We start from the raw sequence: 57,671 nt of genomic DNA on the forward strand, positions 1-57,671 counted from the left end.
CTACTGACAACTTAGAATTAAGAGTGAAGAGGTAAGAGTGAGGAGCGAAGACTATATCCCTCAGACTTCGGACTAAACCTTCCTAACTGCCACTGTCCACTGATAACTGATGACTAACTCCCTCCGGACTCCAGACTAATTCCCTCCGGACTAGCGACTGACAACTTAGAATTAAGAGTGAAGAGGTAAGAGTGAGGAGCGAAGACTATATCCCTCAGACTTCGGACTAAACCTTCCTAACTGCCACTGTCCACTGATAACTGATGACTAACTCCCTCCGGACTTCGGACTAATTCCCTTCGGACTAGCGACTGACAACTTAGAATTAAGAGTGAAGAGGTAAGAGTGAGAAGTGAAGACTATATCCCTCAGACTTCGGACTAAACCCTTCCTAACTGCCACTGTCCACTGATAACTGATGACTAACTCCCTCCGGACTTCGGACTAATTCCCTTCGGACTAGTGACTGACAACTAAGAATTAAGAGTGAAGAGGTAAGAGTGAGGAGTGAAGACTATATCCCTCTGACTTCGGACTAAACCCTTCCTAACTGCCACTGTCCACTGATAACTGATGACTAACTCCCTCCGGACTTCGGACTAATTCCCTTCGGACTAGTGACTGGCGACTAGCGACTTTAAAAAATCCGAAGCCCACTAGCATACACCTTTGGACTTCGGATTTGTACAGAAAAGTAAGAATTAAGAGTGAAGAGGTAAGAAATCCTCCGGACTCCAGACTAATTCCCTCCGGACTAGTGACTGACAACTAAGAATTAAGAGTGAAGAGGTAAGAGTGAGGAGTGAAGACTATATCCCTCTGACTTCGGACTAAACCCTTCCTAACTGCCACTGTCCACTGATAACTGATGGCTAACTCCCTCCGGACTTCGGACTAATTCCCTTCGGACTAGTGACTGACGACTAACGACTATTTCACCTCCGGCCTCCGGACTAATTCCCTCCAGACTGATGACTAACGAGTGTATCACCTCCGGCCTCCGGACTAATTCACTTCGGACTGACGACTAGTGACTAGCGACTAGGGACTAGGGACTTACTTAAGCCTTCTTCAAAAACTCCGTTCTCAACACCATCATCGACTTCTCCACTTTTCCTTCTACCTCATCCGCATCATCCGTCAAACGAATATTCTTCACCATCGTACCGCGCTTGATCACACTCGATGATCCGCGTACCTTCAAATCCTTAATTACTGTTACTGAATCGCCATCTTTCAACACAGCTCCATTGCTATCGCGAACGATTAATTCTTCATTCTCATCCATTGTATGATTATTTTTTGGTTAATAAATTTGGTCGGAACTATTTCTTCCAACCGGTTTTGTTGTTTCTAAATCCTAATAAGCGCTGGGCCAAATCAGGTCGCTTCAAATGCGTCAATCGATTTCGTATCCAATCCTTATATTCCGCCTTATACCAGAAAAAATACTTGTTCTGATTCTGCTTCTCCTCCTTCGTCTTCGCCGTTTTAATCGGCTGCAAAGTGTACGGATGAACACCCGAATAATAAATCACCTCTGCCACCGTCATCGGGGTTGGAGTGAAATCTTGTACTTGCTCCAACTGGAATCCAAGATCCTTCGTTTCCGCCGCCAAATTAGCCATGTCCTCTTCTTCGCAGCCTGGATGGGATGAAATGAAATAGGGAATCAAAGGCTGCTTCAAACCAAATTTGGCAGAAATCTCATCGTATTTCTTCTTGAATGCATGAAAATACTTAAACGATGGCTTACGCATCACACGCAACGTAGCGTCTGATGTATGTTCTGGAGCGACCTTTAATCGGCCAGAAACATGGCGCGTAATCAATTGCTCCATGTACTCATCATGATTTCCGTCTTGGTTGTTTTTATTAAAGTCATCCACCAATAAATCATAGCGAACTCCCGATCCGACAAAGGCTTTCTTTATGCCTGGATGAGCATCCACCTTGCGGTATATATCGGTCAATGGTTTATGATTCGTGTCCAAATTATTGCAAATCACCGGGTGAATACACGATGGACTCACACATTTGGCACAGATCGACTCATCTTTCCCCTTCATGCGGTACATGTTCGCAGATGGTCCTCCCAAATCGGAAATATAGCCCTTAAAATCAGGCTGCTTCGTGATTTGATCCACTTCCTTCATGATCGACGTCTCACTCCGCGAGGCAATAAACTTACCTTGATGCGCCGAAATCGTACAAAAACTACAGCCCCCAAAACATCCGCGGTGCATATTCACCGAAAACTTAATCATCTCAAAAGCCGGAATAGGTCCACGCTTCTTGTATTTTGGATGTGGTAATCGTGTATAGGGTAAATCAAATGATTTATCCATCTCCGCCTCTTCCATCGTTTTGAATGGAGGATTAATGACTAAGACCTCATCTCCTACCAACTGCGTAATCCGATTCGCTTGCCATTTATTCGACTCCACCTCAACAATCTTGAAGTTGGACGCATACTTAATCTTATCTTGTAAACACACCTCATGACTTGCCAACTCAACCGTCTCCCAATCACCTATGACAGGTAATGGCTCCGACTGTTTTTGCAAAAACGCCACTTGGTTAATATCCGTCAATTCCGACAATTGCTTGCCTGATTTTACCCCACGAATAATTTCACGCAAAGGTTGCTCACCCATGCCGTAAACCAACATATCCGCTTGGGAATCCACCAAGATGGATGGAAATAATTTATCTGCCCAATAATCATAATGGGTAACTCGACGCAAGGACGCCTCAATACCCCCAATTAATACAGGGACTTCGGGATAAATTTCCTTTAAAATCTTGGAATAAACCGTGGTCGCATAATCCGGACGAAAACCCGCTTCACCACCCGGCGTATAGGAATCGTTGGAACGTAAACGCTTATTCGCTGTATAGTGATTCACCATGGAATCCATACAACCTGCTGTTACACCAAAAAAGTACTTAGGTTTACCTAGTTTCTTGAAATCACGCAAGTCATCTTGCCAATTTGGCTGCGCCACAATCCCCACTTTCAAGCCCTCACTTTCCATGATTCGGCCAATGACAGCCGTCCCAAATGCTGGATGATCTACGTAAGCATCCCCTGAAATCAGGATAACATCGAGCTCATCCCAGCCACGCTTTTCAACTTCCTTTTTTGTTAAAGGAAGCCAGTCGGTTATAGGTCTTTCTTGCATGCTGCAAAATTAGCTAAAAACGTGGGTTTAACCTATTTCGTTAATTGAGCTTTTAAGTAATCCGCCGTAGCTTGAAATACCTTAATTGCATTCGAAAATTTCATCCAATGATGTGTATCATCTACAATGACCAGGGTCTCCATCGGTACTTTCTTCTTCTGTAAGCGATTGATTAAATCAATACTTTGGCTAAAAGGCACATTACGATCATCATCTGCATGAATAAATAACACAGGTGACTTCCACGTATCGACCGAAGATATCGGAGAAGAACGATAAGATAAACTTGTTGCCCAGTCGGCATCTGGCGCCTTATGTGGACCCGACAATAAATCCATTGGAATCTTGCGTTGGTATGCCCAATCATGTACCCCATGAATATCAACACCAGCTGCAAATAATTTAGAATCACGAGCCAAGGCTAATGCTGTCAAATATCCACCGTAAGATCCACCATATAAACCTATTTTCTTTGAGTCTACAAAGGACTGCTGAGCTAACCACTCCCCGGCCGCTTTGATGTCTAAATACTCCGATGCACCCCATTGGCCCGCCGATTTCGGATTATGAAAATCATATCCATATCCAATTCCCAAACGGTAATTGACAGATAAAACCACAAAACCTTGATTTGCCAAATATTGATTCAACGCATATGCATTCGCATAATAATCTGAATAATGCCAGCCCAAAAGCATTTGGCGAGGAGGACCACCATGCACAAAAATGATCGCTGGTTTTTTCTGTGTACCATTTGAATTATCAAAAATTTGACCGTGAATTGTCAAACCATCCAATGACTTAAAAATAACTTGTTTCGGCTCGACCAATGCACTCGTTGGGAATTCAGCAGGAATTAAACCTTCCGTTAATGAGCGCGCTGTCGAAGACGCAGAAAGCATTAATTGAGGTGATTTTTGTGCACCTGCCCCGATGTAAGCATATCCGCCCAAGACTGAGACTGCCGTCCATTCGACTCCTTTTCCAGGCGTTAAAACTTTCATGTCGGCTTTATCAACCGATACCTGACAAATGTGTCGGCGATCTTTATCGGAATCTTCTCCGCCGGTATTCGCATCAAAATAAATAGAATTACCATCTGCACTTACACTCAAATGCTCTACCATAAATTCCCCTGGGCTTAGCAATAATGCTGGGCCACCGGTAGAGGCAACCGAATAGGCATGCGGCCAACCATCCTGATAAGAGGTAAATACCATGCGGTCTTGTCGAGCCCATTGCAGGTTCGTTCCTCCATGGGTCGTAGGAATAGAACCACGATATGTATTAGGTGCTTCCCATACCAAAGTTGATTTCTCGCCAGTAGTAAGTCCCGCTTTACGGATTGACCATGGCGTTCGCTTACGCTGCGTTAATGAATCAGCTGATCCGCCATCTGCAGGTGTACGAATAAACGCAATTTGATTTCCATCAGGAGACCATCGCGGATTAAAATCTTTAGCAAATGCAGGATCTACCCAATTCACCAATTGCTTACCCATTTCAAGGAAGCCGATGAATGAATGATCACCACGATTGGCAACAAAAGCTAATTTCTTACCTCCTGTAGACCACGTTAAAGAATGAACTTCTCCGCGTGTTTTCAACAACCGAACCGGTGCTTCTAGAAAATCTTCATTTTCATTGGTATCCAATTTACATATCCACGGTTGGCCTTCCTTAATGTAGGCAACTACTTTATTATCTGGCGAAATAACGGGGAAATCACCTTCGGAAATCACACGAATAGGTCCCCCAGTGAAGGCAATCTGCATAACTCGAACCGTTTGAGGCTCCGTGTTTCCTGCAGGATTAACCGCTTTTTCATCATCAAAATTTGCACCATGATCACCACCTCGAACGAATAACACCCATTTGCCATCATCTGAAATTGAAATTGAACTCAATTCTTGCCCATCATCATCCTTGAAATTTGTCAATTTACGCGCTGTGAAATTCGGAGCTTCCGCGACATAAACATTGCGAACACCTTTTTCGTCCAAGGCCCAGGCAATTTTATCGCCTTTGGTAGACCTAACCAATTCCGTAGGAAAGGCATAGGATTTCACCGCTTCGAAGGTGAATTTTTGACCCAATAATGTTAGGTGAAAGGTAATTAGAACAAGGGAGTAAAATAATTTACGCATAGATTGATTTTATAACACGAAATATAGGGAATGTCCGACGGAATCGAAAAGAAAAACCGCGCGACCTGTTTAAATAAAATAAATTCAAACTAATTTTGAGGTTCATGGATGTATCAATCGTATTTGTTAATTACAAGACCGAAGCACTCTTATTCGATTGCTTTCGGAGCATTCACGAATACACATCCGGCATAAATTTCGAATGCATTGTCGTAGACAACCATTTCATTCCCGGACATAACCAAACGATCCTACATGAATATCCCAACACAAGCTGGATTGATTCTGGAGGAAATGTTGGATTTTCAAAAGCTAATAATATAGGACTTAAAGCCGCAAAAGGGGAATACATCTTATTTCTTAATGCAGACACACTCCTGATTGATAACGCGATTGCACAGGCTTGGAACCATTTAAAAAAGGATGCCCATTTAGTTGCTCTCGGCGGAATTCAACTAGACATAAACAGAGAACCCATCCCCTATTACCGAACGCTGAATGATGTTCGAAGGGATTTTTACATTATACCGAATAGACCTGTTTTTCACCAACTGATTGATCGATTATTGCCTGAACAAAGATTCAGCCAACCGGAAGAAACGAATAATTTAGTTGGGGCATTTCTCATGGCCTCCCGCGCAAATCTACTTAATATAAAAGGCTGGGACGAAGACTTTTTCATGTATGCGGAAGATGCGGAATTGAGTTTCAGATTAAGCAAAATGGGCAAATTAGCCTACTTTGATGATGTGAAATTTATTCATCTCATTCAGGAAAACCCATTTCGTCGCACCAACTATTCTTGGGTTAATCGCTTTGCGATGCAAATTCAGGTTTCGAACTTGTTGTGGATTCGAAAAAGTTACGGCATTTTGCCCTTTGTAATTATCTATGCGAATTATACAATTTTGGCACCTTTGTTTTGGGCATGGAAAATTTGCCTGAATATCATCAAAGGGAAAAATTTATTCGATGACACGAAAAACCAACGCATCTTTAGCCAAAAACTGAGCATTCTCTATCGCTATTTTTTTTCCATTTTATTCCTCAAAAAAGGTCCTTACCGAATAAAACCGGAAGAGAATATTGATCAAGTTAATAAATCATAAAAATCCTCGTTTTTTTTAGTATTTTCGTTGAAAGGAACCTAATTAGCCGTGAAAACGAATATACAAATCACTGAAACCATCGCATCCTTTGCGAATGAATCAGAATCCACCTGGATATCCGAACAAAAAGCCTCAATAGGCAAAGCCTTGGCATTAGCTTTTGTAAAAGCCCCACGTTTTATATCCAAAAAAAATATTGAAGTTGGAGTGTTCAACGGATGGACATTGGACCAAATTGTTCGTTTAAATTTACTCACACAATTAGACCAGGCAAATATCGATTTGCTATTTGAAACAGCCGAAATGCAAGAAGCTGTCGCGCTGACTAAAGCCCTGCCCTATTTAGAAAACCCTGCTACGTTTTTATTGCGCGCAACAGATGCTGTGCGTTCTAACATGGGACCTGTTTTCGATGCTATCGCTTTTGGCAACACCTATCCGAAGGATTACTTCAGTGAAGCGGCATGGAACCAATTAGTCTTAAAATGTATTTTCAACGATAAGGCCATTCATCAAATCATCGGTTTAGATGAACGAGCAAATCAAGAATTAGCCAATACGCTTTCTGATTTTGCACATGAAAGATGGTCTGCAGGCCGCAGAGTACCTTCGCAGGTTTGGCGACTCGTTCCTAAATTTATGAACGAATCCTTACAAGCTGACATAGAAAAGCTAGCGCAATCCGAAATTCCTCGGGATGTACTTGCTGCGAACTTAGTGAAACAAGAAGTCCAAAATCCTGGCAGCACGCAGGGGCTTTGGCAAGAATTAGAATTACCCGAACCGATTTATACAGCCTAATATGTGTCAAGAACATAAACCCATCGGAAACCCTTCCCATTTTGAAGGAACAGAACAAGAAAAAACAACTGCACACGCTGTTGACGGCACATTTGCCCAATATACGCAAGGCATGAAATTCTTTGATCCGCATGTACACATGACATCGCGAACAACGGATGATTACCAAGCCTTGGCAGATGCAGGCGTTGTGGCATTGATTGAACCTGCTTTCTGGTTGGGCCAACCACGTACCGGATTAGCCTCATTCAAAGACTATTTCGCAAGTTTAGTCGGCTGGGAGCGTTTTCGTTCTTCGCAATTTGGCATCAAACATTATTGCACGATTGGCTTAAATTCACGTGAAGCAAATCACGAAGCTTTAGCAGAACAAGTGATGGAAATATTGCCCTTATTCTTGCAGAAAGAAGGTGTAGTGGGTGTAGGAGAAATCGGTTTCGATGATCAAACAGCTGCAGAAGAAAAATACTACCGTGCACAATTAGAGCTAGCCAAAGAAATGAATTTGCCCGTTCAAGTTCACACGCCACACCGGGATAAGAAAAAAGGAACGGAGCGCAGCATGGCCATTGCCTTGGAGCATGGTATCGCCCCGAACATGGTGATTATTGACCACAACAATGAAGAAACTGTGAAATCCGTTTTAGACCAAGGTTTTTACGCAGCGTTTACAATATATCCATTCACTAAAATGGGCAATGAGCGCATGGTCGAAATTGTGAAACAATACGGACCAGAACGCATCATGGTGAATTCGGCGGCCGATTGGGGCATTTCAGATCCCTTAGCGATTCCCAAAACAGCTGCTTTAATGAAGATAAAAGAGGTACCGGATGAGCACATTCGCTTAGTTACCTATCAAAATGCCTTGGATGCATTTGCTCAAAGTGGACAGATTCAAGAATCGGATTTCATCAACGGATTGGAAATCGACCAAACACAAAAATTCAACGGAAATACGGTCTTACGTGGAGGTCAAGCACCGCGGGTCAACAAAGATTCCCTAATCATTCGCTAATGCGCATCAAAATCAGAGCCTTTCTTGAACTCATGCGTCCTGCCAATGTCATCACGGCTTTAACAGATGTATTGGCGGGTATGGCCATCGTGGGATTTTCTTTTGGAACCTTAGACTATCAATTTTGGCCGGTCGTTTTTCTTGGAATTTCAACGATGTGTCTGTATGCCGGCGGAGTGGTTTTCAATGACATTTTCGATCATGAGTTGGACATCATTGAAAGACCCGAAAGAGCCTTGCCAAGCGGCCGAATCCAACGGGCTGAAGCTGTATTTGGTGGGATTGTTTTGCTCGCATTCGGAATTTTCTTAGCCTTCTGGCAGAGTCGATTGAGCGGTATCGTTGCCGTTATCATTACAATACTTGCCTTATTTTATGATTACAAAGGCAAACACATGCGCATTTTTGGCCCCATCAATATGGGATTATGCCGAGCATATAACTTAATGCTGGGCATGAGCGTCTATGAACTGGGCGTTTTAGAGCACTTTTATTTAATCTTAATTCCCTTGATTTACATCGCAGCGATTACTTTGGTCAGTCGCGGAGAGGTCCATGGAAGCCAATCGGCGCCATTATGGTTTGCGACATTTTTATTCATTATCGTTCACGCGAGCCAACTAGCCGTCGGAGTTCAAGCAGGCAAATGGTTATATATGTTACCTTTTGTTTTGGTACATGCCTATTTAATTTTTGCGAAATTAAGCAAGGCTATTAAAAACCCGATTGGCCCTAACATAGGCCAAACCGTTAAAACAGGAGTATTAACACTGATTTTGATGAATGCTGCCTGGGTCAGCGTGAGTGAACAATATTACATGGCATTTGTTACCTTAGCTTTATTGCCGCTCTCCATGTGGGTAGGCAAAAAATTCGCCGTTTCTTAAATTATCTTTCATGCAAGTTTTACAACAGCAATTTCAAGTACCCTTCAGTTACCAGGTGATTTTCACGAAACACTTGTTTGATTCAAGCAATAAAACCTTGTGTGATTTCATTTCGAATTTTGGCCAAAGCAATTTCCGCAAACGTATCCTTTTTGTCATCGACAAAGGGGTGGCTGATGCACATCCCTCATTAACTACCTCGATCATCGACTATTTCGAATCGAATGCCATAGCTGATTTAGCGCCCGAGATCTTGGTATTACCGGGCGGAGAAGTCTGCAAAAATGATCCCCGATTTTACGAAGAAGTCGTTCGAGCGATTGATGAACACCGTATCGACCGACATTCTTTTGTCGCGGCGATTGGTGGTGGTGCATTTTTGGATATGTCGGGCTATGCCGCTGCCATCTCCCACCGCGGAGTTAAATTAATTCGCATACCAACAACCGTTCTATCCCAAAATGATTCTGGGGTGGGTGTTAAAAATGGAGTGAATTACTTAGGAAAGAAGAACTTCTTAGGAACCTTCGCTCCGGCTGTTGCCGTATTTAACGACGTCGCATTTTTAGCCACGCTTGAAGATCGGGATTGGCGCTCAGGTATTGCAGAAGCTATTAAAGTTGCCTTGATTAAAGATTTAGCCTTTTTTGAATGGCTAGAGGCAAATGTCGAAGCCATGAATTCCCGTGATGAAGCGGCGATGGTTGAGCAAATATATCGATGTGCCGACTTACACATGAAGCACATTTCAGGCGGCGATCCTTTTGAATTGGGATCCGCTAGACCCTTAGATTTTGGGCATTGGGCGGCGCATAAATTAGAATACCTGACCGACTTTAAGATTCGTCACGGGGAAGCCGTTGCCATTGGAATCGCCTTGGATTGTGTGTATTCACATTTGATTGGAGCCATTAGCCTTGCAGATTGTGAACGAATTTTAGCTGTCATTAAAGGCTTGGGCTTTGATTTATATCATCCAGCTTTGGCAGAAAATGATTGCCAAAACCTACACAAAGGCCTACAAGAATTCCAAGAACATTTGGGTGGCCACTTGACCATCACCTTATTAAAAGCCCTCGGAAAAGGAGAAGAAGTGCACGAAATGGACTTTCCTACCATCCAGGCTTCCGTTGCCTTATTAGCCAAACACGCCTAACATGAAAACAGCCCACGGACACCTTAGTTATTGCAGCAATATTCATCCTGGAGAAATTTGGGAAGAACATTTTGCCAATTTACAAGCAACCGTCCCAAAGGTTAAGTTAGAAGTTTGTCCAGACCAAGCGATGGGATTGGGTTTGCGAATTGCAAATCAGGCGAGTATCGATTTAATCGACGACCCGAATAAATTAACGGAACTTAAAGCCTGGTTGGCCCAAGAAGATCTCTACATATTTACGCTGAACGGATTTCCGTATGGTGGATTTCACAATACGATCGTCAAAGATCAGGTGCATGCACCCGATTGGACAACGCAGGATCGTGTGAATTACACCCGTCGGTTGATTGATTTATTAGTTCAATTATTGCCATCTGACCAACACGAAGGAGGAATTTCAACATCTCCCCTTTCCTATAAATATTGGTGGGATCAGCGGGGAGCTGCAATCGGTCAAGCCACGATGGAATTATTAAAACTTGTTCCTTATTTGGCCCAAACAGAACAGAAAACAGGTAAATGGATCCATATTGACATCGAACCTGAACCGGATGGACTCTTGGAGAACCACCGTGAATTCGTTGATTGGTATACGGATACCTTGATTCCTTTTGCGATTACAGCCGGAATTCCAGAAGATTGGGTTCGCCGACATATTCATATCTGTTTTGATGTGTGCCATTATGGCGTTTCGTTTGACAAGCCATCGAAATGTTTAATGGAATTACAGGAGAAAAATATTTCCATTGGTAAGATTCAAATCAGTTCAGCCTTGCGTGTGGACTTGCGAAACAATGCGTCAGCACGCATCGAAGCCTTGAAACAATACGAGGAACCAACCTATTTGCATCAGGTCAAAGCCTTAAAAAAAGATGGAAGCTATGTGCAGTTTAAGGATTTAGGCGAAGCATTAGCGCAATATACAGAAGGTGTTTACGACGAATGGCGCGTACATTTCCACGTTCCTTTATTCTTGGACTCCTATGGATTATTGAATTCGACCCAAGCAGAAATTGCCGAAACATTGGCCTATCACCAGCAATATCAGGTAACAAACATGATGGAAATTGAAACGTATACCTGGGGTGTCCTGCCTTCGGAATACCAAGAATCCATTGAAACATCCATTGCACGTGAAGTGAAATATATTCAAGATCTATTATGCAAAAAACCGTAGTCATTGATATCGTAGGTCTGAGTGAAAGCATTTTAGGCCAATACACGCCTTTTTTGGACGGATATATCGCGGGCAAAAAGAAATCGAAAATCAAGCCACCGTTTCCGGCGGTGACAACGACATCACAAAGTGTCTATCTGACCGGCAAGTATCCTAATTCACATGGCATCGTGGGTAATGGTTGGTATGACGAAGTCGACTCCGAAGTGAAGTTCTGGAAACAATCCAATAAACTTGTGGGCGATGAAAAAATCTGGGATGCGGGACATAAAAAAGACCCAAATTTCACCAGTGCCAACTTATTTTGGTGGTATAACATGTATTCATCAGCCGATTATTCGGTGACTCCTCGACCTCAATATCATTCAGACGGCGTCAAAATGCCAGATTGCTATAGTCATCCGGCCGTTCTGCGGGATGAATTACAGGAAGCCTTCGGGACATTTCCCCTGTTTAATTTTTGGGGACCCAATGCGAATATCAAATCGACAAATTGGATTGCAGATGCTTCTATTTACGTCGACAAGAAATACGATCCGACCCTGACCTTCATCTATTTACCTCATTTGGATTATTGCTTGCAGAAATTCGGGGTAGATTTTGAAAAAATTAAAGGTGAATTACAAGAGATCGATCAGGTAGTCGAACGATTAATTACGCATTTCGAAAGTACCGGAGCAAAAGTGATCATACTTTCGGAGTATGGCATTAATAATGTTTCCAAACCCATACATGTGAATCGCATCTTACGGGAAGCTGGTTATATCGCATTACGGGAAGAACAAGGATTGGAATTGTTAGATCCAGGAGCATCGCGTGCATTTGCGGTTTCCGACCATCAAATTGCCCATGTTTATTGTCCCGATGCAACTGTTTTGGATGAGGTCAAGCTGCTATTGAAACAAACGAAAGGTATTCATACAGTACTTTCAGGAGACGAATTAGCGGCATTTCACATCGATCATCCACGAGCAGGTGATTTGGTATTGATAGCCGACAACGATGCCTGGTTTACCTATTATTACTGGTTGGACGACAACAAAGCTCCCGATTTTGCGCGTTGTGTAGACATCTTTAAGAAACCAGGTTATGATCCCGTGGAGATGTTTATGGACCCCAAAAACCCATTCATCAAATTACGAGCTGCTTATAAATTAGCCCGTAAACTCACAGGATTCCGCTACCGCATGGATGTCATTCCCTTGGATGCTACCTTAGTCAAAGGCTCACACGGAAGCCCGTTCTGTGACGAAGCCTATTATCCTTTGTATATTGCTGATAATCAATCAACTGATAACATGGAACCCACGGAAGTTTATTCGTTGATTTGGAATACGGTGTTTAAATAATTTGATTAACTTGAAATTCTAAACTTATCAAAATGAAAAAGATCTTAACAACAATTGCCATGGTCGTTGCCTTAATGGGCGCCGGCGAAGCAGCACACGCACAGATGCCAAGTCCACAAGAAATGGCTATGAATCAATTGAACCGCATGAGTTCAGAGTTGAAATTGACCAAAGAACAAGAGGATAAAATCGAACCTTTGATTGTTGCACGTATTGAGAAGATGATGGAATTCCGTCAGGCAGGAATGGATCGCGAGGAAATGATGGGGGAAATGAAGAAGATTAATGAAGGCCAACAAGAAGCCTTGAAAGCAATTTTGACACCCGAGCAATTAGAAAAATACAAGACCATGCAATCGCAAATGCGTGCTGGTGGTCCTCCACGTAACTAATTCAAATGAAATACGTCTGCATTTTATTGCTATTCATTGGGCTTTCTCCTGCCATGGGGCAAGCCCAATTTGAAAAAGCCCTACAAACCCAATTAATCCTTGCATCCGATGGGGATGTCATTGAATTGGAAGCAGGTAATTTCCAAATTTCAGGAAGTCTCTCGCTCGAGGGCAAGAAGAAAATTACCATTCGCGGCAAAGGAATGGATAAAACCGTATTGAGTTTTAAAGATCAAAAAACGGGTGCTGAGGGAATTAAAATCACCAATTGTGAAAATATCGTTTTGGAAGATTTAACCGTTCAAGATTCGAAAGGCGACTTAATCAAAACGATGCACGTAAAGGATATCATATTCCGACGCATCAAAGCCGAATGGACAGGAGGACCCAAAGCCTCAAATGGCTCCTATGCACTATACCCTGTGCTTTGTACGAATATCCTCATCGATAGTTGCATTGCCATCGGTGCATCTGATGCTGGCATATATGTAGGCCAATCCCAACACATTGAGGTAAAAAACTGCACTGCCTATCAGAATGTGGCTGGCATCGAGATTGAAAACTCACTTTACGCGGATGTGCACCACAATCATGCCTATGGAAACACGGGAGGAATTCTGGTATTTGACTTACCCGATTTAATTCAAAAAAAGGGAGGATTCGTCAAGGTACATAACAACCTTATCGAAGAAAATAACCTTTCTAATTTCGCGCCCAAAGGCAATATCGTAGGCAAAGTACCCAAAGGAACGGGGATGCTGATATTGGCAACAAGTCATGTGGATATTTATGACAATAAAATCTTGAATCACCAGACCGTTGGCGTGGGAATCATCTCCTATTTCATGGCAGAAATCGCGATTAAAGACAAAGAATATGACCCCTACCCGACAGCCATTTCGGTCTTTAATAATACCTTTGAACGTCATTTAGGCCGCGTTCCTCTACAAGGTCGTTTTGCGCAGATTTACCGGTTCAAATTGCGCTTTGGGCGGGATGTGCCTCATGTCGTTTATGATGGAGTATTAGATCCAGCGCGATGTGGCACTGATGGGAATTATTTACCCCAACATAAAATTTGTGTGCACCATAATGTAAATCAGTCGGTGGCTAATATGGATGCTGAACATGATTTCAAAAACGTTCGACGTAATCCTACGGAATTAGATTGTGTCCAAGAATATGTCAAATCGAATCAATTTTAGCGATGCGTTATTTGGGATTCATTTTACTATTGGGGCTATTTTCTTATCAACCCGCTCCTAAATTCCCTAGCAAATTATCCGATTATGGATTGTTTCAAGGGGATCTGAAAAATCATGTACCCAATGTTGGCGTAACGCCTTACGAGTTGATATCACCTTTATTCTCTGATTACGCGCACAAATTGCGCTTTATTCAATTACCGGCAGGTCAAAGCGTCGCGTATAATCCCGATTCTGTATTTCAATTTCCGGTAGGAACTCGAATTGCAAAAACCTTTTATTATCCGATGGACGAACGCAATCCGAAAGGCGGTCGGCGCATCATGGAAACCCGTATCCTAAGCCACGAGCCGTCAGGTTGGGTGGCATTGCCTTACATTTGGAACGAGGAGCAAACAGAAGCCTATTTAGAAGTAGCAGGAGGCACGAGTTTGGTTGAATTCAAAAACCAACAGGGTAAGAAGCAGCAGGTTAATTATGTAATACCAAACATGAATCAATGCAAAGGCTGCCATGAGCGAGATGGAATCATGACGCCCATCGGACCTTCCGCCCGACAAATGAATGCTTCCATGCGCTATGCCCATGGGGACGAAAACCAATTGGACTATTGGTCTCGGAGCAATCAAATGAGCGAAGTGCCTGTATCGCGTCCAAAATTCGTGTCGTACATAGACGAAAGTGCAGCCATCAACGACCGCGTAAAAGCTTACCTCGACATCAACTGTGCGCATTGTCATAATCCAAAAGGGCCAGCAAAGAGTTCGGGATTGTTTCTGGATTATCGTTATTACGGAACGACGGCCTATGGGATGATGAAATCACCCGTGGCAGCGGGTCGGGGATCCGGTGGTTTATTGTATGATATTGTTGCGGGAAAACCTTCGGAAAGCATCTTACATTATCGGATGAATTCGCAAGATCCTGGCGTGATGATGCCGGAACTCGGCCGGACCATCATTCACCAAGAAGGCGTCGCGCTCATTCGCGAATGGATTAAATCAATTAATTGATAATCATTCAATTAGTCATTTTTTGAATAGGAAAAGGTATTTCTCTAGGCGAAATTTGTGTTATCAAACCTAGCCCGAAAGATGAAAAAGAATACCAAAATAGAAAACCAGCTCCTTGAAATGATTCAGCCGCGCATTCAGCTGATTGAAAATAAATTTTCCCTTGGAGAGGCTTTAACGGATCAAGATGTGAATACGCTTCTCGTGAAATCCGCATTTCATCATATTAACCATTTAGATCAACGATTGGATGAGGTTGCAGCCGATGTGGCACAATTGCGAATAGACTTTTGTGGCCTAGAAGGAAAATTTATTGAGCTTGAAGGTAGATTCCATGTACTTGAAGGTAAATTCCATGAACTTGAGGGTAGATTTCATGAACTTGAAAGAAGATTTTATGAACTTGAAAATAGATTCTACGCACTTGAAGGCAAATTTCAAACACTTGAAGCCAGATTCGAAACCTTAGAGGCGAGATTCATTTCTTTTGAGTCAAGAATGGAGGCAACCATCGAAAAGACTATGAAATCAAACATAAAATGGACACTTGGTTTGATGACCTTCTGCCTCACGCTTTTTAAAATAATTGATTTAGTCGTCCACAACTAGAAAGGGCTGATTGCTCAGCCCTTTCTATCTATTTTCCTAAAACAATATTAACAATCCGTTTCGGAACTACAATCACCTTGGAAGGCGCTTTGCCGTCCAAATGTTTCTGTACTTGCTCATTGGCCAGCACACCCGCCTCCACTTCCGCAGGGCTTGCCGTAGCCGAAAAGGCTAATGTTAATTTCACCTTACCATTAAAAGAAATCGGATAGTTGAATTCGTTCTCGACCAAGAATTCTGGATTAAATACCGGGAATTTGGCATGAGAAATGCTTCCCGCCTCCTCACCTAGTGCAGCCCATAACTCTTCCGCCATGTGTGGCGCATAAGGCGAAAGTAATAGTACCAATTCACGAAGAACTGATTTCTTATGGCATTTCAATTGGCCTAAATCATTCACGCAGATCATCAGGGTTGAAACGACCGTATTGAACGAATAACGCTCCAAATCATCTTGAACCTTTCGAATCGCCATATGCAATACTTTTAATTCTTCAGGTGTTGCTGCTGCATCTACTAAAACCGATTTTTGTGCTTGTTCATCAAAGAACAAACGCCATACCTTGCGTAAGAAATTATGTGAACCTGAAATCGAATTCGTATTCCAAGGCTTGAATTGCTCCAATGGACCTAGGAACATCTCATAAACACGTAAGGTATCGGCACCGTATTTGGCAATTAAATCATCCGGATTCACGACGTTGAACTTGGATTTGGACATTTTCTCCACTTCCCATCCGCAAACGTATTTCCCATCTTCCAAGATGAATTGTGCATCCGAAGGTACATCGTTACGAGAACGCTTGAACTCTTTGACGTCCAAGATGTCATTTTCCACAATGTTCACATCGACGTGCAAGGCTGCTACATCATATTGATCTTTCAATCCATGGGAAACAAAAGTAACCTGATCGGAGTTTTTCACGCGATACACGAAGTTCGACCGACCTTGAATCATCCCTTGGTTGATCAATTTCTTCGCAAATTCTTCCTCCGCTACATAGCCTAAATCCTTTAAGAACTTATTCCAAAAACGCGAATACAACAAGTGTCCTGTAGCGTGCTCAGAACCCCCAATGTATAAATCGACTGCCTTCCAATAATTAACCGCCTCCGCAGAAGCAAACGCAGCATCATTCTGGGCATCCATGTAGCGATACCAATACCAAGATGATCCAGCCCAACCCGGCATGGTCGACCATTCGTAATCATATTGCCCTTGGTATTTCCACGAATCCGCAGCACGTCCTAAAGGAGGCTCACCCGTTTCCGTTGGTAAATACTTATCAATTTTAGGCAATTCCAAAGGCAATTCAGATTCCTGAATTAAATAAGGTAATAATTGGCCTGAGGCCGTTGGCTTGAAATAAACCGGTACCGGTTCGCCCCAATAGCGCTGGCGTGAAAATACAGCATTCCGCATGCGGTACTGTACTTTTCCTTTCCCGATTTCACGTTCCTCCAACCACTGAATTAAGGTATTCGTAGCCTCTTTGTATCCCATGCCATTGATGATACCCGAGTTGATGTATTTCCCCTCTTTGGTATTATCCGCCTGCTTTTCAATATCTTTTTGTGCATCCAAAATAGCTGGAATAGGTAAGTCAAAATGTTTGGCAAAATTCCAGTCACGTTGATCGCCTGAAGGTACGCCCATCACGGCACCTGTTCCATAACCCGCTAAAACATAGTCCGCCAAGAACAATGGCACACGTTCATTATTCAAGGGATTAATCACATAGGATCCTGTAAATACCCCGGATACCGTTTTAACCTCTGAAACACGATCTAATTCTGAACGAGATTTCGTCCAGGTAATGTAGGCATCTACATCAGCCTGTTGTTCCGGCTTCGTTAACTCCGCCACCCATTCATGTTCGGGGGCTAATACCATAAAGGATACTCCATAAATCGTATCCACACGCGTCGTAAACACTTTGATTTTCTTATCTGAAATTCCTTCGATAGCAAATTCTACATCCGTACCGATTGACTTCCCAATCCAATTACGTTGTTGTTCTTTCAACGAATCCGACCAATCTACTTCCTCTAAACCACGCAATAAACGATCTGCATAAGCCGTGATGCGCATCGACCATTGGCGCATTTTTTTCTGCTCCACGGGATAACCGCCACGCTCAGATAAACCGTCTTTTACCTCATCATTTGCTAATACCGTACCTAATTGTGGACACCAGTTGACAACCGAATCATCCAAATACGCCAAACGGAAATTTAATAAATACGCATATTGCTCCTCCTCACCCATCGCATTCCATGCTTCCGCTGAAATACGCTCCACATCATCTTCACATACAGCTTTTAACCCTACAGAACCTCTGGCCGCTAATCGTTGCGTTAAGGTATCAATCGACTCGGCTTTATCCGATTCCTGGTTGTACCAAGAATTGAACAATTGCATAAAAATCCACTGTGTCCATTTATAATAGGCAGGATCCGAGGTGCGTACCTCACGCGTCCAATCGAACGAAAAACCCATGTTTTTCAATTGTTCAATGTAACGCGTAATGTTTTGTTCTGTCGTAATCGCTGGGTGCTGCCCCGTTTGAATCGCATATTGCTCTGCTGGCAAACCAAAAGAATCGAATCCCATCGGATGCAAAACCTCATATCCTTGCAAACGCTTATATCGCGCCATGATATCAGATGCAATATACCCCAGTGGATGGCCCACATGTAAGCCCGCTCCCGAAGGATATGGAAACATGTCCAACACATAATACTTGGGTTTATTGGGATTTACTTGTGCTTTGAATGTTTGGTTTTGTTCCCAAAATCCTTGCCACGCTTTTTCGATGTCACGAAATTGATACTCTGAACGCATATAATTGTTTGTTTTTCAAAAGGGGATGCAATTTACACGAATTTTGCGAAAAAATATTTACTCTACTTTGTTGGTAGATTAAGTAAAGTCTATTAGTTTTGTAGGATAATAAAGTTACCCCATGTCTACACAACCCGACTCGACTCCTAACAAGCCTAAATTCCCCAGCTTATTAAAAGCGATCGATATTATATGGAAACGCGAACGGAGCATTACTGAATTAATTATTCATGTAAGCAACGCATTAGCCCTAATGATTGTGGGACACCTTCTTTTTACCTACCTAACTGCTGAAAATATAATTGCTGTCTTTAGTACCGTTAATTCAGAAATTTTATATTACATCTTAGGCGGATTTATTGCGCAAATGATTGATGGTGCTTTGGGAATGGCCTACGGTGTTACCGCGACTACCTTCTTGATGGCTGTGGGAATCACGCCCGCCGCCGCGTCTGCCAGTGTGCATGCATCAGAGGTATTTACCTCCGGAGTTTCCGGTTACATGCACTTGAAATTTGGCAATGTGAATTCTAAATTATTTAAAACATTAGTTATTCCTGGAATCATTGGAGCCATTTTAGGTGCATATGTATTATCATCACTCGAAGATTACGCGGGCTACATTAAACCAATCGTTTCCATCTACACACTTTTCTTGGGTGCCATCATCATCCGTAAAGCCTTGATCAAACGCCAAGAAAAACGTCCATTAAAGAAAGTGGGCTGGTTGGCCTTATTCGGCGGATACCTAGATTCCATCGGTGGTGGCGGCTGGGGTCCGATTGTTTCTTCCACATTAATTGCTTCTGGACGTCACCCTAAATACACCATTGGAAGTGTCAACCTAACCGAATTTTTCGTCTCGCTTGCCTCTTCGCTCACCTTCTTCACCGTGATCGGTTTGGGCTATTGGCAAGTGATTGCAGGCTTAATTTTAGGTGGTGTCGTGGCGGCACCCATTGCCGCACGTTTGGCAAACAAACTTCCTATCAAGAGTATGATGATTTTAGTTGGAATTGTGATTATCGTTGTAAGCTTACGTCAAATCGTATTAGGCGCTGGAAAATTCTTTTAATTGTGTTGAATTTTCCGCGTGCTTACTTTTCCCGTTGCATCCACAAAGCGTAACAAGGACATATCCGCATGTATAAATTCAAAGGTCTTACCCGCTTGCAAGGTCTTGATTGAAATTACTTGACCTGCTTGATTGTATACCTGCAATTCCCCCGACTGATTCGCAAGCACATATACGATTCCTGCCGTGGGATTTGGCCAAACTTGTAGCGTTTGAGTATCCAAGGCATCCCAAACCGGTAAACTACTTTTATTTTCCAATAAGTAAACGCCACCAGCACCGGTCCCAACGACCAAATCTACTCGCCCATCGGCATTTAAATCGGCCACACTTAATCGTGTATTTCTACCGACCGTGAATCCTTGAAAATCCGCTGTTCGCCATACCAACGAATTCGTTCCCGCTTCATAATTCCCTATATGCCACATTCCTTCTAAATCAATCCCGATAAACTCCACAGTTCCATCGCCGTCCAGATCCGCAAATTGACAGGTTCGCAATTCCCAAGATTCTTTACGCAGTTGGCCCCAGTCGGCATTCGATCCCCATACCAAACGTCCTGCCTTGGATAAAACCATCGTACCCCATGGACTCATCACGGGTGTTTCACCCAGAGTTAGATCCAAGTTGATTACTTGTAATTGCTGATTGCTGATGTTGAAAACTTTGGGCCCAAATGAACTTTGGCCAACTACTAATACCTGTCCATGCTGATTTTGTATGACAATGTCGGTGAGGGATTCCCGCGATGCTAAGCCTACATAATCGGCTGTTTTAAAAATGAATTCTCCTGCTTGATTTTCAAATAAATAGATTCCCGCACGCACATCATTTGAATTCCGATAACCCGCATGCCCGATGAGTAAATCCAAATCGCCATCCGAATCCACATCAACCATGCACGGACTGGCCTTCTCGCCCACATCAATCATCTGATCTTGTAAAAAGGGGGTAACCTGTCCTTCTTTCATCCGAAAAGACGAGTGTTGGAAATCCTGCAAAAAACCTGCATTATCCGATGTATTCACTGAAACAAATAGATCCTCTCGATTTCCCGTCAACTGAAGCGGCATTGCCGCCATAAAAATACCCGAAACAGCAGGGTATGTACGAAGAAAATCAAAATCAAAGTTGGAATAATTAACTTCTGCGTTTGTCCCCTGATTCTTCAAGTATGTCAAATTCGAACAAGAAACGTGTCCCATGAATAAATCATTGCTGGCAGTTCGGCCCAGCGCATTTCCCACATGATCCACTCGACGGGGTTGGCTTACGGCTTCTGAGCGGATATCCGAGTTTACTATTTGCGCATCCTGACAATCATTGTGGACGATATTCCCCCAGTTTTGCGAAGACTTCTCAAATGCCAAATCCGCTTTCCCCGATTTCTGTATCGAAACGTTTTCATGGAATTCAATGTAATGCCCTCCTGGCTCGAAGGCCAAAACATCGACATCCCCGTCACCATCAACATCAGCAATGACCGGAATATCAGGAGCCGCTACATATAAATTAATTAGTCCTGCAAAGCCCTGGCTGTAAATAGGATCCTGAACCTTTTCAAAACGAAACTGCCCCAGTGAGGTCTTATTTTGATACACTTTAATGCCAGCCCCAGTCGCACAAAACAAATCCATAAAACCGTCTTGATTATAATCAACCAAGACAAACCAATTTTCTATGCGAGGAAATTGAGCAATATAATGCGGCGCAAAGGTAAATGCACCCGCTGAATCTTGTAAGAATGTAGAAATTTGTTGGCTCGTCCGATCAAAGGTCACCAAATCCATGACCCCATCCCCATTCAAATCCATCCGTTGATACTGCATGGCATTCATCCCACCGGCCCATGCATTTGATTTCGAAAGTCCATTTTGTTTGACTGGAATACCCTGAAAAACATCAAATCGCAAGGTCTGCCCTTGGATTTGCATACTTATCAAGCCCAATAAAAGGATTAAACAATTTTTCATTCGATATTTGCACCTGCAAGAAAACAAAGGCTCACTAAAATTAACATGAAGATTTTAAATTCAGCTCTTTTAGAATTTTTTCTATCCTCTACGGGTGTTTGTACCGATACACGTAAGATCCAAGCAGGGAATTTATTCTTCGCTTTAAAGGGGCCCAATTTCAATGCGAACGCATTAGCGAAAGAAGCCTTAGAAAAAGGAGCCTTGGCGGCAGTTATCGATGATGCAGCTTATGAATCAGGCGACAAAACTTTATTGGTCGAAGACGGACTAAAAGCCTTACAAGACCTAGCCCGCGATTTTCGCATTACCTTATCCATCCCAGTAATCGGATTGACAGGTTCGAACGGAAAAACGACAACGAAAGAATTACTATTTTCCGTGTTGTCCCAAAAATTCCATTGCTATGCCACGGCAGGCAATTTGAATAATCACATCGGGGTTCCCTTATCTATCTTGCAGATTAAACCGAATCATGAGGTTGCTGTGATTGAAATGGGGGCCAACAAGCAGGGAGACATCAAGGAATTGGTTGAAATAGCCCAACCCACACATAGTTTGATAACGAATATCGGGAAGGCGCATTTAGAAGGATTTGGTGGAGAAGCTGGAGTCCGAAAAGGCAAAGGAGAGTTGTTTGATTATGTAGCACAACATGGCGGGACAGTATTTTTACCCAAAGACAAAAATGTCGTACATGAAATGAGCCATGAACGTGGTATTAACACGTTTGTGCTTGCAGATGAGGCGATGCCAACGAAATTAATTGAAGCAAAACCTACCGTTACCTTTTCGTGCGCGGATGGTAGCATTGTCAAATCACACTTACCAGGCATTTATAATTTTGAAAATATTCAAATGGCGATTGCGGTTGGAAAAGCTTTTGGACTCAGCGACGAGGCTTGTCGGACAGGGATTTCATCCTATCTACCGACCAACCACCGATCTCAATTTATCAAAATTGGATCCAACCAAGTCTTGATGGATGCCTACAATGCAAATCCATCATCTATGGAAGCGGCCATTAGCCATTTTGCTGAAACGGAAAATAATCCGAAGATTGTCATCTTAGGCGATATGTTCGAATTAGGTGATTTATCCGCTAAAGAACACGAATTACTAGGCAAACTCATCGCAGGATTCCAGTTTTCAAAGGTTTTACTTGTGGGGGAACACATGCAACATGCGCTCATCAATTTACCTCAAGCTTATTATTTTCCAGACAAATTCGGTTTGCACAATTGGTTACAAGATAATCCGATCACAAACAGCTTTTTATTAGTAAAAGGTTCGCGTGGGATTCAGTTGGAAAGTGTTCTACCTTTCTTGGAATCTTAGTTAATCGTTTATCAAAACAAAATTTTGTTGCTCAGCAATAAAGGGCTAAATTTGCACTTTCTTAAGAATTCGAAATAAAAAACAATACACAATGGCATCACAATCAGGCACTTACGTACCTTACAAAGTTAAAGACATTGCATTGGCCGACTGGGGTCGCAAGGAAATTCAATTAGCAGAAGCTGAAATGCCGGGTTTAATGGCATTGCGTGCGGAATTTGGCGCAGCGCAACCGTTGAAAGGAGCTCGCATCGCTGGTTGTTTACACATGACAATTCAAACAGCTGTTTTAATCGAAACATTGACAGCTTTAGGAGCAGATGTAACATGGTCTTCATGTAACATTTTTTCTACCCAAGATCACGCAGCAGCAGCTATCGCAGCGGCAGGAATTCCAGTTTATGCTTGGAAGGGCATGAACGAAGAGGAATTCAACTGGTGTATCGAACAAACATTATTCTTCGGTGAAGAGCGTCAACCTTTGAACATGATCTTGGATGATGGTGGCGATTTGACGAACATGGTGTTTGATGACTATCCTGAATTAATCGAAGGGATCAAAGGTCTATCAGAAGAAACGACGACAGGCGTTCACCGTTTATATGAGCGTATGAAGAATGGCACATTATTCTTGCCAGCGATCAACGTGAATGACTCAGTAACGAAGTCTAAATTTGATAATAAATACGGCTGTAAAGAGTCATTGGTTGATGCGATTCGTCGTGCAACCGACTTAATGTTGGCAGGTAAAGTTGCTGTTGTAGCAGGTTACGGTGACGTAGGAAAAGGTTCAGCAGATTCATTGCGAGGCGCTGGTTGCCGTGTATTGGTTACTGAAATCGACCCGATCTGTGCACTTCAAGCTGCCATGGATGGATACGAAGTTGTTCCTATGGACGAAGCTGCAACACGTGCAAACATCTTTGTTACTGCGACGGGTAACGTAAAAATCATCCGTGATCGTCACTTCAAAGCGATGAAAGACAAAGCAATCGTTTGTAACATCGGTCACTTCGACAACGAAATCGATATGGAATGGTTGAACAACAATTATGGTTCAACAAAAGACCAAATCAAACCACAAGTAGATATGTACACAATCGACGGCAAAAACGTAATCGTTTTGGCAGAAGGTCGTTTAGTGAACTTAGGATGTGCGATGGGCCACCCATCTTTCGTGATGTCAAACTCATTCTGTAACCAAACATTAGCTCAATTAGAATTATGGGCTAATTCAAAAAGTTACGAAAACAAAGTTTACATCTTACCAAAACACTTGGATGAGAAAGTAGCATTCTTGCACTTAGCACACATCGGCGCGAAGTTGGAGAAATTAGAAAAAGAGCAAGCAGAATACATCGGCGTACCTCAAGCAGGTCCTTTCAAGCCGGAGCATTACCGCTACTAGGATTTTCCTACGCGATATCAAAAGCTGCACTCACAAGGTGCAGCTTTTTTTATATCTTTAATTTCAATTTCGATATCAATGCCCAAGAAAATACTTCTCATCCTCTTATTCCCATTCGGTTTATTTGGTCAAAAATTCAGCCATGCAGATAGCCTTCGCGGCACATTAAGCCCCGCAAGAGCCTGTTTCGACGTCTTGCACTATGATTTACATGTGGCCGTTGACCCAGCCGAAAAAAGCATAGCGGGAACGAATAGCATTCGTTTCATCACAACCCAAAAAACGAAAGAGATTCAATTGGACCTTTTTGCAAACCTCGTCATCGATGAAATTCGATGGTCAAACAAAAAGGTCAATTTCCGTCGGGATGGTAACGCCATTTTTATTCAAGCAGGTAAATTGATTCCAGCTAAACAAGTACAAACCGTTTGGGTAAAATACCATGGTCAGCCTCGGCCTGCCGTGAAACCACCTTGGGATGGCGGATTTTCTTGGACAAAAGATCCCAAAGGAAATCCATGGGTAACGGTATCCTGTGAGGGATTGGGCGCTTCTGTGTGGTGGCCTTGCAAGGATCATCCTTCCGACGAACCTACTTCGATGGACATTCACATCGAAGGACCCAAAGGGCTAGTTTCCGTTTCTAATGGAAATTTAGTTGAAAAAATAAGCAAGCCAACGACCGACGAATACCACTGGAGAGTCAGTTATCCAATCAATCTATATAACGTCAGCATCAACATGGCCGACTATGCACATTGGTCGAAAACCATGAAACAACGCAATGGACAAGCGTTGAATTTGGACTATTATGTATTGAGAGAAAATGAAAATGTCGCAAAAAAACACTTCGAACAAAGCGAGGAGATGTTACGCATTTTCGAAAAGTATTTTGGTCCCTACCCTTTTCCAAAGGATGGATACGCCTTAGTTGAGACAGATTACTGGGGTATGGAGCATCAAAGCGCGGTAGCCTACGGCAATCACTACAAAAACAATAAATTCGGTTTTGATTTCATCATCATTCACGAATCTGCACATGAATGGTTTGGAAATTCTATCTCCTGTTCAGATCATGCGGACCTTTGGATTCACGAAGCTATGGGAACCTACGCTGAAGCCATTTATGTAGAGGAGAAATTTGGCAAAGCGAGAGCGCAAGAATACCTGAATGGCCAAAAGCGCAACATTCGCTATGCATTTCCGATTGCAGGCCCTTATCAAGTCAATTACCAACATCCCGATTCCGACATGTATTTCAAAGGCACATGGATGTTCCATACCTTACGAAATATCATCCATGATGACGCACTTTGGTTTAAAACAATGCGCGAATTCTGTTTAGCCTTCTATCATAAGAATACCAACACCCAAGAGGTAGTCGAATACTGGAGCAAGCGCCTGAACAAGCCCATCAAGGATTTGATGTTGATTTATTTGTATCAAGTGAAGAATCCCAATTTGCAATATAGCATCCTAAAAACGAGCAATTCTTGGACATTGCGCTATCGCTGGAGCAACTTGAACGATGCGATCAGCTTTCCACTCACACTAAAAACAGGGGAGAAAATCCAACCGAATTCGATATGGCAAGAAATCCAATTAGACCATGCGCCGGAATTGGATGAAGAAAGCTATTTATTTGATAAAGAATTGCTAAAATAAATCGCTGAAATCCCGTATTTTTGCACAAAATTAAGACAGAAAAGAAATGAAATTTGGCGTAATCGTATTCCCGGGTTCCAATTGTGATGATGACACCGTTGGCGTAATTCAAAGCTTAGGCCACGAGGCCGTTAAATTGTGGCACAAGGATACCGATTTACAAGGTTGTGATTTCATTATCGTTCCGGGTGGTTTCTCTTATGGTGATTACTTACGATCTGGTGCGATTGCACGCTTTTCTCCGATCATGGACCATGTAATTGAATTTGCAAAAAACGGCGGCTATTTAATGGGAATCTGCAATGGTTTTCAAGTATTGGTCGAAGCGCATTTATTACCTGGCGTACTATTGCGTAATAGCTCTCAAAAATTCATTTCGAAAAATATCTACTTAAAAGCAGCAACGAACAATGCGTTGTTGACCCAAGAATTAGATCTAAACAAGGCTTATAAAATACCAATCGCACACGCAGAAGGCCGTTACTTTGCTGACGAAGCTACACTAGCGTCTTTGCAAGCAAATGATCAGATCTTATTCTACTATTGCGATGCAGATGGAAACATCAATGAAGCTGCAAATCCGAACGGAAGCTTATTGAATATTGCAGGTATTTGCAATGAAGGTCGCAATGTATTCGGTTTGATGCCGCACCCAGAACGTGCTGCCGATCCGGATTTGAATAACACGGATGGTTTAGAAATCATGAAGCAGTTAATTCTTGAACTAGCATAAAATCAAAAGGCGCGAATTTGAACTGCACCCAAAAAGTTGGACAACTTATTGGGTGTTTTTTTTATTCCCATTACTTTGTGATAAAACTCTTCATAACCCTAGGCTTCAGCCTAGGGACCCCAGACTGAAGTCTGGGGATAAATAATGTTATCTCAAATCATTCACCTCAACCCCCGGAAATGCTTTCTTATTAAACGTAAAGAAGGCATCATCTGCTCCTGCTTTCGGATTCAACTTTGTTACACTAAACAACTGCTTCTTACCTGATTTATTTACAATCGTCCAAGACTTTACGGTAAAGTCGGCCGTATTGATTTTAAGGCTAATATGCTTCACCTGAGCAGCTTTCCCGCCGGGTACCATCTCAACAGTAGCAATGCCGCCTGATTCGCCTACCCACGTGAACTTATAGCCTTTTTTGTCAAATGTGTAAATCTTCGCAGGATTCAAATCCCCATCAGCAGGATCGAAGGCTGAAATATTCACTTCATTGATTTCTTTGATGTAGGTCGCTACCTCTTTCCCATTATTAAATATTTCCTGCCCCGCGGTCTTTAGGCGAAATTTAGTCCCTTTTACAGTAATCGATCCATTCATCGGATTTCCGCCATCGGTTTGATAGCTAAAATTCGCCGAAAACGAACCCATGCTTTTATATTTCTTCTGCATACCATCAATTAAACGGATGGCCTTATTCGCTTGCCCCCAAACAGGCATCGATAACAATAATAAAACGACTAGCTTTTTCATTACTTTAAATTTTTCAAAATTTCTTCTAACTCCGTTTCCGATTTCACGAGTACCTCACGCGCTTTTGATCCACCAAACGAACCCACAATACCCGCAGCCTCCAACTGATCAATCAAACGTCCCGCACGGTTATAACCTAATTTTAACTTACGCTGAATCAAAGACGTACTTCCTTGTTGATGCATCACAACCAAACGTGCTGCTTCATCGAAAAACGAATCACGATCTCCTAAATCGACATCGCCACGATCTTGCCCTCCCATTTCATCCGCATCCGGCTCTGGCAACAAATAGGCCGACGAATAACCTTGTTGGTTCCCGATAAAATCACAAATCTCTTCTACCTCCGGCGTGTCCACAAAAGCACATTGTAAACGAATTACCTCAGAACCCATGGACAATAGCATATCTCCCATACCCACCAATTGGTCTGCACCACCGGCATCCAAGATCGTACGAGAGTCAATTTTCGACATTACCTTGAACGACAAACGCGCTGGGAAATTGGCCTTAATCGTTCCCGTAATTACGTTCACAGAAGGACGTTGCGTGGCAACAACCAAGTGAATACCAATCGCACGCGCTAATTGGGCTAAACGCGCAATCGGATGTTCGACTTCCTTGCCGGCCGTCAACATCAAATCGGCTAATTCGTCAATCACCAAGACGATATAAGGCATAAAATCATGCTCATTCGGATTCAATCGGCGATTGATAAATTTCGTATTGTATTCTTTAATGTTACGACATCCCGCTTCTTTCAACTTATCGTAACGCATATCCATCTCCTTACATAGCGAGTTCAAAGTCGCAACAACCTTCTTGGTATCCGTAATAATCGCCTCCGCAGAATCAGGCAAACAGGCTAAGAAATGACGCTCTAATTTATTAAACAAAGACAACTCAACCTTCTTCGGATCCACCAATACAAACTTCAACGTCGATGGGTGTTTCTTGTAAATCAAGGAAGTCAATAACATATTTAATCCAACTGACTTACCTTGTCCCGTCGCACCTGCCATCAATAAGTGAGGCATTTTGGCTAAATCGGCCACAAAAATCTCGTTCGAAATCGTCTTACCTAAGGTAATAGGCAAATCATACGTAGACTTTTGGAATTTCTCTGAACCGATTACCGCACGCACAGGAACCATTTCACGATTCTTATTCGCAACTTCGATACCAATCGTGCCTTTACCCGGCATTTGACCGATGATACGAACGCCCATCGCTGCCAATGAAAGCGATAAATCATCCTCCAGCGACGTGATTTTACTTACACGCACACCCGCTTTAGGAACAATCTCATACAAGGTAACCGTTGGCCCAATCGTCGCCTCAATCTTCTGAATTCCGATGCCATAGTTCAACAAGGTCTCAACAATTTTCTCCTTGTTTTCCTTCAGCTCATCCATCGTCACCTGTGTCGTCTGATTCTTCTGATCGTATTCTTTCAACAAATCGAGTGTCGGATAGACATATTTTGGCAAATCTGCCGTCGGGTCATATAAACCAAATTGGGCAACTAAATCATTGGCTTGAACAGCCGTAGTAGGTTGTGTTTCTTCCACCTCAATCGCCGCATCATCTTCATCAGCCACCTTAAATGTAAATGGGGTTTCATCAATTTCTTCCAAAGCAGCCTCCGCGATTTGTTCTTCTACGACAGGCAAATCGGCCGGCAATACATTCTCCACGTCATCTACCTTAACTGGCGGAACAAGTGGACGGTAAGTCTCTAAATCCTCATTATCCACATGAAACGATGGATCATCGTCATCATTAAACAAGGCCGCATCATCTTCGAATACTTCGTCCGATGCTAATACTCCACCGGAAGCAGCCGTTTGAACTTTCGCCTTGGCAGGGTTCCATTGGTAGAACAAAATCAAAAACACGAGCCCGGCAAATCCTAAGGCAAAAATGGCTAAGTAACCGATCAATTGTATCAATTTCTCACTCACAAAATACCCTACACCTCCACCAATGGAATGAGGCAAGTCCAATTGATACACAAAAAATCCAGCTAATAAACTTCCCCAAATGACGTAGAAAATCACTTGCCATGTCAAACGATCCAAGGGATAGATTTCCTTCTTGAAAATAAGTTTGATGGCCGACAAAAAGAATAAGGGAATCAACAATAAAGAAGACCAACCAAAAGTTCTGAATAAGAAAAAATGTGCAATTTTCGCACCCAATAAACCTGCCCAGTTTTTAACCGGAATATCGGAACCTGCAATCACATCCAAGGCACCCTCAGATACTTCACTTTGGTCTGCAACGCCTACGAAGAAACTCGACAAAAAAGCGAAAAGCAAAAGAAACCCAATAAGAGACAAAAAGCATCCGAAAATCAATCGAACGCGGTATGCAATCTCGGCAGGTGTCTTAGGTTTCCTGTTTTCAGTATCAAAATTAATTTGAAGGGTACTCGTAGGATTTACTATCTTCTTGGCCATCTAAGAAACAATCATATTTAACATATAAATTTCGACTTTTTGATTCGATTTACAAAATCAATTTTATAGACCCGCCTGAACGATTCCTTGATTAATATCTTTGATCAAACCCGGACCTTCATAAATGAATCCCGTATAAATTTGTACCAAACTCGCTCCGGCACGCAATTTCTCAATGGCATCTGCCGCAGCATGAATCCCTCCTACTCCGATGATCGGTATTTGTCCATTTGACTTTTGATGTACATAGGCAATTACTTCTGTCGAACGTGCACGGACCGGCTTACCGCTCAATCCGCCTTGTTGGGCCTTGAGCGTATCCTCCGACAGCAAGCCTTCCCTCGACAAAGTCGTATTCGTGGCAATTAAGCCCGCAATCTTGGTAGATAATACAATTTCAATTACGTCATCCAATTGTTCATCCGTCAAATCAGGGGCAATCTTAAGTAAGATTGGCTTTTGTTTCGGCTTAGCAGCATTTAACAATTGAAGCCGCATCAATAAATTTTGCAAGGGTTCCTTCTCCTGCAAGGCGCGTAAATTAGGGGTGTTGGGTGAACTTACATTGACAACAAAATAATCCACCACATCATACAAAGCCTCAAATCCTTTGCAATAATCCTCATCTGCCTCCTCGTTTGGTGTAACTTTATTCTTACCCAAATTCCCTCCAATGATTACCTGCGATTTACGGTTTTGCAAACGCAATTTCATCGCATCCAAGCCTTCATTATTGAAACCCATCCGATTGATAATCCCGCCGTCCGCAGGCAAACGAAATAAACGCGGTTTGTCATTACCCGGTTGAGCTTTGGGAGTAACGGTTCCAACCTCAATAAAACCGAAGCCCAAATGGGAGAATTCATCCACCAACAAGGCATTCTTATCAAAACCAGCTGCTAATCCGACGGGATTGGGAAATTTGATTCCAAAAACCATTCGAGCTAAACTTGGATGCTCATAGCCATAAACCCATCGAAACAAGGCGGGAACGCCTGGAATCTTCATGGAAAACTTGATGATGTCTGCAAGCAAATAATGCGCGCGCTCAGGATCAAACAGGAAAAAGAAAGGCTTGATAAGGTACTGATAAAACATAGATAGGGATTCAAAAAGCTAAGGAACAAAAATACAAAATGCCCATAAGATTATGGGAATAAATCAAGGATAATCTGAAGTTTCTCAGGACTTTTTAAAATATCGCTTACAAGCGCGTGGCCAACTCGAAAAAAAGGCTAATTTTAAAAAATACCTTATGAGGTAATCAAGCATTTAAAAACTATCAAGCCTATGTTAAGTCGTGTAGCAAACTCCATCTATTGGATGAATCGGTACATTGAACGTGCAGACAATTATGCGCGTTTCATATCAGTCAACTTCAATCTTGCGCTGGATTTACCTCCTAATGTCCCTGAACAATGGGAACCCTTAATCGTCGCTACAGCCGATCATTACAATTTCTTTGAACACTATCCGACTGCAAACAGAGAAAATGTCCTCTACTTCATGACATTCGATGAAAGCAATCCGAACTCCATTTTATCTTGCCTGTACAGCGCACGTGAAAACGCACGTACAATCCGAGAAAGTATTTCACGGGAGATGTGGGAATATGTCAACCAAATCTACTGGAAAGTAAAAGACCGTGTCGAAGGCAGTAAAGAATGGGAAATATCCCGCTACCAAGGCTTTTTAGAAGAGATCAAATCCGGCAGTCAATTGTTTTATGGGATTGTAGATTCCACGATTACGCGTGGCGAAGGCTGGCATTTTGGCCAATTAGGCAAATTATTAGAGCGAGCTGATAAAACAACGCGCTTTTTGGATGTGAAATATTTCACACTGCTACCCGACATTGAAGCGATTGGTTCACCGCTTGACCTCTTATTATGGTCGGCAGTACTGAAATCCAACTCAGCCTACAACATGTACCGTCAGCAATACAAGGTCATCAACCCCAAAAACATCGTGGAGTTTTTGATTTTAGACAAAAGCTTTCCGCGTTCCGTGGTGCATTGCTTGCAAGAGGCAGAAGCTTCCTTGTATGCAATCTCGGGCACATCTTCCGACCATGGTTATTCCAATCCTGCGGAAAAAAAGGTCTCTAAATTGCTTTCTGAAGTTCAATTTACCGAGATTGATGACATCCTAACTACTGGACTTCATCAGTTTTTAGATAATTTCCAAAGCAAAAACAATGAAATAGGCCAAACCATTTTCAATACCTATTTCGATTTGAAGCCGGTCAGCTAATCCGGCATCTCAAATTAAATTTGTAATATTGCGCTCCCATTTGCCACCCATCATTTATGACATACTGTTTAGGAATCACCGTTAAAGAAGGTCTTATTGCCATTGCAGACACCCGAATCACTGCGGGGAATGAAATGTATTCCAATAAGAAAATTTCGATTCATGAAATCAATAAACATAGTTTATTCATCATGACTGCGGGGTTACGCTCAGTACGCGACAAAGCCGTTACCTATTTTAATCAGAAAATAGAAGAGGAAGAGTCTAGCTACGATTACATGTTCCAAGCCGCAACGGCATTTGGACAAATGTTGAAAAAAGTGGCACAAGAAGACCGGGAGGCATTAGAAAAAGAAGGTTACAATTTCAATCTGCATGCCATCGTAGGAGGGCAAATGCCCAAAGACAGTGAACATAAATTGTTCCTCATCTTCCCAGAAGGCAACTGGATTGAAATCAATGATGGCTTGAAATACCAAATCATCGGAAACTCCAACTACGGAAAACCACTGTTGAATCGTAACCTAAGTTTCGAAACACCGCTCAAAGACGCACTCAAAATGGGCTTCTTATCTTTTGATGCTACGCAAGTGAGTACCAATGATGTAGATTATCCGATTGATGTTGTAGTCTACGAAAAGGACAGTTTCAAAGCCAAAGAAATTCGATTACATAAAGAAGACATGCAAAAGATTTCCGACGAATGGAATTTAGCTTTGCGTAATTCGCTCGAAACGATCGATGAACACTGGATGAAAAGCTTGCTTACCTTAGCATCCAAATGATCGCCAAAATACACCACAGTCTTCAGTATCAATACAGTGAACCCGTCACATTGGATCCCCATATCTTGTATTTACACCCAAGAAAAAGCTCCCTATTGACCGTTCAATCCTTTGAATTAAGCATTGAGCCAACACCCGTGCAGATTTCCAAAAATCTAGATCCGGAGGGCAATATTCAAAACATCTTGTTTTTTAAAGAGCCTACGAATTTCCTAAATATCCGTGTGCAAGCACAGGTAGAAACAACCGAGTTTAACCCATTCGATTTCGTTTACTTTCCCTTCGAAAGCAAGCGTTTGCCTATGCGCTATTCAGATTCCTATCTGAAAACGCTGAGCCCCTATTTAGGCCTTGAAGGAGTAACGTCGGTCGTGGAGCAAACGGCCCGCCAATTAGCATCCCAGGTCCGCTACGAGACATCTGAATTTTTGATGCAGATCAATGAATTCATCTACAAAAACTTTGCTTACGAAATTCGCGAGGAAGGAGCTCCCAATACGCCAGAATACACACTCTTAAACAGAAAAGGTTCTTGCCGGGATTATGCTGTCTTATTTTCTGCCTTATGCAGAACAATGGGATTAGCTACCCGATTCGTATCGGGTTATTACACAGGTGCCGCTCCAGTAGATGTACCGAATCAAACCCATCATTTACATGCTTGGGTGGAAGTGTTTTTACCCGGTGGTGGATGGAGAGGTTATGACCCCACGCAACATGAAGTTGTATCGGGCAATCATATTCCCTTAGCAGCTTCTTGCTTACCCGAAGAAATCACACCGGTTTATGGCACATACCGAGGCATGGCTGTTTCAACCTTAACAACAGAAGTTTTTATTGAGCGAATTTAGCCTACCAATAACTGGGCTAATAAGTAATCGGCAATTAGAATCGCGATACATGAATTTGTAACAGCTGCCGTACTTGCTTTTCCTACCTCGTATGCTCCTCCTTTGGTGTAAAACCCTTGAAATGCGGCAATTGACGCGACCAAGAATCCAAACACAACCGATTTAATAATCGCAAAAATCACATAACTCGGTTTGAACGCAAACTGAAGACCATAAATATATTCTTGTTGGGTCACGGAACCTGTCAACCATCCTGCCAAATACCCTCCGTAAATGCCAAGAAAACAGGCTAGGGTTACCAACATAGGAAATGTTACCATAGAGGCAATCATTTTGGGTAAAATCAAATACGAAGAAGAGTTTATCCCCATGACCTCCAGCGCATCAATTTGTTCTGATATGCGCATGGTGCCTAATTGGCTCGCGATATTGGATCCGATTTTCCCGGCTAAAACAACACAAGTAATCGTAGGTCCTAATTCCAAAATCGTCGAATCCCGAACAATTAAGCTAATGATGTATTTGGGTACAAAAGGATTGTCCATGTTGGCAGCCGTTTGCACACAAGTAACCGCACCTAAAAAAGATGCCACAATGGTCACAATTAACATGGAATTAATCCCGATATCCTTGCATTCTTGCATCGTTAATGCCCAATACACCCTAAATTTCTCAGGATTTGTAAAAAGCTTACTCAGGAAGATTAAATATTTGCCTAATTTTGACATGCGTTTGAATTTAAGAACGCGCTAAGTCTCAAAGATAATGAACAAATCCGTAGTTATAAGTGGAGGAAGCCAAGGAATTGGCAAAGCACTCGTAAAAAAGTTTTTAGCCGAACAATTTACGGTGTATACCTGTTCCCGCAACCAATCGAAATTAGATGCACTGGCTGCTGAATTGGGATCTGATCGCCTTCATACCTTTGCGGCCGACTTGAGTCAAAAAAATCAAGTTCTTGATTTTGCCGCGTGGGTCTTAAAGCACACGAACCAGGTAGACGTCCTTGTCAACAATACGGGCGTATTCATCCCCGGCCAGATCCAAAACGAAGCGGAAGACTTACTTGAAAAGACGATTGAAACGAATTTATATAGCGCCTATCATTTGACACGCGCTTTATTACCTACTTTCCAGGCTAAAAAAGCCGGACATATTTTCAGCATCTGTTCGACAGCTTCCATTACGGCTTACACACTTGGCGGATCGTATTGTATCAGCAAATTCGCTCTACTTGGATTCTCCAAAGTCCTTCGTGAGGAACTGAAAAATCAAGGAATCAAGGTAACGGCTATCCTTCCTGGCGCAACACTTACTCCTTCATGGGATGGTGTTGAACTTCCTGAATCGCGTTTCATTCCCGCTGATGATGTGGCACAAACCATCTGGTCTGCCTATCAAATGAGCCCATCCACCGTTTTGGAAGAAATCTTAATTCGTCCACAATTAGGCGATATTGATTTATGAGAACTTGGGAATCCTATACATTAGCTGACTTACCTGTCGTTGCCAAAGAAATGATTGAATCATTGCAAGGGGCACCGCGCGTATGGTTATTTCGCGGTCAGATGGGCGCAGGAAAAACAACGCTTAGCAAGGAACTCTTATTACAATTAGGAGTAGGCCAAAATGTACAAAGCCCTACTTTTTCGTTGGTAAATGAGTATCAAACCAAAACAGGCGAAATTATATACCATTTCGATTTATACCGATTAAAAAATATCCAAGAGGCACTTGCCATTGGTATAGAAGAATATTTAGATTCAGGAAATTATTGTTTAATCGAATGGCCTGAACAAGCAGAAGAACTTTGGGATTTCCCACATGTTAACGTGGAAATAGAGGCAATCAATGAAGTTCAACGAAAATTAACTCTATCTTGCTAAGATGCGTATGACAAATCCATTTCACGAGTTATTATCCCAACAAGGCATTATGCCGATGGAGGCGATGAGTTGGACCAAACAAAATGCCAAAAGCATTCAAATTGCGCTTCCTAAAGAAACAGCAACCTACGAAAATCGCATTGGGTTAACCCCACAGGCTGTCCAATTACTCGTTGCCAACGGCCATGAAGTGATCGTTGAACGAGGTGCTGGTGAACGTGCCGGATTTTCAGATGCCGACTACCTGTTAGCCGGCGCGAGTGTTACGGAAGATTTGCAACAAGTGTGGCAAGGTGGATTGATCTTAAAAATAAATGCACCTACGCTAGAAGAAGTAGGGCGTATGATGCCAGGACAATCTTTTGTATCCTGTGCCTCAAAGAATCAGTTATCAGGTGAGCTACTCGACGAAATCAATAAAAAACAATTGATCGCCATCGGCCTAGAATACGCCGAAGACAATGCGGGAGGCTATCCCTTCGTGAAAATCATGGCTGAAATCGCGGGCCAACTGGTTTTGCCGATTGCGAGCGGAATTCTCAGTAATCACAAGGGACCCGGATTATTGATGGGTAATGTTACCGGGGTTCCTCCCTGTAAACTCGTCCTATTAGGCTCAGGTCATGTAGTAGAACAGGTAGCACGCGCAGCTTGGCATGCAGGGATCCAAATGCAGGTATTCGATAAAGATATTTATAAGCTCCAACGCCTCAAACATACCTTAGGATTTCCTTTGGTAACCCAGGTAATTGACTCAGAGAATTTACCCCATGCCTTGCAAGATGCAACGGTCATCGTGGGTGCTTTGCGGTCTGATTCCGGTGTAACCCCTTGCGTGGTTACGGAAGAAATGGTGAGTAAATTAAAGCCCGGCACGCTCATTATTGATGTCTGCATCGACCAAGGTGGCTGTTTTGAGACATCTGAAATCACCAGTTTGGGTAAACCCGTATTCAAGAAATTTGGCGTGAGCCATTACTGTGTACCCAACATACCTTCACTCGTATCGCACACAGCCAGCGTTGCGATGAGTAATTTATTAACCTCCTTTGTGTTAAAGGCAGGAAAAACGGGTGGAGTAGAAGAAATGCTTTGGCAAGGGAAATCCTTCATGAAAGGAACTTTCTGCTACAAAGGCCACGTTACCCTAGCGAGCATCGCAAAACTCTACAAAAAACCGTTAAAAGACATTCAACTCTTATTATTAGCCCGATGATTGAAGATTACACCGCAATATCCAACGCTCCTAACTCTCCAGAATTGAATGGAAAATACCTGGGACTTATCTCCAGTGATTTTGTTTTAGTTGCTGATGCGCTGAAAGAAGCTGCCTACCAAATCAAGAAACGTGGGTTTTCAGACTTTCCCGTATTTGTCTGTTCACAGCGTCCCATTGAAATTGGTCAAATGCTCATCGGTGTAGCTGAATTAAATGGCAATAAATGGAATTATCACGCTTCGATGATGGAAGAGTTTGTGCAACGCAAACTAATCGCAGAAGAAAATGTGGAATTGTTTGTTCAGAACTTTAAGGACGTCGAAGAATATGCGTGCTTATTTGTGGTAGATGGGCAGTTCACCAATTTCGTATTTATTCCATATCCCGACGAAATCTAAGACTCCGACCGTCGGTTCAAGGGGTGAAAATCGTGTACCATTTGACTTAAATATGCCCGATCCAAATGGGTGTAAATCTCAGTCGTCAAAATGGATTCGTGCCCCAGCATCTCTTGTACCGCCCGTAAATCTGCACCCCCTTCGATCAAATGCGTCGCAAAGGAATGTCGGAACGTATGCGGACTAATCGTTTTTTCTATCCCCGCTTTTGCAGCTAAATCTTTACAGATCAAAAATACCATCACCCGACTTAAAGCTGCACCCCTACGATTCAAAAACACGGTATTTTGCGCCTCTTTTTTCACATCCATGTGCGCACGCACTTCTTCTTGATACAACTGTAAATAACGAAATGAATCGCGCCCTGCTGGTACTAAACGTTCTTTATCTCCTTTTCCGCGCACCTTGATTAAGCCCAAATCCGGATATACATCGGTTAATTTCAGCGAAACTAATTCCGAAACGCGTAACCCGGCTCCATATAAAAACTCCAACATCGCTCGGTTCCGAATACCTTGCGCATTTGACATATCATTCGATTCCAAAATCTTTTCGATTTCATCGAACGAAAGCGTATCAGGTAGATGACGGCCTTTTTGTGGAGATTTAATGTGAACGCTAGGATCACGAAAATCAGGATGCTCTAGACATAAAAATTGAAAATAACTGCGAAGTCCCGACAAGCAACGCGCTTGGCTGCTCGATTCAATCCCGAGATCATGTAAAATTTTAAAAAAATCGAGAATGTGATTTTCTTCTACTTCCAAGGGAGACAAGGAGTGATCGGGAGAATCTGCCATAAACTGGGCAAATTTCTGCACATCGCGCACGTAACCATCCAACGAATGTGCGGAGAGTCCCCGTTCAATCTTCAAATAATTACCAAATGCTTGGATTTCCGTTGACCACATGAATGCAATATTGCTAGATTCCTTGTAAATTTAGGCTAAATTTAAAATATAGCACAGGCATTAAACATGGTACATAAAAAGATATTAATCCTGAATGGTCCCAATTTAAATTTATTAGGCACAAGAGAGCCTGAAATTTATGGACATCAGACCTTTGAACAATTTCTAGAAATTTTGACTGAAAAATTCAAAGACAGCTTGGACATCGCCTACTTTCAATCCAACGAAGAAGGCGCCTTGATTAATAAACTCCATGAAGTAGGCTTTAGTTATGATGGCATTATCTTCAATGCTGGTGGATATACGCATACATCTATCGCTTTAGGAGATGCCGTTGCCGCCATTAAAACGCCGGTTATCGAAGTACATATTTCAAATGTACACGCCCGTGAAGCATTCCGAGGACACAGTTATTTGAGTCCAAATTGTAAAGGAATCATCGTGGGATTTGGCTTACGCGGATACGAATTGGCATTAAATTCATTCCAATAAATTATGCTATCGTTCTACCCCGGTCCTTCTAAGGTACATCCGGAGGCCTTGAAATTTATTCAAGAGGCCTTTGACCAGGGTATAGTCAGCATAAATCACCGAAGTGCTCGTTTTGAGGAACTATTAAAAGACACGCTGGAAATATTGCATGTCCAGTGGAATATTCCTTCGGATTATACGATCTATTTTGTTTCCTCTGCGACAGAAGCGTGGGAAATTGTCGCCCAATCTTTGATTGAAAAACAATCCCTGCATATTTACAATGGTGCTTTTGGCAAAAAATGGGCCCATTATACGCAAGAAATTTACCCAAACGCACAATCCATTGCATTTGATACGCAGGAAGGATTAGCAAACATGTATCTTCCTTCGCTTGAACAGGTAGACACGATTTGTTTAGTCCAGAGTGAAACTTCAAATGGTACAGGTCAAACGATTTCACGGGCTATGTTTGGCGATGTGTTGATTGCAGTAGATGCCACATCGTCTATGGGAGGAATCGAATTACCTTGGAATGAAGCCGACGTATGGTTGGCCTCCGTCCAAAAATGCATCGGTATCCCTGCAGGGCTTGGTATCATGATTTGTTCGCCAAAAGCATTAGCCCGCGCTGAAAAACTAGGGCGTAAATCGCATTATAACGACGTCTTGTTGATGGAGGAAAATCGCCAACGGTTTCAAACCCATTATACGCCGAATGTCTTAAGCATATTTGTATTGAATAGATTAACCCATTTACTTCCCAACTTAAGTATCATCGATGCTCAGACGAGAAAAAAGATGAAAACCTGGGAAGACTTTTGGGCATCAAATACAAGCTGGGGGCTAAAATGCTTAATAGAAAACCCTGTACTCAGACTTCCTACCGTATTAGCCCTACAAGGAGACCCTACGCAAATTCGGTTAATCCAGCAGAAATGTTTAGCTGCGGGAATTGAATTAGGGAAAGGATATGGCGATTGGCAGGCGAATACCGTTCGGATTGCCAATTTTCCAAGCCATACGGAAAACGATATACAAACACTCATCCAACTATTAACGCATGAACTTTAATTTCAAAGAAATCTTATCATCCTCACTGATTTTGTTTTCGGTCATTGATATTTTAGGTTCCATACCCATCATCATTGATTTACGTAAGAAGAATGGTAATATCCATGCGGAACAAGCGACTTTGGTGTCCGGTTTGATCATGATTGGCTTTTTCTTTGCGGGCAAATTGATTTTGCGTTTTTTTGGGGTAGACACAAACTCCTTCGCCATGGCTGGCGCATTGATCATCTTTCTCATCGGTTTAGAGATGACCTTGGGACGCAATATTTTTAAATCGGAGGAAGTACAAGAAGGATCAGCGCATAGCATTGTCCCATTAGCGTTCCCCATTATTGCCGGTGCAGGAACCATGACGACCTTAATTTCTTTGAAATCTCAATTTGAAGAAGAAAACATCATGATCAGTATCTTGATTAATCTTATCTTCATCTACATCGTCTTACGTTCCAGCGTCTGGATAGAAAACAAATTAGGCAATGCTGGGACACAGGTATTACGCAAGGTTTTTGGGGTAATTTTGATTGCCATTGCCATTAAAATCTTCAAAACGCGTTTAGGATAATGGCCAAAAAGCAGAAATACTATGTGATTTGGGAAGGCCATAAAAAAGGGATTTTCGACTCTTGGACAGAAACGGAGAAGAACATCAAAGGTTTCCCGAATGCCCAATATAAATCCTTTGAATCTCGGCGGGAAGCAGAGGCGGCCTCAAAGAAAAATTACTGGGCAAGCATCAACCCCAAAGCGGCTAAAACATTAAAAGCATCAGGCACTGCGGGTAATTTTATCATTCCTAGCATTTCTGTTGATGCGGCTTGCGCTGGCAATCCCGGCGTTTTAGAATACCAAGGTGTCAACACAGCCACCAAAGAAGTCCTTTTTAAACGCGGACCCTTTCCGGTAGGCACAGTTAATTTAGGTGAATTTCTTGCTATCGTACATGGACTCTCCTACTTAAAAAAATTAGATTGCCCATTCCCTCTATATTCTGATTCTCGAACAGCAATTGCATGGGTCAGAAATAAGGCGATCAAAACTAATTTAGAAAGAAACCCAAAGACCGAGGACCTATTTGAACTCGTCGATCGTGCCATCGAATGGTTGAAAAACAATAGCTACTCAACCAAAATCTTGAAGTGGGAAACCGAAGATTGGGGTGAAAACCCGGCAGATTATGGCCGAAAATAGATCTATTTTTCAGTTCAAGCAATTTGCACTCGCGCATGGAAATCCCGGTTTAAAAATAACAACGGAGGCCTGTTTGTTTGGTGCGTGGTCGGCGCAGTTCCCCCAACAAAATACATTGGACATCGGAACAGGATGCGGATTACTCATAGGTATGCTAAGCCAAGCCCACCCGAATGCCCATTTTACCGGCATTGAAATCCAGCCGGAAGTGGCCAAATTAGCGAAAGAAAACACAAGCTCCTTATCCAACGCAAACATTCAGATTCACGCAAATGCACTGGAGAATTATAGCGGAAAACATGATTTCATCCTATGTAATCCCCCCTTCTTCATCAATCATTTAAAAAACAGGGATGCCTCCAAAAACCAAGCGATGCATAGTGACACCTTAAGTCCAGCGGAATTGGCATCGGGTATCCAGCGCTTATTAAGTCCGGAAGGGAAATTCACCGTTTTATATCCACCGGTCGGCATGAAGCAATTCGAAGAAGCAGCGAAAGAAAAGGGGCTTTATGTAAACCAAATATGCGAAGTCAAACATCAAGCAAGTCACGAAACGCTCCGGTTGATGGCACAAGGCTCATTTCAAGAAGGTCAGAAAGTACAGGAAATATTGATCATCAAAAATCCAGATGAAAGCTACAGTGACGCATTCATCCGCCTATTAAAACCGTACTATTTGATATTCGACTAAATTATCCACCGAAATTTGTATTTTTGTTTGTTTGAAGCCCAACTATGTTGCAAATATCCATTGTAGTACCTCTGTATAACGAAGCTGAATCGCTCCCTGAATTATGTTCATGGATTGATCGTGTGATGCAAGAAAATCAATTCAGTTATGAAATGATTTTTGTAAACGATGGCAGCAAAGATGATTCTTGGCAGGTCTTACAAAACTTATCCAAGCAGTACACCACGATAAAAGGCATATCCTTTGCCCGCAATTATGGGAAATCGGCCGCCTTGCATGAGGGTTTCCAAAAAGCAAGTGGACAAGTCGTTATTACCATGGATGCTGATTTACAAGATTCGCCAGACGAAATCCCCGAATTATATCGCATGATTACCTCAGACGGATATGATTTGGTATCGGGTTGGAAACAAAAACGTTTCGACCCACTGACTAAAACCATCCCGACGAAACTATATAATGCAGCTACACGTGCTTTATCAGGTGTATATTTAAATGATTTCAACTGCGGTTTAAAAGCCTATAAATTAGAGGTTGTCAAAACCATCAAATTATACGGAGAAATGCACCGCTACATTCCGGTTCAGGCCAAATGGAACGGATTTACAAAAATTGGGGAGAAGGTCGTTCAACACCAAGCACGTAAATATGGCGTGACCAAATTCGGTTTAGAACGCTTTTTATATGGTTTCTTGGATTTATTATCCATCACCTTTGTGCAGACATTTGGGAAAAGACCTATGCACCTTTTCGGGAGTTTGGGGATATTATCCTTCTTTTCGGGAACGTTAATCACGCTGTGGTTGATCGGCGTAAAGCTTTATAACATCGCGAATAATTTCAAGTACCGGAATGTCACCGACAATCCTTTGTTCTTTTTGGCATTAGTTGCCATCATTTTAGGAGTACAATTATTCGTCGCAGGATTTTTGGGTGAATTACTCATCACAAATTCCGACAAGACAACTCAATACCAAATCAAGGAAGAAATTGCCTAATGTTACACGAAAATGACCTTAGTTGGCTCAGTCGGTCCGAACTTTTAATCGGCACCGAAGGAATCCAAAAAATGCAAAACGCCCATGTCCTTATCGTGGGCCTAGGTGGTGTAGGATCGTTCGCTGCGGAATTCATTGCCCGGGCAGGCGTAGGAACCATGACAATTGTGGATGGTGACGTGGTAGACCCAACTAACCGGAATCGACAATTACCGGCCTTATCAACCAATCACGGTGTATCCAAAGCTCAAATCATGGCGGAACGCTTACTGGCGATCAATCCAGCCTTGAAATTAACTAGCATTGAAACCTTTTTAAGTCCGGAGGCAGCCAAAGAATTATTGGAGCAAACGCGCTTTGATTATGTGATGGATTGCATTGATTCGGTTACACCCAAAATCACCTTATTGAAAACAGCCTATGACTTAGGTTATCGGATTGCGAGTTCCATGGGAGCTGGAGGCAAATTGGACCCTACGAAATTGCGCACGGCAGATTTGTTAGATACGCGGGAATGTTATTTGGCATCCTTGGTACGTAAGCGTATCCGTAAAATGGGCGTAGGAAAAGGAATTAAAGCTGTATTCTCGCTTGAAAAAGTGAAGGATGAGTCCTTGATTTTAACAGATGGTTCCAACTTCAAGAAATCAGCCTATGGGACAATTTCGTATTTACCAGCAGCATTTGGAGCTGCAGTAGCATCCATCGTCATTCGTGATTTATTAGAGGAGCCCATCCCAATGGAAAAACGTCTTAAAGCCTATAAGAAATGATCAAAATTGGCGTCATCAATGTGTCGGACCGAGCGAGTGCAGGAATCTACGAAGATATTCCGGGCAAGGCGGTCGTGGAATTATTGCACGAATTTTTGACCTCGCCATTCGAGGTGGTTTATGCTGTCATCCCCGACGAGCAAACTTTGTTGGAGGCCAAAATGATCGAAATGAGTGAAGAGGTTTGCCTCCTCGTAACAACAGGTGGAACGGGACCTGCCTTGCGTGATGTAACTCCGGAAGCAACAGAGGCCGTATGTCAAAAGATGATGCCTGGATTTGGAGAGCTGATGCGCTCGGTCAGTTTGCAATATGTCCCTACCGCAATCTTAAGTAGACAAACGGCAGGCATTCGTAATCAAACCTTGATTTTAAACCTACCCGGAAAACCTAAAGCCATCCGACAATGCTTAGAGGCCGTTTTTCCTGCGATTCCTTATTGCATTGATTTAATCGGGGGACCATTCTTGGAATGCAATGAAGCGAATATGAAGGCGTTTAGGCCGAAGGGGAGTTAAGAGGTAAGAGGTAAGAGTGAAGAGTGAAGAGTTTAGAATTAAGAGATTTTGAAGAATTTGTAGAGACGCGATAGCTCGCTATTAGACATTAGACCTTGAACCTTAGCCGTTGGAGTTTTTGTCTTTGGCAAACCTTCAAAGATTGCCAAAGTTTGAGGCGCCTCGCGCCGATTCTATCATAACACATATTTTGTAGAGACGCGATAGCTCGCTATTAGACCTTAGTCGTTGGAGTTTTTGTCTTTGGCAAACCTTCAAGGATTGCCAAAGTTTGAGGCGCCTCGCGCCGATTCTATCATAATAATATATATTTTGTAGCGACTTGACACTTTGCGTCTTAAATTAATAGACGCGAAGTATCGCGTCTCTACAATACCTCTAATTTCACCAACTCATCATACAATCGCTTCGCCACCGGCCCTCGCTCACCAGAACCAATCGTTTGCCCATCAATCGCTAATATGGGAACCACGCGTTTCGTACTTCCAGTTGTAAATACTTCGTCGGCCGTTAAAAAATCATCCAAGTTACATGGCTGAACATGAACCGGATAATGTTGGCCTGCGATTTCCAACACTTTCATCCGGGTAATTCCTTCCAAAATATGAACATCAGGAGTGAAAATCTCCCCGTTTTTAACATAAAACAAATTACTTCGGGTAGATTCTGAGACACCATGCTTTTGCGTGTAATAAATCAAATCATCAGCACCAGCGGCCTTCATTTCAGGTATGTGTCGAATCCCAAAGGCATAATTCAAGGATTTGATATCCGCCATCTCCCGCACAAATTCCTTGCTCAATAAACGCATTCCCTTTTCTGGATCTGTGAACTGAAAAACACTGGGCAAAATCCATAGGTTTGCTTGCTCAGCAGGTACATATCCATTCATACTTTCACCACCTGTCAATACCATTTTAACACCTAAACAGGCATCCGTTGACATGGAGGCTAATTCATAAATACAAGCGGATAAAGCCTCTGTTGAATAAGGCAAGTTCAAACCCATTTTAGCCGCCGAACGCTCAAAGCGCGCCAAATGATCCGCTAAAAAAATAGGCTTCCCATCCATGATGCGAAAAAAATCAAAAATTCCATAGCCACGCAAGAACCCGATATCTTTGACTGATACATGTGCTTCATGGGCCGGCTTCCAAGCCCCATTAATCCAAATTGGGTAATCCATTCGATTGTAGTTTAGCAACTAAAGTGATCACTTCTTTGGCCTCCGCCACATCGTGCACCCGTAAAATATTGGCGCCTTGTTGGAGCGCAATTGTATGCAACACCGACGTCCCATTCAAGGATTCAGCTGCCGTGATACCCAAAGTTTTGTAAATCATCGACTTCCGAGAAACACCAAGTAATATGGGAGCGCCCAATGTTTTAAAAACTGATAGATGAGCCAGTAAAACATAATTATGTTCCATAGATTTAGAGAACCCCAAACCTGGGTCAATAATCACATCTTTAGCACCCAAGACACGTAATTGTTGGAGCTTCTCAGCCAAATCCGACCACACATCCGAAACAACATCTTGGTAATCGGGTACTTCATGCACTTGATCAAAGGCTCCCCTACTGTGCGATAAAATATAAGGCACTTGATTTTGGGCAACCCACTCAAAGATTCCGGAATCCATTTGGCCTGCACCAATATCATTCAAAATATCAGCACCCGCGGCGATAGCAGCCTTTGCGACGGACAAACGGTAGGTATCAATTGAGATTATAAGGCTAGGGAATTGTTGGCGCAACAAGGAAATAACCGGAACCACACGTGCAATTTCCTCTTCAACAGATACAGGAGCTGCTCCTGGACGCGTAGAATGCCCACCGATGTCAATAATGTCTGCGCCCAATGCAATCATTCCAGCTACGCGTTCTAGGCAAATAGAAACATCCAATGCCCGACTGCCCGCATAAAAAGAATCAGGAGTTGTATTTAAAATACCCATGATAAGCGGCTTATCGAGGCTTAGGATTCGACCCTGTACGCGAATTGTTTGAAATGATGGAAAAAGAGCGTTCAAATCAACGAAATTTAGGATAATTTAAATATTTTTGTAGGCTATAATTAAAAATACAGACCCGTATGAATAAGGACTCCGCGCCTTCCCAAACTGAAATCGAATATCGCCAAGTAATTTCATACTGCAAAGCCTTGTTTGATAAAAAAAACAAAGATTACGGTACCTCTTGGAGAATTTTACGATTACCTAGTTTGACTGACCAAATCTTCATCAAAGCACAACGCATCCGAAGCATTCAAGACAAAGGAACGCAACGCATCGAAGATGGCATCGAGGGAGAATTCATCGGAATCATCAATTATTGCATCATCGCATTGATTCAAAAATCACTTGAATCATCCGATCAAATGGAATTTAGCCCAGAAGAATTAAGTGGTTTTTACGACCTCCAAGTTGAAACAACCCTTGAACTCTTGCGCAACAAAAATCACGATTACGGCGAAGCATGGCGCGATATGCGCATCAGTAGCATGACGGACTTAATCCTGATGAAAATTTTCCGCACCAAACAAATTGAAAACAATCAAGGTGTAACGCTCGTTTCTGAGGGTGTGGAGGCCAACTACCAAGACATGCTTAATTATGCTGTCTTTTGTTTGATCAAATTCAACGAGGAGAAGCAAATGCAAATGGCCCAACAGCAATAATTCGGATGAAGCAATACCGCAACATAGCCACGTTTGTTTTGGTCGGGATTTTTTTATTTTCCGGACTAATCAAACTTAATGATCCCATTGGAACGCAACTGAAACTCGAGGAATACTTCGAAGTTTTCTCGGTGGATTTTCCATGGATGGCTGGTTTCTGGAAATTACTTATTCCTCAGGCACTTCTTTTTTCGATCGGGCTAAGTAGCGCTGAAATTGTTTTAGCCATTGCTTTAGCACTGAATTACAAAACAAATAAGACGCTCTACAGCTTTGTTGGAATACTAATCTTTTTTAGCTTTCTGACATTCTATTCAGCCTATTTCAATAAAGTGACTGATTGTGGCTGTTTTGGCGAGGCGATCAAATTAACTCCGTGGACATCTTTTAGCAAGGATATATTCTTACTTGTTTTGACCTTAAGCTTATTCTTAACAGACAAAATCAAGCAAAGCCGCGCGACAGGAAAATGGGTTATCGCATCTACCCTATTAAGTGTCGGACTAGGAACCTATTGCTATTTCTACCTCCCACTTCAAGATGGATTGCCTTATGCCGTAGGCCAACATATTCCTTCGAATATGAAGAATCGGGAAGATTTGAAATTCAGCTATATCTACAAAATTGATGGCAAGGATGTTGAATTAGCCGAAATGCCTACAGATCCAAAAGCAGAATTTGTTTCCATGCAGGCGATCAATGAAAAAGAGGCTAGACCATTAATTACCGACTACCGTTTATGGATTGATGGGGATACAACGGATTATACTCAAAAAATATTTAGCGGCGATCATTTGCTCGTCATCGTACCCAATGTACACCATACACGATTAGCCGCATTTGAAACCATTAGCCAGTTGGCAAAAACTGTCAAGATTCCGGTTTGGTTGGTAAGCGCCTCATCCGATGCGGATGTTAACGCATTGCGCCATGAGTACCAATTAGCATTTCCAGCCCTATCGGCGGACACCAAAGTATTAAAAACCATCATTCGTTCAAGTCCTGGACTTTGGCTTATTAGCCAAGGAACCGTCAAAGGAAAATGGTCGGCCTATCGACTACCCAATGCGGATGAAATTCAACAACATATAAAACAATAAGTGCAAGAATGAAGAATATCTATTTAGTTGGAATGCCCTCATCAGGAAAGAGTACATTAGGGAAAGAATTAGCAAGAAATTTGGGGTATAGCTTTACAGATATGGATAAATTGATTGAAACACGTGAACAAAAAACGGTTTCTGAGATTTTTTCCAATTACGGAGAAGCACATTTTCGCGAACTAGAAAAGAAGACATTGCGTGGTTTCCAACCGAATCAATCGATGGTGATTGCAACGGGTGGAGGCATTCCATGCTTTAATGACAACATGGATTTCATCAAAGAAAATGGAGTTAGTGTGTTCCTAAACGTTGATGTAAACGATTTGGCCAAACGACTTTACAAGGCGCAAGGAAACAACCGTCCATTGTTAGATAAAAGCCAAAGTGAAGAGGTAGTCATTGCCTCCATCAAAAAGACGTTTGAAGAGCGTTTATCTTTTTACCAACAAGCCGACATCCAGGTAGATGGCGAAATCACGGTAAGCCAATTATTGTGGCTATTAGACCAATACCTGCCAGTTTAGAAGAATATTCCACCACCTAAGGTGAACTGCGTATTTGTTAGTGTCAATGCGGCTGATGCATAATCGGCCGCATTTTTCAATGTATAAGGGGTATAGGCATCTTTGCCGGTACGTTGAACGACAGCGAAGTCCACATAATATGCCGAACTACGATAACCTAAACCTCCCGAGACCTGGAATTGATTGCGATCGATGGAATCATACGTACTTGAAAAACCACTACCATACAATGCTGCCCCCCCACGAACGGTCCATGCACTCGAAACACGAAACTCGGCTCCCACTTTCATGTTAAGCACAGTTTGGTAGTTTTTCGAGATTTGGCTGTTGTATTTATCTTTAAACTGTTGGTTAGCGTAAGGTCCTAATTCTGCCGAAGCAACTGACATCCCAGCATAATTAAGCATTTCAACATCAGCACTTAGCAAACCTCTTTTACCGAAGAAATAGGCCATTCCACCTGAAATTCGGAAAGGTGTCACCAGCTGGTAGGTAAACTCATTAGGGGTCAATTTAACCGGCTTTACATTCGTGATATAACCTCCGGTAACAGGAATCTCCGAAATTTGTGGAGACATCGAACCCGTCAATTGTTCCTTAATATTATCATAATAGGTTGGCGATTGCACATTTAATGCTACGCGCAAATTGGGCTTCAACTTATAAATAACACCCAATGAGGCAGAAATACCTGAACCCGTCGTAATTAACTGCTCTTCATAAGTAAAACCTTCCACAAAATTATTCCCCGCATAACGCTCTTCCCATAATTGCGATTGAGATGTATTCAGCTTCGTAAAATGTAGGCCAAGACCTACATATAAGTGTTCTTGATAGGCTGCGCCGTAACTAATATCCCATTGTGAAACCGAACCCGAATTGACAGCATAACCAAATTGCTGCGTGGGTAAATTTGGCAAATATCGCTCAAAAGGAGCCCCACCTGTTTTTGCATTTGGATTGATTAAATAGGCTTGATAGGCTGCTGCTTCCGGACTATCCGCCGTATTGTAAACAGGATCAAATTCATTATCTAAACTTGCCCCGGTTGCACCCTTATCCCCTGCTTTTTGAATTAAATGATCCAAATAAGAACTCCGATTATTCGTACCCTCCATATTCAAAGGCTGTGTTAAAATAACCTGACGTGAGTAACCAATACCAAAGGCTCCTCGCCAAGAAGAACTTGACAAATAATCACCCGAAATCACGATACCAAAATTAGGCATGTGAAACAGATTATTGGTACCACTTGTCGATTGACTTAAATAGTCTGCATCCGTTTGGGAGGAGTTCAATGCAAAATTTAAGCCAACTTCAGAACGAGAATAAAACCCTAAACCAGCGGCATTCCCGGCAATTGAACTTAAATCAGCACCTAATACACTCTGAGTCCCACCTAAACCTTGCATGCGAGCAGAACCCGTCACATAAGAGGTGGAAAATTGTTTTGCCAGCATCGGATAGGTATAAACCTGCGCATGAGCAATATAGCTTACCAAAATAAGCGAGAAGATCTGAAATATGCGTTTCATAAAATTATCTTGGACCACGTGAAGAACCACCATTTGAACCACCACCACTGTTATAAGAGCCTCCTGAATAATTGGATGAGGGAGAACTGTATGATTCCGTTCTATTTTGACCATAATTCTGCTGTGGAGCAGATGGCCTGTATTCTACATTTGAATTTCTACGAGGTGCTGCTTGCACTGGGGCATTCGAATTACCCACGGATGAATTCACACGCGGTTGATTTGTTCCTTGACTATTGTAGGTATTATTACTACTTCGTGGCGTATTTGAATAGTTCTCACCTCCATAACGATTGGTAGCTCCACCATCACGCGGTCCACGATTGTAACGCTGTATAGGCTCTTGCGATGTCCCTACATTGGATTGATAAAAATTACCCCCGTAATAATTTTGACCAAAGCCATGGTAGTAATTATAAGCAGGTCCATAACCAAACATCATTCCTGGCCCTACATAGCCGTAGAAAGGATCGTAATAGCCATAAGGACTAGAAAAACCAAACGAATTATATCCATAACCCATACCACCCATATATCCGAAATTCGTCCCCATGGCAAAGCCTGAATAAAATGGATCATTCAGACGCCAAGCTTGCAAAGGTGAATACCAACGATTTGAATATCCAATGCCAAAATTGATGTAAGGATTTGAATACCAATTATTCCAAGGATTGGACGTGAATAAACCTTGATTAAAGCCTGAATTATAGCCTTGTTGGTATACCGATCGTGAATTCAAATAATTCACATCGGCTTCTTCCTGAATGACTGTTGACTCCTCTTCTTGTATAACCTGAGCATCTTCCTCAAAATTCAAATATGATGCTTTTTTTTGCTTTGTGACTACAGCAGCTGGTTTTTGATAACTATCATATAAATCATCTGAAACAAAGGCTGTTTGAGAAATCGAACATGCGTTCAACAATGCGATCATTGCAATCAATACCGAGGCAATCCCTAAATTTTTCATGGCATTCAATGGATTAAGATCTGAGTTCAAGCTAGTATTTTTAAGTTCATGGTTTAATTCGTAAATTTAACCTTTGAACCTTGAAAATAGTTTCCATTTCAAGATCATACAAATTAACGAAATAAATACCCACCTAGTACGATTCCCAAAAAATATATGAGTAAATCCTTACCGTCACGTGCCGACAACTATTCTGAATGGTATAATGAGTTAGTAAAAAGAGCTGATTTAGCTGAAAATTCAGCAGTACGAGGCTGTATGATTATCAAACCCTATGGCTATTCTATTTGGGAAAAAATGCAACGCGCATTGGATGATATGTTTAAAGAAACAGGCCATACAAATGCCTATTTCCCTTTATTCATCCCAAAATCATTCCTTTCCAAAGAGGCTTCCCACGTAGAAGGTTTTGCCAAAGAATGCGCGGTCGTTACGCATTACAGACTCAAAAATGACCCAAATGGTGGGGGTGTCATTGTGGACCCTGATGCCAAATTAGAAGAAGAATTAATTGTAAGACCTACCTCTGAAACAGTGATTTGGTCAACCTATAAAAACTGGATTCAATCCTACCGCGATTTACCCTTATTGATCAATCAATGGGCCAACGTGGTTCGTTGGGAAATGCGTACACGTCTTTTCCTTCGTACCGCTGAATTCCTATGGCAAGAAGGTCATACCGCGCATGCAACAAAAAAAGAGGCGATTGAGGAAACAGAGCAAATGTTAGAAGTATACGCAGATTTCGCTGAGAACTTCATGGCAATGCCTGTCGTAAAAGGAATCAAAACGGCTAATGAGCGTTTTGCAGGTGCCGATGAAACCTATTGCATTGAAGCATTAATGCAAGATGGAAAAGCATTGCAAGCGGGAACCTCTCACTTTTTAGGCCAAAACTTTGCCAAAGCGTTTGACGTAAAATTCCTGAGCAAAGAAAATCAATTGGATTATGTTTGGGGTACGTCTTGGGGTGTTTCTACCCGATTGATGGGAGCCTTAATCATGGCCCACTCGGATGACCAAGGTTTGGTATTACCTCCCAAATTAGCCCCTATTCAGGTCGTTATTGTGCCTATTTACAAAGGCGAAGAGCAATTGAATGCCATCATTGAGAAAGTTAATCCATTGGTAAAATCACTTCGCAAAAGCGGTGTTTCTGTGAAGTTTGATACATCGGACAACCAAAGCCCTGGATTCAAATTTGCTGAATACGAATTAAAAGGTGTTCCTGTTCGTTTGGCGATTGGAAATCGGGACATGGAAAATGGCACGATCGAATTAGCCCGCCGCGACACACGCGAAAAAACAAGCATGGCCTTCGAAGGAATAGAGCAGGTTGTACTAGATACCTTAGAAGACATTCAAACGAAAATCTATGCAAAGGCTTTGGCATTCCGTACGGAGAAAACGCATGTCGTAAATACTTGGGACGAATTCAATGCTAAATTAGAGGAAGGCGGATTTATCTCGGCGCACTGGGATGGCAGCTCGGAAACAGAAGAGAAAATTAAGGAATTAACCAAAGCGACGATTCGTTGTATTCCTTTAGATGCTAAAGATGAAGCTGGCAAATGTATTTTGACTGGCAATCCTTCGAATAAGCGTGTATTGTTTGCGAGAGCATATTAGATTATTCCCCAGACTGAAGTCTGGGGTTAATGAACGATTTTAGAAACCCCAGACTTTAGTCTGGGGAATTTAAAAGCGTTATTTCACCAAGCGTTCCAACACCTCCAGCACCCGATCGATCTCTTCCTTCGTATTATTCTTTGAGAATGAGAAACGAATCGCAGCTCCTGTTGCCGTAGGATTCAAGGCCGAAAGCACATGTGACCCCACCGAAGTTCCGCTCGAACAGGCACTTCCGCCCGAAGCGGAAATTTTCTCAATATCCAATTGGAACAAAAGCATATCCCCATCCGTAACACTCGGGAAGCGAACGTTTAACACGGTATATAAACTATTGTCCACTTCGCCCGACCGACCGTTAAACTGAATGCCTGGAAAGCGTTTTTGTAAACCTTCAATAAAATAGGATTTAATGGATTTTATGTGTTCCATATGTTCGTCCATCTGCGCATAAGCCATGCTTAACGCTTTGGCCAAACCAACCATCCCATACACATTTTCCGTTCCGCCACGTTGGTTACGCTCCTGAGCACCTCCATGCATCAACGGATGAAACTTAGCACCCGCGCGTGCATATAAAAATCCGATCCCTTTGGGACCGTGAAACTTATGCGCCGCCCCTACCAAAAAATCGACTGGCAACGCTTGCACATCATGCGTAAAATGCCCCATCGTCTGCACGGTATCCGAATGGAAGCTAGCGCCGTATTGTTGGCATAATGCACCCACAGCTTTCAAATCCAACAGATTTCCAATTTCATTATTTCCATGCATCAGCGATACAAGAGCATTCGGATTTTCGGCCAATAAACTTTCCAAATGACCTAAATCAATATCACCTTCCGCGTTGATTTGAACCAAGTGAACCTTCACCATCCCCAATTTTTCCCAAGCCTCCGCCGTATGCAAAACCGCATGATGTTCCAATGGAGATGTGATAATGGTCTTCACACCACCATATAAAACGGCCGACTGTATAACCGTATTATCCGCTTCTGTACCGCCTGAGGTGAAGAAAATTTCCGCAGGTGAAGCATTCAATAAGGTAGCAACAGCCTTACGCGCTTTCTCGACGATCACTTTGGCTTGTCGGCCATGCGAGTGAATCGACGAAGGATTCGCGGTGAATTGCTCAAAAAAGGGCTGCATTTCCTGCCAAACCGCCGGATCCACCGGGGTGGTTGCCGCGTTATCGAGGTAAATAGGTGTTTTTGTTGTTGATGTCATGTTCTACTTATTTGCTAGCAATCGCTTTGATCACCTGCATGATTTGTTGGGCCAAGCCACTCGCTTCTGCCTCCGATGGAGCTTCCGAATAAATACGTATAATGGGCTCCGTATTCGATTTACGTAAATGTACCCAGCGATCAGCGAAATCAATTTTCACGCCATCGATCGTATTGACACGTTCCGCTTTAAATTGTTCCGCGACCGTCGCTAAGATTAAATCGACATTTAAATCTGCCGATAATTCAATCTTATTTTTCGACATGATGTAAGCCGGATATTCCGCCCGAAGCGCACTAACTGTTTTATTTTTATAGGCCAAATGTGTTAAAAACAATCCGATACCTACCAGCGCATCCCGACCATAATGTGATTCAGGGAAAATTACGCCGCCATTACCTTCACCACCAATGATGGCATTTTCAGCTTTCATTTTCGTTACGACATTCACCTCACCTACCGCTGCAGCAAAATATGTACCGCCGTGCTGATTTGTTACATCGGCTAACGCTCTTGTTGAGGATAAATTTGAAACGGTATTTCCTTTTTCTTTGGCCAAAATATAATCAGCTATGGCAACAAGGGTATATTCTTCACCAAATGGCGTACCATCTTCCGAAATAAAGCATAAGCGGTCCACATCTGGATCTACCACAATACCTAAATTATATTTTCCCGTTTTCATTTCAGCAATCATGGCTGTCAAATTCTCCGGCAAGGGCTCTGGATTGTGCCCAAAATGACCATTGGGTTCACCAAAAATCACATCCACCTGTTGAACACCTAAAGCATTCAATAATTGAGGAACAACGATGCCACCCGTAGAGTTGACCGCATCCACCAAAACCTTAAAGTTTTTAGATTGAATCGCAGCCTTGTCAACCCATCTCAATCCCAAAACGTGATCGATATGTTGTTGTAAAAAGCTCGCATCTTCTGTAATCTTCCCTAATTCGGTTACCTCAACAAAATTAAAATCAAGGTTTTCAGCTAAACGAAGTAAAGCCTTTCCATCTTCGTCGGAGATAAACTCCCCTTCCGCATTCAAAAGTTTCAATGCATTCCATTGAGCAGGATTGTGACTTGCCGTGATGATTATACCCCCAGCAGATTTCGTCCAGGGCACAGCTAATTCAACCGTAGGTGTGGTAGAAAGGCCGATATCCAACACATTCCAACCTAGACCAATCAAGGTGTTTGCAACCAAAGAGGATACCATAGAACCGGAGATCCGTGCATCGCGACCTAATACAATTTGATTCGAAGTAGGATTCGTACTTTTCAACCAAGCGCCATAAGCCGCCGCAAAAGTCACCACATCGATTGGACTAAGTCCGTCACCCGGTTTTCCACCGATGGTCCCACGAATACCTGAAATAGATTTAATTAATGCCAAAATGGAAAATTTTAGGGTAAATAGAAGAATAAAATTAAGGAGAAATTATCAGTTTCTCAAGTCAAATTTACATCTGAAAGACCTAGCTTTGGCAAACCTTAAAGGATTGCCAAAGCTTAGTGGCGAAGCATCCTTACAATTTGCCTCCACACATTTTTTTTGTACATTTCAGCAATTAAACCTATCAACATGAATTCCCAGCGATTAGAAGCCCTATTGGCTAAAATCAGCGCATTACGCATCGCGGTCATCGGTGACTTTGCCTTGGATTTCTATTTTGACTTCAATCCCAACACAACTGATTTTTCCATTGAAACAGGAAAACAAGTCCAACATGCCTCGAAGACCAAAACCTATTTAGGCGGTGCGGGTAATGTTGCCAAAAACCTAGCTTGCTTAGGTGTTCAAGTAGACGCCTTTGGCCTACGCGGCGACGATGTGTTTGGCAGAGAAATGGAATACCTTGCAAACTCCTTGCAAATAAATACACTGCAATTAAAGTCAAAAATCCCATTAGATACTCCCACCTATAGCAAACCCATGCAGGCTGGTATCGAACAAAGCCGTTTGGATTTTGGAACACAAAATCAGCTATTCCAACAATTCACGCCAGAAATTATACATGAATTGGCAATTCATGCGTCAAGTTACGATTGGATTATCATCAATGAACAGTTCCAAATCCCTTTATTGAATCAAGCTACATTCGAATACCTACAGAAATATGTGGGGGAACATGCGATTGCCGACTTGCGTAGCTTAGGACAATATGCGACTAACACCTTACTAAAAGTAAATGAGTTAGAATTAACAAAAATTATAGGCAATACAAATGACTTGGAAAAGGCAATCAAAAACTGGGTTGCCAAAAGACAAAAGCCCGTATTGGTGACTCTAGGTGAGCAAGGCATGGTATATGCCTCCCCGGCAGAATTTCATTGGGAAAAAGCAATCCCATTGCACGGTAGCATTGATACCGTAGGCGCCGGCGACATGGTCGTAGCAGCCTTTAGTGCGGCGAGAGCTTCGGGGGCCAACATACAAGAAGCTTGCTTATTCGCCAGCCTAGCCGTTCATGTAAGCATTCACAAAATGGGTGAAACGGGCAGCGCAAATCCACAAGAAATAATCGACGCATACCATGCAACAAGAAATTAAAGACTACACAGAAAAAGCTTTACTTCCATTTTGGATTAAACGCACCGTAGATCCGAATTATGGAGGATTCATTACCCATTTCGACGAATTTGGTGTTGACACGGGTGAAGACGAAAAATCCCTCATTGCGCAAACACGGTCCATTTTCACCTATTCACAAGCTTACCGACATGGCTTTGGAGGGCCCATCATGCTCGAAATGGCGAAACAGGGCGTTAAATTTCTCCTTGAAAAAATGTGGGATACTACGCATGGAGGATTTTACTGGATGGTTGATCGCGCAGGGAATCCAATAAACAAACAAAAAATAGGCTACGGCCATAGTTTCGTGATTTATTGCCTGAGTGAATATAGCTTGGCTTCAGGGGATCCGATTGGGCTTTCATACGCAGAAAAGGTATTTGACCTCTTACAAAAACATGCGGTCGACACCCATCATGGAGGATACTGGGAGTTTTTTGCAGAAGATTGGTCGCTGATGGGGCCAGGTTCTCCCGGGGGAGATAGAAAAACTTTGGACGTTCACATGCACCTCATGGAGGCTTTTACAACACTTTATGAGGCAAGCGGCAAATCCTTGCATCGACGTAAACTTGAAGAGGTCATTGAAATTCTCATCCATAAAATCATGCATCAAGTGACAGGAACGGGCATCCCGCAATTTTGGGCGGATTGGTCGGTGGCTCCACAAATAAAATTCGACATAGTCTGGGGATGGGATCGCTTTGTAGATGGAGGCCAAAAATCCTCCTCAACCGACAACACGTCCTATGGACACAATGCGGAATTCGGTTGGCTCCTCATGCATGCCATCAAAATCGGCGGATTTGACCTTGAAAAATATCGTCCAAATCTAGAAAAGGCTTTTTACCATGCCTTAGACCACGGCATCGATTGGGAACATGGGGGCGTCTTTGTAGAAGGATCACATACCGGCGAAGCGATGGATCATGAAAAAGAATTTTGGCAACAAGCAGAAATGCTGATTGGGATGCTAGATGCTTATCGCTTAACAAAAGATGAACGCTTTCTAGAAGCCCATAAGCAGGTACATCGATTTGTGTTTGATAAAATGATCAATCAACAAACAGGTGAATGGTGGCCATTGATGACGCGCGAAGGCGAACCTA

The 57,671-nt window shown here is 42.5% G+C and carries 53 protein-coding genes (1 of these 53 cut by a window edge); 37 read left to right on the forward strand and 16 right to left on the reverse strand.

Going from position 1 to position 57,671, the window contains the following annotated elements; all coding sequences use genetic code 11:
- Nucleotides 1–1,060: 1,060 nt before the first annotated feature.
- The 3 genes from PQG45_RS10990 to PQG45_RS11000 are packed head-to-tail and all read right to left on the reverse strand — an operon-like array spanning nucleotide 1,061 to nucleotide 5,332.
- A complete protein-coding gene (locus tag PQG45_RS10990; RefSeq protein WP_130895301.1) occupies nucleotides 1,061–1,288 on the reverse strand; it encodes a zinc ribbon domain-containing protein YjdM in 228 nt (75 codons plus the stop codon).
- 37 nt (nucleotides 1,289–1,325) lie between these two features.
- Nucleotides 1,326–3,185, reverse strand: a complete 1,860-nt coding sequence (locus tag PQG45_RS10995) for a YgiQ family radical SAM protein (RefSeq protein ID WP_315577601.1) — start codon at nucleotides 3,183–3,185, stop codon at nucleotides 1,326–1,328.
- Between the two features lie 32 nt (nucleotides 3,186–3,217).
- Nucleotides 3,218–5,332, reverse strand: coding sequence for a S9 family peptidase (locus tag PQG45_RS11000; protein ID WP_315577602.1), 2,115 nt, complete (start codon nucleotides 5,330–5,332; stop codon nucleotides 3,218–3,220).
- A gap of 104 nt (nucleotides 5,333–5,436) precedes the next feature.
- Here PQG45_RS11000 and PQG45_RS11005 point away from each other — a divergent pair, with 104 nt between their 5' ends.
- From PQG45_RS11005 to PQG45_RS11055, 11 genes are all read left to right on the forward strand, one after another.
- Nucleotides 5,437–6,441 (forward strand): glycosyltransferase, encoded by a 1,005-nt coding sequence (locus tag PQG45_RS11005; RefSeq protein ID WP_315577603.1) that lies wholly within the window; start codon nucleotides 5,437–5,439, stop codon nucleotides 6,439–6,441.
- 48 nt (nucleotides 6,442–6,489) lie between these two features.
- The gene (locus PQG45_RS11010) at nucleotides 6,490–7,242 is read left to right on the forward strand and encodes an EboA domain-containing protein (protein ID WP_316070857.1); all 753 of its coding nucleotides are present in this window, start codon (nucleotides 6,490–6,492) and stop codon (nucleotides 7,240–7,242) included.
- Nucleotides 7,243–7,354: 112 nt separating this feature from the next.
- Complete coding sequence (locus tag PQG45_RS11015) at nucleotides 7,355–8,260, forward strand: TatD family hydrolase (protein ID WP_390826092.1); 906 nt, start codon at nucleotides 7,355–7,357, stop codon at nucleotides 8,258–8,260.
- Nucleotides 8,260–9,147, forward strand: coding sequence for a UbiA-like protein EboC (eboC, locus tag PQG45_RS11020; RefSeq protein WP_316070858.1), 888 nt, complete (start codon nucleotides 8,260–8,262; stop codon nucleotides 9,145–9,147). Before PQG45_RS11015 ends, eboC begins: the two co-directional genes overlap by 1 nt.
- 10 nt (nucleotides 9,148–9,157) lie before the next feature.
- A complete protein-coding gene (locus PQG45_RS11025; RefSeq protein WP_316070859.1) occupies nucleotides 9,158–10,303 on the forward strand; it encodes a 3-dehydroquinate synthase in 1,146 nt (381 codons plus the stop codon).
- 1 nt (nucleotide 10,304) lies between these two features.
- The gene (eboE, locus tag PQG45_RS11030) at nucleotides 10,305–11,483 is read left to right on the forward strand and encodes a metabolite traffic protein EboE (protein ID WP_316070860.1); all 1,179 of its coding nucleotides are present in this window, start codon (nucleotides 10,305–10,307) and stop codon (nucleotides 11,481–11,483) included.
- Nucleotides 11,468–12,832 (forward strand): alkaline phosphatase family protein, encoded by a 1,365-nt coding sequence (locus PQG45_RS11035; protein ID WP_316070861.1) that lies wholly within the window; start codon nucleotides 11,468–11,470, stop codon nucleotides 12,830–12,832. The genes eboE and PQG45_RS11035 overlap by 16 nt, the downstream gene beginning before the upstream one ends.
- 32 nt (nucleotides 12,833–12,864) lie before the next feature.
- Nucleotides 12,865–13,224 (forward strand): hypothetical protein, encoded by a 360-nt coding sequence (locus tag PQG45_RS11040; RefSeq protein WP_316070862.1) that lies wholly within the window; start codon nucleotides 12,865–12,867, stop codon nucleotides 13,222–13,224.
- 5 nt (nucleotides 13,225–13,229) lie between these two features.
- Entirely contained in the window at nucleotides 13,230–14,429 is a 1,200-nt protein-coding gene (locus PQG45_RS11045; RefSeq protein ID WP_315577611.1) for a parallel beta-helix domain-containing protein, read from the forward strand.
- A 2-nt stretch (nucleotides 14,430–14,431) separates the two neighbouring features.
- Nucleotides 14,432–15,442 (forward strand): SO2930 family diheme c-type cytochrome, encoded by a 1,011-nt coding sequence (locus PQG45_RS11050; protein WP_315577612.1) that lies wholly within the window; start codon nucleotides 14,432–14,434, stop codon nucleotides 15,440–15,442.
- An 81-nt stretch (nucleotides 15,443–15,523) separates the two neighbouring features.
- Nucleotides 15,524–16,051, forward strand: a complete 528-nt coding sequence (locus PQG45_RS11055) for a hypothetical protein (RefSeq protein ID WP_315577613.1) — start codon at nucleotides 15,524–15,526, stop codon at nucleotides 16,049–16,051.
- A 28-nt stretch (nucleotides 16,052–16,079) separates the two neighbouring features.
- Here the strand turns inward: PQG45_RS11055 and leuS are convergent, their stop codons facing one another.
- Nucleotides 16,080–18,896 (reverse strand): leucine--tRNA ligase, encoded by a 2,817-nt coding sequence (leuS, locus tag PQG45_RS11060; protein WP_316070863.1) that lies wholly within the window; start codon nucleotides 18,894–18,896, stop codon nucleotides 16,080–16,082.
- A gap of 121 nt (nucleotides 18,897–19,017) precedes the next feature.
- Between leuS and PQG45_RS11065 the strand changes: the two genes are divergently transcribed.
- Nucleotides 19,018–19,971, forward strand: a complete 954-nt coding sequence (locus tag PQG45_RS11065; protein WP_315577615.1) for a sulfite exporter TauE/SafE family protein — start codon at nucleotides 19,018–19,020, stop codon at nucleotides 19,969–19,971.
- Here PQG45_RS11065 and PQG45_RS11070 read toward each other — a convergent pair.
- Nucleotides 19,968–21,944, reverse strand: coding sequence for a T9SS type A sorting domain-containing protein (locus PQG45_RS11070; RefSeq protein ID WP_315577616.1), 1,977 nt, complete (start codon nucleotides 21,942–21,944; stop codon nucleotides 19,968–19,970). The genes PQG45_RS11065 and PQG45_RS11070 overlap by 4 nt on opposite strands.
- Nucleotides 21,945–21,989: 45 nt before the next feature.
- Between PQG45_RS11070 and PQG45_RS11075 the strand changes: the two genes are divergently transcribed.
- The 4 genes from PQG45_RS11075 to purQ all read left to right on the forward strand — a co-directional run bounded on the left by PQG45_RS11075 (nucleotide 21,990) and on the right by purQ (nucleotide 27,088).
- Nucleotides 21,990–23,282 (forward strand): UDP-N-acetylmuramoyl-tripeptide--D-alanyl-D-alanine ligase, encoded by a 1,293-nt coding sequence (locus PQG45_RS11075; RefSeq protein ID WP_316070864.1) that lies wholly within the window; start codon nucleotides 21,990–21,992, stop codon nucleotides 23,280–23,282.
- 91 nt (nucleotides 23,283–23,373) lie between these two features.
- Nucleotides 23,374–24,690, forward strand: a complete 1,317-nt coding sequence (gene ahcY / locus PQG45_RS11080) for an adenosylhomocysteinase (protein WP_315577618.1) — start codon at nucleotides 23,374–23,376, stop codon at nucleotides 24,688–24,690.
- A 78-nt stretch (nucleotides 24,691–24,768) separates the two neighbouring features.
- Complete coding sequence (locus PQG45_RS11085; RefSeq protein WP_316070865.1) at nucleotides 24,769–26,355, forward strand: M1 family metallopeptidase; 1,587 nt, start codon at nucleotides 24,769–24,771, stop codon at nucleotides 26,353–26,355.
- A gap of 46 nt (nucleotides 26,356–26,401) precedes the next feature.
- Nucleotides 26,402–27,088: a phosphoribosylformylglycinamidine synthase I gene (gene purQ / locus PQG45_RS11090; RefSeq protein ID WP_315577620.1), complete on the forward strand. Its 687-nt coding sequence runs from the start codon at nucleotides 26,402–26,404 to the stop codon at nucleotides 27,086–27,088.
- A gap of 147 nt (nucleotides 27,089–27,235) precedes the next feature.
- Here the strand turns inward: purQ and PQG45_RS11095 are convergent, their stop codons facing one another.
- The 3 genes from PQG45_RS11095 to PQG45_RS11105 all read right to left on the reverse strand — a co-directional run bounded on the left by PQG45_RS11095 (nucleotide 27,236) and on the right by PQG45_RS11105 (nucleotide 31,398).
- Nucleotides 27,236–27,838 (reverse strand): LolA family protein, encoded by a 603-nt coding sequence (locus tag PQG45_RS11095; RefSeq protein ID WP_315577621.1) that lies wholly within the window; start codon nucleotides 27,836–27,838, stop codon nucleotides 27,236–27,238.
- Nucleotides 27,838–30,300, reverse strand: coding sequence for an FtsK/SpoIIIE family DNA translocase (locus PQG45_RS11100; protein ID WP_315577622.1), 2,463 nt, complete (start codon nucleotides 30,298–30,300; stop codon nucleotides 27,838–27,840). Before PQG45_RS11100 ends, PQG45_RS11095 begins: the two co-directional genes overlap by 1 nt.
- Nucleotides 30,301–30,363: 63 nt before the next feature.
- Nucleotides 30,364–31,398, reverse strand: coding sequence for a quinone-dependent dihydroorotate dehydrogenase (locus PQG45_RS11105; RefSeq protein ID WP_315577623.1), 1,035 nt, complete (start codon nucleotides 31,396–31,398; stop codon nucleotides 30,364–30,366).
- A 192-nt stretch (nucleotides 31,399–31,590) separates the two neighbouring features.
- Between PQG45_RS11105 and PQG45_RS11110 the strand changes: the two genes are divergently transcribed.
- From PQG45_RS11110 to PQG45_RS11120, 3 genes are read left to right on the forward strand one after another with little or no spacing between them, the layout of a single operon-like run.
- Nucleotides 31,591–32,553, forward strand: coding sequence for an alpha-E domain-containing protein (locus PQG45_RS11110; protein WP_315577624.1), 963 nt, complete (start codon nucleotides 31,591–31,593; stop codon nucleotides 32,551–32,553).
- A gap of 56 nt (nucleotides 32,554–32,609) precedes the next feature.
- Nucleotides 32,610–33,338, forward strand: coding sequence for a peptidase (locus PQG45_RS11115; RefSeq protein WP_315577625.1), 729 nt, complete (start codon nucleotides 32,610–32,612; stop codon nucleotides 33,336–33,338).
- Nucleotides 33,335–34,189, forward strand: a complete 855-nt coding sequence (locus PQG45_RS11120) for a transglutaminase family protein (protein WP_315577626.1) — start codon at nucleotides 33,335–33,337, stop codon at nucleotides 34,187–34,189. Before PQG45_RS11115 ends, PQG45_RS11120 begins: the two co-directional genes overlap by 4 nt.
- On the opposite strand, the gene PQG45_RS11125 is transcribed toward PQG45_RS11120, so the two are convergent.
- Entirely contained in the window at nucleotides 34,186–34,917 is a 732-nt protein-coding gene (locus PQG45_RS11125; protein WP_315577627.1) for an MlaE family ABC transporter permease, read from the reverse strand. The two genes, PQG45_RS11120 and PQG45_RS11125, sit on opposite strands and share 4 nt — an antisense overlap.
- A 37-nt stretch (nucleotides 34,918–34,954) precedes the next feature.
- On the opposite strand from PQG45_RS11125, the gene PQG45_RS11130 reads away from it, so the two are divergent.
- The 4 genes from PQG45_RS11130 to PQG45_RS11145 are packed head-to-tail and all read left to right on the forward strand — an operon-like array spanning nucleotide 34,955 to nucleotide 37,692.
- Nucleotides 34,955–35,656: an SDR family oxidoreductase gene (locus PQG45_RS11130; RefSeq protein ID WP_316070866.1), complete on the forward strand. Its 702-nt coding sequence runs from the start codon at nucleotides 34,955–34,957 to the stop codon at nucleotides 35,654–35,656.
- On the forward strand, nucleotides 35,653–36,075 hold the full coding sequence (tsaE, locus tag PQG45_RS11135) for a tRNA (adenosine(37)-N6)-threonylcarbamoyltransferase complex ATPase subunit type 1 TsaE (protein ID WP_316070867.1): 423 nt from the start codon (nucleotides 35,653–35,655) through the stop codon (nucleotides 36,073–36,075). Before PQG45_RS11130 ends, tsaE begins: the two co-directional genes overlap by 4 nt.
- A 1-nt stretch (nucleotide 36,076) precedes the next feature.
- A complete protein-coding gene (locus PQG45_RS11140) occupies nucleotides 36,077–37,291 on the forward strand; it encodes an alanine dehydrogenase (RefSeq protein ID WP_316070868.1) in 1,215 nt (404 codons plus the stop codon).
- The gene (locus tag PQG45_RS11145) at nucleotides 37,288–37,692 is read left to right on the forward strand and encodes a hypothetical protein (protein ID WP_316070869.1); all 405 of its coding nucleotides are present in this window, start codon (nucleotides 37,288–37,290) and stop codon (nucleotides 37,690–37,692) included. The genes PQG45_RS11140 and PQG45_RS11145 overlap by 4 nt, the downstream gene beginning before the upstream one ends.
- On the opposite strand, the gene xerD is transcribed toward PQG45_RS11145, so the two are convergent.
- Nucleotides 37,689–38,603, reverse strand: a complete 915-nt coding sequence (xerD, locus tag PQG45_RS11150; RefSeq protein WP_315577632.1) for a site-specific tyrosine recombinase XerD — start codon at nucleotides 38,601–38,603, stop codon at nucleotides 37,689–37,691. The two genes, PQG45_RS11145 and xerD, sit on opposite strands and share 4 nt — an antisense overlap.
- 66 nt (nucleotides 38,604–38,669) lie before the next feature.
- Here xerD and aroQ point away from each other — a divergent pair, with 66 nt between their 5' ends.
- The 8 genes from aroQ to mog are packed head-to-tail and all read left to right on the forward strand — an operon-like array spanning nucleotide 38,670 to nucleotide 44,319.
- The gene (aroQ, locus tag PQG45_RS11155) at nucleotides 38,670–39,095 is read left to right on the forward strand and encodes a type II 3-dehydroquinate dehydratase (RefSeq protein ID WP_315577633.1); all 426 of its coding nucleotides are present in this window, start codon (nucleotides 38,670–38,672) and stop codon (nucleotides 39,093–39,095) included.
- Nucleotides 39,096–39,098: 3 nt separating this feature from the next.
- Nucleotides 39,099–40,148, forward strand: coding sequence for an aminotransferase class V-fold PLP-dependent enzyme (locus PQG45_RS11160; protein ID WP_315577634.1), 1,050 nt, complete (start codon nucleotides 39,099–39,101; stop codon nucleotides 40,146–40,148).
- The gene (locus PQG45_RS11165; protein ID WP_315577635.1) at nucleotides 40,138–40,710 is read left to right on the forward strand and encodes a MarC family protein; all 573 of its coding nucleotides are present in this window, start codon (nucleotides 40,138–40,140) and stop codon (nucleotides 40,708–40,710) included. Before PQG45_RS11160 ends, PQG45_RS11165 begins: the two co-directional genes overlap by 11 nt.
- Complete coding sequence (locus tag PQG45_RS11170) at nucleotides 40,710–41,336, forward strand: ribonuclease H family protein (RefSeq protein ID WP_316070870.1); 627 nt, start codon at nucleotides 40,710–40,712, stop codon at nucleotides 41,334–41,336. The genes PQG45_RS11165 and PQG45_RS11170 overlap by 1 nt, the downstream gene beginning before the upstream one ends.
- Nucleotides 41,323–42,030, forward strand: coding sequence for a tRNA1(Val) (adenine(37)-N6)-methyltransferase (locus tag PQG45_RS11175; protein WP_315577637.1), 708 nt, complete (start codon nucleotides 41,323–41,325; stop codon nucleotides 42,028–42,030). The genes PQG45_RS11170 and PQG45_RS11175 overlap by 14 nt, the downstream gene beginning before the upstream one ends.
- A 44-nt stretch (nucleotides 42,031–42,074) precedes the next feature.
- Nucleotides 42,075–43,028 (forward strand): glycosyltransferase family 2 protein, encoded by a 954-nt coding sequence (locus PQG45_RS11180; RefSeq protein WP_315577638.1) that lies wholly within the window; start codon nucleotides 42,075–42,077, stop codon nucleotides 43,026–43,028.
- On the forward strand, nucleotides 43,028–43,801 hold the full coding sequence (locus PQG45_RS11185; protein WP_316070871.1) for a tRNA threonylcarbamoyladenosine dehydratase: 774 nt from the start codon (nucleotides 43,028–43,030) through the stop codon (nucleotides 43,799–43,801). Before PQG45_RS11180 ends, PQG45_RS11185 begins: the two co-directional genes overlap by 1 nt.
- Nucleotides 43,798–44,319, forward strand: a complete 522-nt coding sequence (gene mog / locus PQG45_RS11190) for a molybdopterin adenylyltransferase (RefSeq protein ID WP_315577640.1) — start codon at nucleotides 43,798–43,800, stop codon at nucleotides 44,317–44,319. Before PQG45_RS11185 ends, mog begins: the two co-directional genes overlap by 4 nt.
- A gap of 367 nt (nucleotides 44,320–44,686) precedes the next feature.
- Here the strand turns inward: mog and PQG45_RS11195 are convergent, their stop codons facing one another.
- A complete protein-coding gene (locus PQG45_RS11195) occupies nucleotides 44,687–45,505 on the reverse strand; it encodes an aminotransferase class IV (protein WP_315577641.1) in 819 nt (272 codons plus the stop codon).
- Entirely contained in the window at nucleotides 45,483–46,352 is an 870-nt protein-coding gene (folP, locus tag PQG45_RS11200; RefSeq protein WP_315577642.1) for a dihydropteroate synthase, read from the reverse strand. The genes PQG45_RS11195 and folP overlap by 23 nt, the downstream gene beginning before the upstream one ends.
- Nucleotides 46,353–46,414: 62 nt before the next feature.
- On the opposite strand from folP, the gene PQG45_RS11205 reads away from it, so the two are divergent.
- The 3 genes from PQG45_RS11205 to PQG45_RS11215 are packed head-to-tail and all read left to right on the forward strand — an operon-like array spanning nucleotide 46,415 to nucleotide 48,626.
- Nucleotides 46,415–46,999 (forward strand): DUF1599 domain-containing protein, encoded by a 585-nt coding sequence (locus tag PQG45_RS11205; RefSeq protein WP_315577643.1) that lies wholly within the window; start codon nucleotides 46,415–46,417, stop codon nucleotides 46,997–46,999.
- On the forward strand, nucleotides 46,945–48,099 hold the full coding sequence (locus PQG45_RS11210) for a BT_3928 family protein (protein WP_316070872.1): 1,155 nt from the start codon (nucleotides 46,945–46,947) through the stop codon (nucleotides 48,097–48,099). The genes PQG45_RS11205 and PQG45_RS11210 overlap by 55 nt, the downstream gene beginning before the upstream one ends.
- 8 nt (nucleotides 48,100–48,107) lie before the next feature.
- Nucleotides 48,108–48,626, forward strand: coding sequence for a shikimate kinase (locus PQG45_RS11215; protein ID WP_315577645.1), 519 nt, complete (start codon nucleotides 48,108–48,110; stop codon nucleotides 48,624–48,626).
- On the opposite strand, the gene PQG45_RS11220 is transcribed toward PQG45_RS11215, so the two are convergent.
- Together PQG45_RS11220 and PQG45_RS11225 are read right to left on the reverse strand one after the other, a co-directional pair.
- Entirely contained in the window at nucleotides 48,623–50,161 is a 1,539-nt protein-coding gene (locus PQG45_RS11220) for an OmpP1/FadL family transporter (RefSeq protein ID WP_316070873.1), read from the reverse strand. The genes PQG45_RS11215 and PQG45_RS11220 overlap by 4 nt on opposite strands.
- A gap of 4 nt (nucleotides 50,162–50,165) precedes the next feature.
- A complete protein-coding gene (locus PQG45_RS11225; protein ID WP_316070874.1) occupies nucleotides 50,166–51,161 on the reverse strand; it encodes a hypothetical protein in 996 nt (331 codons plus the stop codon).
- 126 nt (nucleotides 51,162–51,287) lie between these two features.
- Between PQG45_RS11225 and proS the strand changes: the two genes are divergently transcribed.
- Nucleotides 51,288–52,760: a proline--tRNA ligase gene (gene proS / locus PQG45_RS11230; RefSeq protein ID WP_315577648.1), complete on the forward strand. Its 1,473-nt coding sequence runs from the start codon at nucleotides 51,288–51,290 to the stop codon at nucleotides 52,758–52,760.
- Nucleotides 52,761–52,838: 78 nt separating this feature from the next.
- On the opposite strand, the gene PQG45_RS11235 is transcribed toward proS, so the two are convergent.
- Nucleotides 52,839–53,987, reverse strand: coding sequence for a cysteine desulfurase family protein (locus PQG45_RS11235; RefSeq protein WP_315577649.1), 1,149 nt, complete (start codon nucleotides 53,985–53,987; stop codon nucleotides 52,839–52,841).
- Nucleotides 53,988–53,994: 7 nt separating this feature from the next.
- Nucleotides 53,995–55,383: a phosphoglucosamine mutase gene (gene glmM, locus PQG45_RS11240; protein ID WP_315577650.1), complete on the reverse strand. Its 1,389-nt coding sequence runs from the start codon at nucleotides 55,381–55,383 to the stop codon at nucleotides 53,995–53,997.
- Between the two features lie 189 nt (nucleotides 55,384–55,572).
- On the opposite strand from glmM, the gene PQG45_RS11245 reads away from it, so the two are divergent.
- Nucleotides 55,573–56,541, forward strand: a complete 969-nt coding sequence (locus tag PQG45_RS11245) for a bifunctional heptose 7-phosphate kinase/heptose 1-phosphate adenyltransferase (RefSeq protein ID WP_315577651.1) — start codon at nucleotides 55,573–55,575, stop codon at nucleotides 56,539–56,541.
- Nucleotides 56,525–57,671 carry the 5' portion of an AGE family epimerase/isomerase gene (locus PQG45_RS11250; protein ID WP_315577652.1) on the forward strand. The gene runs 95 nt beyond the window's last position, so 1,147 of the gene's 1,242 nt are visible here — the first part of the coding sequence; it begins with the start codon at nucleotides 56,525–56,527; the stop codon falls past the right edge of the window. Before PQG45_RS11245 ends, PQG45_RS11250 begins: the two co-directional genes overlap by 17 nt.

This window comes from Aquirufa regiilacus (assembly GCF_032470275.1).
Taxonomy (GTDB): Bacteria; Bacteroidota; Bacteroidia; order Cytophagales; family Spirosomataceae; genus Aquirufa; species Aquirufa regiilacus.

Coding starts and splice junctions, on each gene's coding strand:
- PQG45_RS11000 (WP_315577602.1), bottom strand. CDS start 5,332: ATGCGTAAATTATTTTACTCCCTTGTTCTAATTACCTTTCACCTAACA.
- PQG45_RS11205 (WP_315577643.1), top strand. CDS start 46,415: ATGAATAAGGACTCCGCGCCTTCCCAAACTGAAATCGAATATCGCCAA.
- PQG45_RS11185 (WP_316070871.1), top strand. CDS start 43,028: ATGTTACACGAAAATGACCTTAGTTGGCTCAGTCGGTCCGAACTTTTA.
- PQG45_RS11005 (WP_315577603.1), top strand. CDS start 5,437: ATGGATGTATCAATCGTATTTGTTAATTACAAGACCGAAGCACTCTTA.
- PQG45_RS11235 (WP_315577649.1), bottom strand. CDS start 53,987: ATGACATCAACAACAAAAACACCTATTTACCTCGATAACGCGGCAACC.
- PQG45_RS11015 (WP_390826092.1), top strand. CDS start 7,355: ATGAAATTCTTTGATCCGCATGTACACATGACATCGCGAACAACGGAT.
- PQG45_RS11085 (WP_316070865.1), top strand. CDS start 24,769: ATGCCCAAGAAAATACTTCTCATCCTCTTATTCCCATTCGGTTTATTT.
- PQG45_RS11175 (WP_315577637.1), top strand. CDS start 41,323: ATGGCCGAAAATAGATCTATTTTTCAGTTCAAGCAATTTGCACTCGCG.
- PQG45_RS11115 (WP_315577625.1), top strand. CDS start 32,610: ATGACATACTGTTTAGGAATCACCGTTAAAGAAGGTCTTATTGCCATT.
- PQG45_RS11025 (WP_316070859.1), top strand. CDS start 9,158: ATGCAAGTTTTACAACAGCAATTTCAAGTACCCTTCAGTTACCAGGTG.
- PQG45_RS11040 (WP_316070862.1), top strand. CDS start 12,865: ATGAAAAAGATCTTAACAACAATTGCCATGGTCGTTGCCTTAATGGGC.
- aroQ (WP_315577633.1), top strand. CDS start 38,670: ATGGTACATAAAAAGATATTAATCCTGAATGGTCCCAATTTAAATTTA.
- eboE (WP_316070860.1), top strand. CDS start 10,305: ATGAAAACAGCCCACGGACACCTTAGTTATTGCAGCAATATTCATCCT.
- mog (WP_315577640.1), top strand. CDS start 43,798: ATGATCAAAATTGGCGTCATCAATGTGTCGGACCGAGCGAGTGCAGGA.
- PQG45_RS10995 (WP_315577601.1), bottom strand. CDS start 3,185: ATGCAAGAAAGACCTATAACCGACTGGCTTCCTTTAACAAAAAAGGAA.
- PQG45_RS11035 (WP_316070861.1), top strand. CDS start 11,468: ATGCAAAAAACCGTAGTCATTGATATCGTAGGTCTGAGTGAAAGCATT.
- leuS (WP_316070863.1), bottom strand. CDS start 18,896: ATGCGTTCAGAGTATCAATTTCGTGACATCGAAAAAGCGTGGCAAGGA.
- PQG45_RS11170 (WP_316070870.1), top strand. CDS start 40,710: ATGGCCAAAAAGCAGAAATACTATGTGATTTGGGAAGGCCATAAAAAA.
- proS (WP_315577648.1), top strand. CDS start 51,288: ATGAGTAAATCCTTACCGTCACGTGCCGACAACTATTCTGAATGGTAT.
- PQG45_RS11105 (WP_315577623.1), bottom strand. CDS start 31,398: ATGTTTTATCAGTACCTTATCAAGCCTTTCTTTTTCCTGTTTGATCCT.
- PQG45_RS11100 (WP_315577622.1), bottom strand. CDS start 30,300: ATGGCCAAGAAGATAGTAAATCCTACGAGTACCCTTCAAATTAATTTT.
- PQG45_RS11220 (WP_316070873.1), bottom strand. CDS start 50,161: ATGAAACGCATATTTCAGATCTTCTCGCTTATTTTGGTAAGCTATATT.
- PQG45_RS11195 (WP_315577641.1), bottom strand. CDS start 45,505: ATGGATTACCCAATTTGGATTAATGGGGCTTGGAAGCCGGCCCATGAA.
- eboC (WP_316070858.1), top strand. CDS start 8,260: ATGCGCATCAAAATCAGAGCCTTTCTTGAACTCATGCGTCCTGCCAAT.
- PQG45_RS11070 (WP_315577616.1), bottom strand. CDS start 21,944: ATGAAAAATTGTTTAATCCTTTTATTGGGCTTGATAAGTATGCAAATC.
- PQG45_RS11110 (WP_315577624.1), top strand. CDS start 31,591: ATGTTAAGTCGTGTAGCAAACTCCATCTATTGGATGAATCGGTACATT.
- PQG45_RS11130 (WP_316070866.1), top strand. CDS start 34,955: ATGAACAAATCCGTAGTTATAAGTGGAGGAAGCCAAGGAATTGGCAAA.
- PQG45_RS11160 (WP_315577634.1), top strand. CDS start 39,099: ATGCTATCGTTCTACCCCGGTCCTTCTAAGGTACATCCGGAGGCCTTG.
- PQG45_RS11165 (WP_315577635.1), top strand. CDS start 40,138: ATGAACTTTAATTTCAAAGAAATCTTATCATCCTCACTGATTTTGTTT.
- PQG45_RS11095 (WP_315577621.1), bottom strand. CDS start 27,838: ATGAAAAAGCTAGTCGTTTTATTATTGTTATCGATGCCTGTTTGGGGG.
- PQG45_RS11075 (WP_316070864.1), top strand. CDS start 21,990: ATGAAGATTTTAAATTCAGCTCTTTTAGAATTTTTTCTATCCTCTACG.
- PQG45_RS11145 (WP_316070869.1), top strand. CDS start 37,288: ATGATTGAAGATTACACCGCAATATCCAACGCTCCTAACTCTCCAGAA.
- PQG45_RS11180 (WP_315577638.1), top strand. CDS start 42,075: ATGTTGCAAATATCCATTGTAGTACCTCTGTATAACGAAGCTGAATCG.
- xerD (WP_315577632.1), bottom strand. CDS start 38,603: ATGTGGTCAACGGAAATCCAAGCATTTGGTAATTATTTGAAGATTGAA.
- PQG45_RS11065 (WP_315577615.1), top strand. CDS start 19,018: ATGTCTACACAACCCGACTCGACTCCTAACAAGCCTAAATTCCCCAGC.
- ahcY (WP_315577618.1), top strand. CDS start 23,374: ATGGCATCACAATCAGGCACTTACGTACCTTACAAAGTTAAAGACATT.
- PQG45_RS11215 (WP_315577645.1), top strand. CDS start 48,108: ATGAAGAATATCTATTTAGTTGGAATGCCCTCATCAGGAAAGAGTACA.
- PQG45_RS11050 (WP_315577612.1), top strand. CDS start 14,432: ATGCGTTATTTGGGATTCATTTTACTATTGGGGCTATTTTCTTATCAA.
- PQG45_RS11045 (WP_315577611.1), top strand. CDS start 13,230: ATGAAATACGTCTGCATTTTATTGCTATTCATTGGGCTTTCTCCTGCC.
- PQG45_RS11055 (WP_315577613.1), top strand. CDS start 15,524: ATGAAAAAGAATACCAAAATAGAAAACCAGCTCCTTGAAATGATTCAG.
- PQG45_RS11120 (WP_315577626.1), top strand. CDS start 33,335: ATGATCGCCAAAATACACCACAGTCTTCAGTATCAATACAGTGAACCC.
- PQG45_RS11245 (WP_315577651.1), top strand. CDS start 55,573: ATGAATTCCCAGCGATTAGAAGCCCTATTGGCTAAAATCAGCGCATTA.
- PQG45_RS10990 (WP_130895301.1), bottom strand. CDS start 1,288: ATGGATGAGAATGAAGAATTAATCGTTCGCGATAGCAATGGAGCTGTG.
- tsaE (WP_316070867.1), top strand. CDS start 35,653: ATGAGAACTTGGGAATCCTATACATTAGCTGACTTACCTGTCGTTGCC.
- PQG45_RS11140 (WP_316070868.1), top strand. CDS start 36,077: ATGCGTATGACAAATCCATTTCACGAGTTATTATCCCAACAAGGCATT.
- purQ (WP_315577620.1), top strand. CDS start 26,402: ATGAAATTTGGCGTAATCGTATTCCCGGGTTCCAATTGTGATGATGAC.
- PQG45_RS11125 (WP_315577627.1), bottom strand. CDS start 34,917: ATGTCAAAATTAGGCAAATATTTAATCTTCCTGAGTAAGCTTTTTACA.